46 protein-coding genes (1 of these 46 running past the window's edge) are annotated in these 57,671 nt (G+C 67.8%); 21 read left to right on the top strand and 25 right to left on the bottom strand.

The window, feature by feature from the left end; translation table 11 throughout:
• Positions 1 to 1,570, top strand: the 3' portion of a protein-coding gene (locus ABZ194_RS22930) for a M9 family metallopeptidase (RefSeq protein WP_355599043.1). The gene continues 755 nt to the left of window position 1, outside the view; 1,570 of the gene's 2,325 nt are visible here — the last part of the coding sequence; its start codon lies beyond the left edge, outside the window; it ends in the stop codon at positions 1,568 to 1,570.
• Positions 1,571 to 1,795: 225 nt separating this feature from the next.
• Here the strand turns inward: ABZ194_RS22930 and ABZ194_RS22925 are convergent, their stop codons facing one another.
• The 4 genes from ABZ194_RS22925 to ABZ194_RS22910 form a co-directional block, all read right to left on the bottom strand.
• On the bottom strand, positions 1,796 to 2,431 hold the full coding sequence (locus ABZ194_RS22925) for a response regulator transcription factor (protein ID WP_355599042.1): 636 nt from the start codon (positions 2,429 to 2,431) through the stop codon (positions 1,796 to 1,798).
• The gene (locus ABZ194_RS22920; RefSeq protein ID WP_355599041.1) at positions 2,428 to 3,684 is read right to left on the bottom strand and encodes a histidine kinase; all 1,257 of its coding nucleotides are present in this window, start codon (positions 3,682 to 3,684) and stop codon (positions 2,428 to 2,430) included. The genes ABZ194_RS22925 and ABZ194_RS22920 overlap by 4 nt, the downstream gene beginning before the upstream one ends.
• A gap of 145 nt (positions 3,685 to 3,829) precedes the next feature.
• Positions 3,830 to 5,122, bottom strand: a complete 1,293-nt coding sequence (locus tag ABZ194_RS22915) for an HEXXH motif domain-containing protein (protein WP_355599040.1) — start codon at positions 5,120 to 5,122, stop codon at positions 3,830 to 3,832.
• Positions 5,119 to 6,318: an FxsB family cyclophane-forming radical SAM/SPASM peptide maturase gene (locus ABZ194_RS22910; protein ID WP_355599039.1), complete on the bottom strand. Its 1,200-nt coding sequence runs from the start codon at positions 6,316 to 6,318 to the stop codon at positions 5,119 to 5,121. The genes ABZ194_RS22915 and ABZ194_RS22910 overlap by 4 nt, the downstream gene beginning before the upstream one ends.
• Before the next feature lie 607 nt (positions 6,319 to 6,925).
• On the opposite strand from ABZ194_RS22910, the gene fxsT reads away from it, so the two are divergent.
• From fxsT to ABZ194_RS22895, 3 genes are all read left to right on the top strand, one after another.
• On the top strand, positions 6,926 to 10,528 hold the full coding sequence (gene fxsT / locus ABZ194_RS22905) for an FxSxx-COOH system tetratricopeptide repeat protein (protein WP_355599038.1): 3,603 nt from the start codon (positions 6,926 to 6,928) through the stop codon (positions 10,526 to 10,528).
• 21 nt (positions 10,529 to 10,549) lie between these two features.
• Positions 10,550 to 11,608, top strand: a complete 1,059-nt coding sequence (locus ABZ194_RS22900; RefSeq protein ID WP_355599037.1) for a hypothetical protein — start codon at positions 10,550 to 10,552, stop codon at positions 11,606 to 11,608.
• A 173-nt stretch (positions 11,609 to 11,781) separates the two neighbouring features.
• A complete protein-coding gene (locus ABZ194_RS22895) occupies positions 11,782 to 12,960 on the top strand; it encodes a hypothetical protein (protein ID WP_355599036.1) in 1,179 nt (392 codons plus the stop codon).
• Here the strand turns inward: ABZ194_RS22895 and ABZ194_RS22890 are convergent.
• From ABZ194_RS22890 to ABZ194_RS22855, 8 genes are all read right to left on the bottom strand, one after another.
• On the bottom strand, positions 12,946 to 15,165 hold the full coding sequence (locus ABZ194_RS22890) for a hypothetical protein (protein WP_355599035.1): 2,220 nt from the start codon (positions 15,163 to 15,165) through the stop codon (positions 12,946 to 12,948). The genes ABZ194_RS22895 and ABZ194_RS22890 overlap by 15 nt on opposite strands.
• A complete protein-coding gene (locus ABZ194_RS22885) occupies positions 15,162 to 16,145 on the bottom strand; it encodes a hypothetical protein (RefSeq protein ID WP_355599034.1) in 984 nt (327 codons plus the stop codon). Before ABZ194_RS22885 ends, ABZ194_RS22890 begins: the two co-directional genes overlap by 4 nt.
• Positions 16,135 to 17,097 (bottom strand): hypothetical protein, encoded by a 963-nt coding sequence (locus ABZ194_RS22880; RefSeq protein WP_355599033.1) that lies wholly within the window; start codon positions 17,095 to 17,097, stop codon positions 16,135 to 16,137. Before ABZ194_RS22880 ends, ABZ194_RS22885 begins: the two co-directional genes overlap by 11 nt.
• A 275-nt stretch (positions 17,098 to 17,372) precedes the next feature.
• Complete coding sequence (locus ABZ194_RS22875) at positions 17,373 to 18,215, bottom strand: amidohydrolase family protein (RefSeq protein ID WP_355599032.1); 843 nt, start codon at positions 18,213 to 18,215, stop codon at positions 17,373 to 17,375.
• A complete protein-coding gene (locus ABZ194_RS22870) occupies positions 18,212 to 19,426 on the bottom strand; it encodes an aminotransferase class V-fold PLP-dependent enzyme (protein WP_355599031.1) in 1,215 nt (404 codons plus the stop codon). Before ABZ194_RS22870 ends, ABZ194_RS22875 begins: the two co-directional genes overlap by 4 nt.
• The gene (locus ABZ194_RS22865; protein WP_355599030.1) at positions 19,423 to 20,667 is read right to left on the bottom strand and encodes a M20 family metallopeptidase; all 1,245 of its coding nucleotides are present in this window, start codon (positions 20,665 to 20,667) and stop codon (positions 19,423 to 19,425) included. The genes ABZ194_RS22870 and ABZ194_RS22865 overlap by 4 nt, the downstream gene beginning before the upstream one ends.
• Complete coding sequence (locus tag ABZ194_RS22860) at positions 20,660 to 21,178, bottom strand: pyridoxamine 5'-phosphate oxidase family protein (protein WP_355599029.1); 519 nt, start codon at positions 21,176 to 21,178, stop codon at positions 20,660 to 20,662. Before ABZ194_RS22860 ends, ABZ194_RS22865 begins: the two co-directional genes overlap by 8 nt.
• Complete coding sequence (locus ABZ194_RS22855; protein WP_355599028.1) at positions 21,175 to 22,506, bottom strand: MFS transporter; 1,332 nt, start codon at positions 22,504 to 22,506, stop codon at positions 21,175 to 21,177. The genes ABZ194_RS22860 and ABZ194_RS22855 overlap by 4 nt, the downstream gene beginning before the upstream one ends.
• Positions 22,507 to 22,774: 268 nt before the next feature.
• Between ABZ194_RS22855 and ABZ194_RS22850 the strand changes: the two genes are divergently transcribed.
• The 5 genes from ABZ194_RS22850 to ABZ194_RS22830 all read left to right on the top strand — a co-directional run bounded on the left by ABZ194_RS22850 (position 22,775) and on the right by ABZ194_RS22830 (position 28,135).
• On the top strand, positions 22,775 to 23,926 hold the full coding sequence (locus ABZ194_RS22850) for a mandelate racemase/muconate lactonizing enzyme family protein (protein ID WP_355599027.1): 1,152 nt from the start codon (positions 22,775 to 22,777) through the stop codon (positions 23,924 to 23,926).
• Positions 23,923 to 25,371 carry an aldehyde dehydrogenase family protein gene (locus tag ABZ194_RS22845; protein ID WP_355599026.1) on the top strand — a complete coding sequence of 483 codons (1,449 nt, stop codon included), beginning with the start codon at positions 23,923 to 23,925 and terminating at the stop codon, positions 25,369 to 25,371. Before ABZ194_RS22850 ends, ABZ194_RS22845 begins: the two co-directional genes overlap by 4 nt.
• A gap of 204 nt (positions 25,372 to 25,575) precedes the next feature.
• A complete protein-coding gene (locus tag ABZ194_RS22840) occupies positions 25,576 to 26,223 on the top strand; it encodes a hypothetical protein (protein WP_355599025.1) in 648 nt (215 codons plus the stop codon).
• 97 nt (positions 26,224 to 26,320) lie between these two features.
• Positions 26,321 to 27,283 carry an NAD(P)-dependent oxidoreductase gene (locus ABZ194_RS22835; protein ID WP_355599024.1) on the top strand — a complete coding sequence of 321 codons (963 nt, stop codon included), beginning with the start codon at positions 26,321 to 26,323 and terminating at the stop codon, positions 27,281 to 27,283.
• 111 nt (positions 27,284 to 27,394) lie between these two features.
• Positions 27,395 to 28,135, top strand: coding sequence for a GntR family transcriptional regulator (locus ABZ194_RS22830; RefSeq protein WP_355599023.1), 741 nt, complete (start codon positions 27,395 to 27,397; stop codon positions 28,133 to 28,135).
• Positions 28,136 to 28,229: 94 nt separating this feature from the next.
• Here ABZ194_RS22830 and ABZ194_RS22825 read toward each other — a convergent pair whose 3' ends face one another.
• The 5 genes from ABZ194_RS22825 to ABZ194_RS22805 all read right to left on the bottom strand — a co-directional run bounded on the left by ABZ194_RS22825 (position 28,230) and on the right by ABZ194_RS22805 (position 32,100).
• Positions 28,230 to 29,030, bottom strand: coding sequence for a DUF4190 domain-containing protein (locus tag ABZ194_RS22825; RefSeq protein WP_355599022.1), 801 nt, complete (start codon positions 29,028 to 29,030; stop codon positions 28,230 to 28,232).
• 212 nt (positions 29,031 to 29,242) lie between these two features.
• Entirely contained in the window at positions 29,243 to 29,389 is a 147-nt protein-coding gene (locus ABZ194_RS22820; protein ID WP_355599021.1) for a hypothetical protein, read from the bottom strand.
• A 200-nt stretch (positions 29,390 to 29,589) separates the two neighbouring features.
• The gene (locus ABZ194_RS22815) at positions 29,590 to 30,114 is read right to left on the bottom strand and encodes a DUF4145 domain-containing protein (RefSeq protein WP_355599020.1); all 525 of its coding nucleotides are present in this window, start codon (positions 30,112 to 30,114) and stop codon (positions 29,590 to 29,592) included.
• A gap of 475 nt (positions 30,115 to 30,589) precedes the next feature.
• Complete coding sequence (locus ABZ194_RS22810; RefSeq protein WP_355599019.1) at positions 30,590 to 31,795, bottom strand: helix-turn-helix transcriptional regulator; 1,206 nt, start codon at positions 31,793 to 31,795, stop codon at positions 30,590 to 30,592.
• Complete coding sequence (locus ABZ194_RS22805; RefSeq protein ID WP_355599018.1) at positions 31,792 to 32,100, bottom strand: antibiotic biosynthesis monooxygenase; 309 nt, start codon at positions 32,098 to 32,100, stop codon at positions 31,792 to 31,794. The genes ABZ194_RS22810 and ABZ194_RS22805 overlap by 4 nt, the downstream gene beginning before the upstream one ends.
• A gap of 156 nt (positions 32,101 to 32,256) precedes the next feature.
• On the opposite strand from ABZ194_RS22805, the gene ABZ194_RS22800 reads away from it, so the two are divergent.
• A complete protein-coding gene (locus tag ABZ194_RS22800) occupies positions 32,257 to 32,661 on the top strand; it encodes an ATP-binding protein (protein ID WP_355599017.1) in 405 nt (134 codons plus the stop codon).
• Positions 32,662 to 32,748: 87 nt separating this feature from the next.
• Here the strand turns inward: ABZ194_RS22800 and ABZ194_RS22795 are convergent, their stop codons facing one another.
• On the bottom strand, positions 32,749 to 33,675 hold the full coding sequence (locus ABZ194_RS22795; protein WP_355599016.1) for a hypothetical protein: 927 nt from the start codon (positions 33,673 to 33,675) through the stop codon (positions 32,749 to 32,751).
• 19 nt (positions 33,676 to 33,694) lie between these two features.
• Positions 33,695 to 36,619 (bottom strand): peroxidase family protein, encoded by a 2,925-nt coding sequence (locus ABZ194_RS22790; protein ID WP_355599015.1) that lies wholly within the window; start codon positions 36,617 to 36,619, stop codon positions 33,695 to 33,697.
• A gap of 626 nt (positions 36,620 to 37,245) precedes the next feature.
• On the opposite strand from ABZ194_RS22790, the gene ABZ194_RS22785 reads away from it, so the two are divergent.
• The 6 genes from ABZ194_RS22785 to ABZ194_RS22760 all read left to right on the top strand — a co-directional run bounded on the left by ABZ194_RS22785 (position 37,246) and on the right by ABZ194_RS22760 (position 45,045).
• The gene (locus tag ABZ194_RS22785; protein ID WP_355599014.1) at positions 37,246 to 37,374 is read left to right on the top strand and encodes a hypothetical protein; all 129 of its coding nucleotides are present in this window, start codon (positions 37,246 to 37,248) and stop codon (positions 37,372 to 37,374) included.
• Positions 37,375 to 37,499: 125 nt separating this feature from the next.
• Positions 37,500 to 38,783 carry a YcaO-like family protein gene (locus ABZ194_RS22780; protein WP_355599013.1) on the top strand — a complete coding sequence of 428 codons (1,284 nt, stop codon included), beginning with the start codon at positions 37,500 to 37,502 and terminating at the stop codon, positions 38,781 to 38,783.
• A gap of 287 nt (positions 38,784 to 39,070) precedes the next feature.
• Positions 39,071 to 41,167 carry an NACHT domain-containing protein gene (locus tag ABZ194_RS22775; RefSeq protein ID WP_355599012.1) on the top strand — a complete coding sequence of 699 codons (2,097 nt, stop codon included), beginning with the start codon at positions 39,071 to 39,073 and terminating at the stop codon, positions 41,165 to 41,167.
• Positions 41,168 to 41,445: 278 nt separating this feature from the next.
• Positions 41,446 to 42,558, top strand: coding sequence for a zinc metalloprotease (locus ABZ194_RS22770; RefSeq protein WP_355599011.1), 1,113 nt, complete (start codon positions 41,446 to 41,448; stop codon positions 42,556 to 42,558).
• Positions 42,559 to 42,592: 34 nt separating this feature from the next.
• Positions 42,593 to 42,910 (top strand): hypothetical protein, encoded by a 318-nt coding sequence (locus tag ABZ194_RS22765; protein WP_355599010.1) that lies wholly within the window; start codon positions 42,593 to 42,595, stop codon positions 42,908 to 42,910.
• Positions 42,911 to 42,960: 50 nt separating this feature from the next.
• The gene (locus ABZ194_RS22760; protein ID WP_355599009.1) at positions 42,961 to 45,045 is read left to right on the top strand and encodes a serine protease; all 2,085 of its coding nucleotides are present in this window, start codon (positions 42,961 to 42,963) and stop codon (positions 45,043 to 45,045) included.
• Between the two features lie 247 nt (positions 45,046 to 45,292).
• Here the strand turns inward: ABZ194_RS22760 and ABZ194_RS22755 are convergent, their stop codons facing one another.
• The 3 genes from ABZ194_RS22755 to ABZ194_RS22745 form a co-directional block, all read right to left on the bottom strand.
• Positions 45,293 to 48,094 (bottom strand): collagenase, encoded by a 2,802-nt coding sequence (locus ABZ194_RS22755; RefSeq protein WP_355599008.1) that lies wholly within the window; start codon positions 48,092 to 48,094, stop codon positions 45,293 to 45,295.
• 634 nt (positions 48,095 to 48,728) lie between these two features.
• Positions 48,729 to 49,643, bottom strand: coding sequence for a sugar phosphate nucleotidyltransferase (locus ABZ194_RS22750; RefSeq protein WP_355599007.1), 915 nt, complete (start codon positions 49,641 to 49,643; stop codon positions 48,729 to 48,731).
• 57 nt (positions 49,644 to 49,700) lie between these two features.
• Positions 49,701 to 50,423 (bottom strand): TetR/AcrR family transcriptional regulator, encoded by a 723-nt coding sequence (locus tag ABZ194_RS22745; protein ID WP_355599006.1) that lies wholly within the window; start codon positions 50,421 to 50,423, stop codon positions 49,701 to 49,703.
• Positions 50,424 to 50,504: 81 nt separating this feature from the next.
• On the opposite strand from ABZ194_RS22745, the gene ABZ194_RS22740 reads away from it, so the two are divergent.
• Complete coding sequence (locus ABZ194_RS22740) at positions 50,505 to 50,654, top strand: hypothetical protein (RefSeq protein ID WP_355599005.1); 150 nt, start codon at positions 50,505 to 50,507, stop codon at positions 50,652 to 50,654.
• A gap of 584 nt (positions 50,655 to 51,238) precedes the next feature.
• On the opposite strand, the gene ABZ194_RS22735 is transcribed toward ABZ194_RS22740, so the two are convergent.
• Together ABZ194_RS22735 and ABZ194_RS22730 are read right to left on the bottom strand one after the other, a co-directional pair.
• Positions 51,239 to 51,457, bottom strand: a complete 219-nt coding sequence (locus ABZ194_RS22735; RefSeq protein WP_355599004.1) for a DUF397 domain-containing protein — start codon at positions 51,455 to 51,457, stop codon at positions 51,239 to 51,241.
• A 14-nt stretch (positions 51,458 to 51,471) separates the two neighbouring features.
• Positions 51,472 to 52,314, bottom strand: coding sequence for a helix-turn-helix transcriptional regulator (locus ABZ194_RS22730; protein ID WP_355599003.1), 843 nt, complete (start codon positions 52,312 to 52,314; stop codon positions 51,472 to 51,474).
• Between the two features lie 416 nt (positions 52,315 to 52,730).
• On the opposite strand from ABZ194_RS22730, the gene ABZ194_RS22725 reads away from it, so the two are divergent.
• The 3 genes from ABZ194_RS22725 (at position 52,731) to ABZ194_RS22715 (ending at position 54,601) form a co-directional block, all read left to right on the top strand.
• The gene (locus ABZ194_RS22725; RefSeq protein ID WP_355599002.1) at positions 52,731 to 53,027 is read left to right on the top strand and encodes a hypothetical protein; all 297 of its coding nucleotides are present in this window, start codon (positions 52,731 to 52,733) and stop codon (positions 53,025 to 53,027) included.
• Positions 53,024 to 53,473, top strand: coding sequence for an ATP-binding protein (locus ABZ194_RS22720; protein ID WP_355599001.1), 450 nt, complete (start codon positions 53,024 to 53,026; stop codon positions 53,471 to 53,473). Before ABZ194_RS22725 ends, ABZ194_RS22720 begins: the two co-directional genes overlap by 4 nt.
• Before the next feature lie 168 nt (positions 53,474 to 53,641).
• The gene (locus tag ABZ194_RS22715) at positions 53,642 to 54,601 is read left to right on the top strand and encodes a hypothetical protein (protein WP_355599000.1); all 960 of its coding nucleotides are present in this window, start codon (positions 53,642 to 53,644) and stop codon (positions 54,599 to 54,601) included.
• Between the two features lie 616 nt (positions 54,602 to 55,217).
• Here ABZ194_RS22715 and ABZ194_RS22710 read toward each other — a convergent pair.
• The gene (locus tag ABZ194_RS22710) at positions 55,218 to 56,762 is read right to left on the bottom strand and encodes a pentapeptide repeat-containing protein (protein ID WP_355598999.1); all 1,545 of its coding nucleotides are present in this window, start codon (positions 56,760 to 56,762) and stop codon (positions 55,218 to 55,220) included.
• A 385-nt stretch (positions 56,763 to 57,147) separates the two neighbouring features.
• On the opposite strand from ABZ194_RS22710, the gene ABZ194_RS22705 reads away from it, so the two are divergent.
• Entirely contained in the window at positions 57,148 to 57,573 is a 426-nt protein-coding gene (locus ABZ194_RS22705) for a plasmid replication, integration and excision activator (RefSeq protein ID WP_355598998.1), read from the top strand.
• Positions 57,574 to 57,671: the final 98 nt, after the last annotated feature.

Raw genomic sequence — 57,671 nt, 5'->3', positions numbered from 1 at the left:
CGTGCTGTTCCGCGGCCACCAGGTGCCCGAGTTCGTCACCCAGGTCCAGAGCGACCCCAGCGTCGTCGACACCCTCTACAGCTTCGCCAACAACAACATGGCGCTGCTGGGCACCGACAACGACTTCCTCACCTCCAACGCCGGTCGTGAGCTGGGCCGCTTCCTGCAGTACGCCGCCCTCAAGTCCAAGGTCCGCCCGCTGGCCAAGGCCCTGCTCGACCGCAGCGACATCAGGGGCAACACCGCTCAGCTCTGGGTGGGCGTCGCCGAGATGACCGACACGTACGACAAGGCGAACTGCTCCTACTTCGGCACCTGTGACCTGCAGGCCAAGGTCAAGGCCGTCGCCCTGCCGCTCAGCCACACCTGTAGCTCCACCCTGCGGATCCTGGCCCAGGACATGACCGCGGCCCAGTTCAGCGAGAGCTGCGCCAGCCTGGCCAACCAGGACGCGTTCTTCCACAACATCGTCCGGGACGGCGGGCCGGTCGCCAGCGACCTCAACACCGCCCTTGAGGTTGTCGTCTTCAACTCCAGCTCCGACTACGGCACCTACGCGGGCATCCTCTACGGGATCGACACCAACAACGGTGGCATGTACCTGGAGGGCAACCCCGCCGTCGCCGGCAACCAGCCCAGGTTCATCGCCTACGAGGCCGAGTGGCTCCGCCCGACCTTTGCGATCTGGAACCTGAACCACGAGTACACGCACTACCTCGACGGCCGGTTCAACATGTACGGCGACTTCGACGCCGGCATCACGACCCCGACCATCTGGTGGATCGAGGGCTTCGCCGAGTACGTCTCCTACTCCTACCGCAAGGAGGTCTACAGCGCCGCGATCACCGAGGCGGCCAAGAAGACCTACACCCTGCGCCAGCTCTTCGACACCACCTACAACGACGACACCACCCGCATCTACCGCTGGGGCTACCTCGCGGTCCGCTACATGCTGGAGAAGCACCCGGCCGACGTCACCACCCTGCTGGGCTACTACCGCTCCGGTAACTGGAACGCGGCCCGCACCTTCCTGACCGGCCTGAACTACAACACCGACTGGAGCAACTGGCTGACGGCCTGCGCCAGCGGTTCCTGCTCCGTCATCCCGACGCCGACCCCGAACCCGACCCCCACCGCCACTCCGACGGTGACCCCCACTCCCACCCCCACCGCGACCCCGACGGTGACCCCGACCGCGACCCCGACGCCGACCGCGACCCCGACGGTGACCCCGACCGGGACCGTGTGCCCCAGCGCCGACACCCGTGTGCTCGGTAAGAACTGCAGCCGGAACAACGTCACCGCGACCGCCGGCAACTACGCCTACTTCTACCTCAACGTCCCGGCCGGAACCACCCAGCTGAAGATCATCACCTCTGGCGGTACCGGCAACGCGAACCTGTACTACAGCCCCAGCACCTGGGCCACCACCAGCAACTACACCAAGCGCTCCGTCACGGCCGGCAACGCCGAGACCCTGACCATCACCAACCCGGCGAGCGGCTACCACTACATCAGCCTGCACGGCGCCACCGCCTTCAGCGGCGTCACCGTGACCAGCCAGTACTAAACTCCCGGCGATCCCCACCCCCGAGGGCCCTTCCCCTTCCCAGGGAGGGCCCTCGGCCTGTCCCGGGGTCTCGACAGCAATGGAGCGGAATCCAACGAACCCACCCATGACCTGGGGTTATTTGAGGTTGGAGGACGCCTGGCGATCTCGGCCACGGCCGTCACCCCCACCGGTCAAGCCCCGCTGGGTTCCGCCTCATTGCTGCCGGGACCCCGTTTCCGGGTTCTACCGCTCAGCGGGGAGGTCCTGGGCCAGGATCGCGGCCTGAACCCGGCTGCGCAGGCCCAGCTTGTTCAGCAACCTGCTGACGTGGGTCTTCGTGGTCGCCTCCGCCATGTCCAGCTCGGCGGAGATCTCCGCGTTCGACAGGCCCCGCCCGACGCACGCCAGCACCTCGCGCTCGCGCGGCGTCAGACCACCGATCTCATACGGCCTGCGCTCCGGAACCGCCGCGCCGAACGCCGAGATCAGCCGCCTGGTGACCGAGGGCGAGATCAGCCCGTCCCCCCGGGCCACCACCCGCACCGCCTCCACCAGCGCGGCGGCGTCGGTGTTCTTGAGCAGGAATCCGGCGGCCCCGGCCCGCAACGCGCCGAAGACGTATTCGTCGAGGTCGAAGGTGGTCAGGATCAGCACGTCGGACACCCCGCTGAGCCGGCGGGTCGCGGAGATCCCGTCCAGCTTCGGCATCCGGATGTCCATCACCACCACGTCGGGCCGTAGTTCGAGAGCCATGGTCACGGCCTGCTCACCGTCCGCGGCCTCCCCGACGACCTCGATGTCCTCGTGGCCGTCGAGGATGAGGACGATTCCGGCACGGACCGCCGCGTGGTCGTCCGCGACGAGGACTCGGACGGTCATGAGATCTCCCCGGTGGGTAGTTCGGCGTGGACACGCCAGCCGTCGCCGGATGGCCCGGCCTCGCAGACGCCGCCGACCAGCGCGGCCCGTTCCCGCATGCCGACGATCCCGGCCCCCGCGCCGGGAAGCGCCGGTTCCGCGTCGGTGAGCGTCCCCCGGGTGCCGGAACGCGCCTGTTCCGCGCGGGAGATCGCCTCCCGGGTGCCGGGGAGCCCCCGCTCGACGCCGGAGACCGTCCCACGCGCGGCCGAGGGTTCTCGCCTCGCGTCGCCGGCCGGGGTGTCCACGGTCAGCGTGACCAGGGCCGGCCGATAACCGATCACCACGTCGGCGACCCCGTCGCCGTGCTTGAGCGCGTTGGTCAGCGACTCCTGAACGATCCGGTATCCGGCGAGGTCCACCGAGGCGGGCAACTCCCGGGCCTCGCCGATCACGCGCAGCCGTACCTCCACTCCGGCCTCCCGCGCCCGCGCCGCCAGGTCGTCCGCCTCGGTCAGCCTCGGCCGCGTCGCCTCGGCCTCCTCACCGTCCTGCCGGAGCAGCCCGATCATGGCCCGCATCTCGGTCATGCCCTGGAGACTGTTCTCGCGGATCGACGTCAGGACGCCGTGCACGGTCCGCGCGTCGAGGTCGTCCCGGGAGAGCACGGCCGTGGACTGGATGGCGATCGCGCTGAAGTGGTTGGCGATCATGTCGTGCAGTTCCCGGGCCATCCGGGTCCGCTCGGCGTTCACCGCCGCCCGCCGGTCCAGCTCCGCCAGTCGCGCCACCTGCTCGGCCCTGGCCCGCTCGGACTCCGCCTGGTCCTGGAGCTGCTTCATGAACATCCCGGTCAGGACGGGGGTGGTTCCGATCAGGCCGAGCTGGACGACGGTCACCGCGAGCAGGCCCAGGTCCTGGCGGACGAACCCGGCCACGGTCCCGCCGATGACGGCGAAGGCCGTGGTACCGCCGAGCAGCCACCTGCCCAGCCTGGCCGGGCCGTACCTGGTGGGCGCGTAGAGGTTGTCGGTGAAGACCAGGATCGTGGCCATGGACGGCCCCGCCAGTAAGTCCGTCACGATGGCGACGAGACCCAGCCCGAGGGCGGCCACCGGTGAGCTCCGCCGTACCGCGACGCCGACGCAGCCGACCAGCAGAGGTCCGACGAGAAGATAGGCGGGGGTCGGGCGGGTGAGGTGGGCGCCCGCGGCGAGCAGGACAAGACCGCCGGCGAAGCACAGCGTGGCCCACAGCGCGTCGTCCCGTCTCATGCCCTCCATCTCATCATCTTGGAACGGACGATTCCTCCAGGGGCGGGAAAGTTCGTTGTACACACAAGGGTGTAGGTCGGCCCGTCGGCGCGGACGGTGCCCCGCGGGGAGTCCGGGGCGCCCCCTCCGGAGACCGCGGGCTCCGTCAGCCGTGGATGCCGGCCCAGCGGATCCGGTGCTGGTCGGTCAGCGACCGAGCCCGTGCGAGGGCGTCGGCGGGCAGCCGGTCACGCTGCCAGCTCTCCAGGACCTTCAGCATGCCCTCGACGAAGCGTTGTCCGACCGGGGTCAGCCGGTCGGCGGCCAGCAGCCGGCGGACCGCGTCGAGCGTCGAGTCCCGCCATCGGGCGTAGTGGACGGCAGCGGTCAGCGACTCCCGTTCGTGCCGCCGCTGACGCCGCCAGAAACCGGCGACGCCCAGGTGGGCGTAGGCGCCGTGGAGGAGCCCGGTGAACGGGCGCGGGTCCGGCCGCCAGGGAGCGTAGTACAGCTCGTCCGGTACCGGGTGGGCCAGGTCGAACATCGTCATCAGGGCGTTGAGCTTCACGTGCTGGCTCTCATGGGCGAGGGTCACCGCTGCGGCGAGTCCGCTGGAGGGCAGGGAGAGCGCGACGCAGCCGAACGAGGAGCGGGCGCTGGCGCTGGCCGAGGTGTCGGAGGCGAGAGGAACGAGCATGACGACGGTCCGCCGGACCTCCTCGGCCGTTTGCGGATGGTGGCGGATCAGCGTGTCCCAGCCCGCGTCGACGCGCGACCGCCAGTCCGTCATCTCGGCGGAGCTGAGTCGGCGGTGCGCGCGGACGGCGCTCGGAAAGCGGTGAAGGTCGAGGTCGTCCAGGGCGATCTCCCTCCTGGACGGTCCCGAGCCGATCCGCAGACGCCGTATCTCCTGCCAGTCACGGCGCCCCGAGGTCAGGCACCTCCACCGACCGGCGGCGGAGAGCTCAAGGTGCCCTTCGCGGGAACGGACGGTGACGGGGGTGCGGTCCGGTGTTCCGGGGAGGAGCAGTCGCCCCAGCGAGGGGAACATGACCGTGCCTCCCTCGCTGAGCAGGGTCGCCGACATGTCCGTCCGCGCGCGTACCGCGGCGGCCAGGGCCAGGGCGGCCATCCGTTCCGGACGCGCGGTGCCCGTCTCACCCGCCCGCAGCGTGCGCAGCGTGGTGACGGCCCACAGGCCGACCGCCGGGTAGCACAGCACGTCGTCGACGGCGTGGGGCGCGGTCCTGCCGATCTCGGTGAGCATCCGGTATCCGGCCCGGGTGAGGCCGGCCTGCCGGTCGCGCAGCGGCAGGACCTCCTCCTTGATACCTCGCAGCAGCAGCAGGCGCTTGCTGCGTTCGACGGCGACGAGCGGCCGGACGCCCTCCTCGCCGCCCCCGCCGGAGGACAGGGCGGTGAAGAGCCGAATCGGGAGGGTGTGTGTCCTGAGCGTCATCCGGCATCCCCCCGTAGTGCCCTGAGATCCGCGCGGATCCGCTGTTGGATGTGGGAGATCAGTCGATAGAGGTCGGGGCAGTACACGGACGGATGTTCGAAGCCGGAACCCTCGCGGTAGCGGTGCGCGTACTGGCCGCCTCCGCAGACACGGCGCAGACGGCATGCGCGGCACTCGGGCGCGAGCGCCTCGGGACCGAGCTGCTGGGCGACGATCTGCGGCAGGAGCAGCGCCCGGTCGAACACGTCGGTGGCGATGTTGAGCCGGCTGCGAGGTGTCCCCGGCCGGGAGGTCTTGAGCACGTCCCCCTGCTCGATGCCGCCGTCCGTCTCCACGACGACGATCCGCACCGGGTCGAGGCCGACCCCCTGAACCCCTGAGGTGCCGCCGAGTACGAGGCTCAGCAGGCCCTCGAACAGGCGGACACGGGTCTGCGGGCCGGGCGTGCCGTACCAGCGGTCGAACACCTCGACAAGCCAGTCCGCGTACGGCGTGCCGGGGTCGCCGACCCGGCGGCCGGGGGGCGGGCTCGACCAGTGGCCGTGCGGGAGGAGAAAATCGATCATGGGCGGCTCGAAGTCCAGGAGCCCCTCGAACACGGCGGCCGGGTCGGATCGGGGGTCGACGACGCAGAGCAGACCGGAGAACAGGTGCCTGAATCGCGGGGAGCCCAGTCGCCGGACGGCGCGGGCCACCGCGGCATGGCTGCCGGTACCGCCGGGGGTGCGGCGATGCCGGTCGTGCGCGGAGGCGTCGCCGTCGACGCTCACCCCGACCGTGACGCCGAGCCTGTCGAAGAGCCGCAGATAGGACGCGTCGAGCCGTAGCCCGTTGGTCTGAACGGTGATCGAGACACGTATGCCGTCGCCGACCGCCTCACGGACGGCGTTCACCGTGTGGGTGAGGTCATCGGTGGAGCAGAGCAGGGGTTCGCCCCCGTGCAGGACGACGTTCACCCGGTCCAGGACGTGGGCGCGGGCGTGCTCGGCGATCCGCGCCCCGGCCATCTCCGCGATACGGGGGGACATCGTGCGGGGCAGCCGGCGCCATCGCTGGTCGGCGAACCGGTAGACGTAGCAGTAGTCGCAGGCGAGATCGCAGCGGCTGTGAACCTTCAGGACGAACTCCCGGAACGGGGCAGGCCGCCACCCCCTCCCCAGCAGGGCCTGAATGTCCAGGTCATCCGGCCATTCCACGGTTGCGTCGCATCTCCTCAGGTCAGGGGCGCCTGATTCCCGAATGGCCATACAGCCAACAAAAGTTTCGCATCCGGCCTGACGTAATTCTCTTCCCCTGTATATCAGCACAAAGACATCAAATCGCGGGTTTTCTCGGATGGCTGGTTGCCGGGGAAGAGAGTTTCCTACCATATGGAGGAGATTGCGCACCATGAACGTGATGTTCGAGCGGCGCGGTGACCACTTTCATGCTTGCGAGGCGGGGGGCGTCATATGGAGGAAAGCCGGTACGAGTTCGAGGCGGATCTCATCGATCTTGGAGGTATGACCCTGGGGGATGTCGACTCGCTGCCCCCGGGTGCCCTGTCCGACGCGCTACGACGCCTGCTGGGAGGCGACGCGTCGGTCGAGCCCTTGTGGGTGGCGTTTCAGGATGGGTCATAATCCTTAATTTGGGTTGTGCGAATTTCGCGTTTTGTGGGTGCGGCGATATTCGTGGCGCTTCGACGGTTACGGGCGGTTGTTCTATATACTCAGAGCCTATGAAGTGACGATTCCGAGAACTCTCGGCCGCCCCGCCGACCACGCGGCAGATGTGGGGACGGCGGCGATGAAACGGAGTGCGATGAGCGAGGAGTCCGCCACGGCCACGTCGGCCACCGTCATCGCGTTCCATTCCCGCAGGAGTGGTGTGGGCCGGTCTATTGCCCTGTGCAACCTGGCGCTCATCCTCGCCGCGGACGGACAGCGCGTATTGATTCTCGACGGAGGTCCCGACGCGTCCGGTGTCTCCGATTACCTCGCCGACTTCCTGCCGGACCGTACCCTGCCCACGATCTCGCCCGAAGCCGGTCTGGGCGGTGCGGTCCGGGCCGATCTGGATCTGTGCGGCCGGATCGATGCGCTGAGGCTCCCGTCCGGCGGAGAGGCGACGGCGGGGGAGACGGCACGGCTCAGGGAGGAGTTGACCGGCGGCTCCTACGACTACGTTCTCCTGGACGCGCCGGAGGGCGGGACACCCCGGGCAGAGAGGCTTACGGCCGAGCTGGCGGACACGGTCGTGATGTGCTTCACGATGACCAGGAAGAGGATCGAGGAGGCGGCGCGGGAGGCCGCGGGAGTGAGGGCCGCCGCCTCTCGTGACCTTGACGTCCTGCCGTTGGCGACGCGTGTCGAGACCGGTGTGGCCGGTGCGCTGGCCCGGGCCAGGGAACTGGTGGGCACGTACTTCACCGGGACGCTGCCGTACCTGGAGATCCCGTATGTCGCCAACCACTACTTCTCCGAGTCGCCGGTCGTGCTCAGTGAGTTCCCCGGCGGGCGGGGCGTCCTCCGGGGGGCGTACGAGCGGCTCGCCGCGGTGCTCACCCGCGGCCGGGTGGCCCCCCTCGGCCGCGTCTCGGTGCTGTACCCGCCTCGCCATCGCGTCTGGGCCGAATGGCTCGTCGCCCAGAGCGCCCTGTACGGCCTGCGAGCCGACGCGGTGAACGCGGAGCGGTTCAGCGGTCTTTCCCCGGAACCCGGTCACCGCGTGTTCGTCGTCTCGCCGGCCGACATCACGGAGGCGGCACTGGGCAGGCTGCGGCGTACCTCCGGCGCGGTCATGGTCCGGGTGGGTGGGGAGCCGATCCCCTCGGGCCTGACCCGTCACCGGTCGCTGGACCTGTCCGGGCTGAAGGAGGAGGAGGCCACGGCGGTTCTGCGCGCGGCGCTCGGTATCGGCCCCACGACGGTCTCCCGGCGGTTCGGCGTCGGAGGCATCCGTTTCCCCGACTCGGACAGGACCCTCGCCCGGATGCCCTCGCCCGATCGTCCGTTCGTCGGGCGAGACGCGATGCTGGAGGAGCTGCGCGACTTCCTGGGCCCCGACTCCAGCGGGTGCGCGGTCCTCGTCGGCCAGGGCGGGGCGGGCAAGACCGAGGTCGCACTGGAGTACTCCCGCCGTTTCATGGCCGGCTACGACCTGGTGTCGTGGCTGGACGGGTCCAGCGCCGAGGCACTGCGCACGGGGCTCACCCGGCTGGCATCGGACCTGAACATCCCCCGTCACGGTGACCTCGTCGAGGCCGTCCGCGCCCACCTGGCCACCGACGGCCCCTCCCGCTGGCTGCTGATCTGCGATGACGTGCACCTCCCCTCCGACGTGCAGGAGTTGCTCCCGATCCCGGCTCAGGGGGGCGGCCTCACCGGGCACGTCCTCGTCACATCGCGATCCGGCGACTGGCGCCTCTCCTCCCACCCGGCGGCGTTTCGCACGATCGAGGTGGGGCCCATGGAGACGGACGAGGCCGTCGAGTTGCTGCGGGAGCGGGTGGAATCGATCCCCCGGCGAGAGGCCGTCGCCGTCGTGGAGACACTCGCCGGGCTGCCGCTCGCGGTCGATCTGGCGGGCGCCTGGCTGGCCGGGGAACTGGTGTCCATCTCCAGCGTCACCTTCATGGCGGGAAGCGCGGTGACGCAGGCCGTCGACCGTTTCGTCACCGTCTTCCAGGAGAAGAGCCGGCGGCGCACCCCGCTCAAGGACGAGCATCCGCTGGCCTACCGGGTGACGGTGAGTCTGGTCATCGAGGCGCTGGAGGGTGGCATCGCCAGGAAAGCCGGCACCTGGCTGCTGGAGGCGTGTGCCTGTATGTCCCCGCGAGGAGTCGACCTGGCCCTGCTGCGGTCACCGCAGATGCTCGCGGCCCTGGCGGCGGTGGACAGACGCGTCGAGGAGCCCGTGATGGTCGACGCGATCCTGCACGAGACCGATCGCTACGGGCTTCTCCGCGCGGATCTGGGGCGCGGGCGGCCGGTGCGAATGCACCGGGTGGTTCAGGAGGTCGTCCGAGCTCGGATGAGCGCGGCGGAGCACGCCGAGCGGCGGCGGGAGCTGTCCGGGATCCTCGCCGACCACGTCCCCCGGTACGTGGACGGCCTGGACGCCTGGGCGCGGAGCGTGTTCGATGAGACGGGCGGACATCTGAAGCCGCTGGGGGCGCTCGCCGACAGCAGGCCCCCGGTGCGCCGCTGGGCGTTGAACCAGATCGGCTACCTGTACTCCCTGGGCGACCGGGCCTCCTGCGAACAGGCCTACGAACTGGCCGAGCAGGCACGGGCCGCTTGGTCGGAGAGCAGGGCGACGCCGCTTATCAACCAGTTGCTTGTCGTGCTGGCGAGGCTGAACCTGCAACTCGGCAGGCCGGAGGAGACCGTACGGCTGGCCAAGGTCGCGCTCCCCGGCCTTATCAGGGATCTGGGGAAGGACCACTATCAGGTGCTCACAGCCGAGGGGACGTACGCGTCCGGGCTGAGAGCGGTCGGAGACTTCGACCTGGCCTACGACCGGTCCGACGTCGCGCTGCGGGGGCTGCGGAAGCTGTTCGGCGCCGATCATCCGGCGGTGGGCCGGGCGATGAACAACCTCGCCGTCTCGACGGCGCTGATAGGCCATCCGCACGAGGCGCTGCGCGTCGCCCGCGAGCGTTTCGAGCGGCGGATCGCCGTTTTCGGCAGGGACGACCGGCAGGCGTGGGGCACCGGTTGCAACATCGCCTACTACCTGCGGGAGATCGGGGACCTGGCCGGCTCACGCGAGCTGCTGGCCGAGGCCGTCCAGAGGCTGACCTGGTTGGGAAGCCTCGACGATCTCGACGTGCTGCGGGCCCTGAGCGGAATGGCGATCACCCAGCGTCGCATCGGGCAGGCGGCGGCGGCGCTGGATCGTGACACCACGACTGTGGAGTCGCTCCGCACGCTGTTCGGCCCCGACCACATCGCCACCCTGACCTGTGCTGTCAGCTGGAACGCCGACCACCACGCGCTGGGGAACCGGTCGCAGGCCGTCGAGGGGGCGCGGCGGTCGTTACGGGACTTCGAACGGGTGATGGGCGGTGATCACCCCTTCACCCACATCTGCCGGATGAACCTCGGCGTCTACCTGCGCGCCGCCGGGGAACTCGTGGAGTCGCAACGGTGTGGCCGGACGGCCTATGACGGGCTGATGGACCGGCTTGGCCCCCTCCATCCCCTCGTCCTGGCCGCTGCGGCGAATCACGCGGGCACCCTGGCCGAGCAGCGCAGTGAGGAGCGGGCTCTGGCCCTGGAACAGCGGGCGCTGGAGGGATTCGCCGCACTTTTCGGTGAATCCCATAACACAGTGAAAGCAATCAGGGAAAACATGCGCGGAACTCGGTCCGGCGTCGGAGACGGCCGGACCGATATCGACGTCGAGGTACCGGGCTACTGAGGTAAGAAAGGCACGTGACATATGACGGCTGACGGCTACTCGCGGGAATTCTGGGAGAGGTCGCCGGAAGCACGCGAGCATCCCCTCGCCGACCATCTCACCGTCACGCGGGCGGCTCACACCGAACTCCCCGGGTACAACGTTCTCATCAAGGCCTGCGCGAACATCCTGGTCGACACCTCGGGACCACACGTGGTCGCGCACTTCGAGGGGGGATACCACGACTTCACGGTCGACATCCTGAATGAGCCGCGCTGCCCCACCCTGGTTGCCGCCGAGACGCCGGAGGGCGTGCGGGAGGGGTACGAGCGCTCGTTTCGCCAGCTCATCCTGAGCGCCGACCGTCTGGACAGGAAGCTGGCCGTCCTGCAGACCGGAGAGCTCATGCGGACGGTGCTGGAGACCGAGCAGGGCACCGTGTACTCCGGAAGGATCCGGCCCGGTCAGTATGTGACGGGCTCGGTCGCGGCGGTGCCGAACGCTCAGGTCATGGACGAGCGGCTGTCCGGCCTGGTGACCGCCGTCCGTACGCAGCTCTACGGACTGCCCGATGAGCAGCCGGGAGGCTCACCGGTGCGTACGCCCGCCGAGCCGAGCAAGGTTACCGTCTTCTCCAGAAACGGTACGGCGCTCAACGGTGAGCGGCTCGAAATGGTCAAGGCCGCCTGCGATGGTCATCTCCATGAGGACGACCTGCAGTATCTCGCCGCCTTCAGCGGCTGGAAGTTCGCCTACTCGGCGGACCTCTTCGGCGCGGAGCGGCTGAGCAACTGGTTTAACGGCATGTCACAGGATCAGCGCAGAGACCACTATGAGCGTCTCGGACCCGAGCTGGGGCCCGAGCTGGCCCAGCTCCGGCGCTCGATCCGGCGGCTGGTCGGCGGGGAACTGCGGAGGTTCGTCCTCGACGTGCAGGCAGGGGCTGTTTATGTTCATCCCACCGGCAGAAGCGGTGACTTTCTTCTCGGCGTCACCATGAATCAGGCGGCGGTGTTGAACGCCGAGAACCGGATGCGCGACGCGCTTGATATGATCCGGCGTGGATTTAATCCACTTGATACTGATAACTGCCATGAGTGATGGCCTTCATCTGGTAACGATTAACCTCTAAGCTGATGGTGAGGTAGCCCGGCAGTCATCAATGAGCCGTCACTACGGGAACCACCACGGGTATTGGCGGTCACCGAGCAGGAGGCGGCTCGTTGTCTTCCCCGACCTTTTTCAGCTCGCCACTGAGATCGAGCGTCTGGCGGTTGTCAACCGCGCTGGGCGCGGCCGCGACGGGGCTTTTCGTGGCATGGGCCGGCGATGTCAAGGGCGTGTCGGCCTCCCCGGTCTACCTGGTCGCTGTGACCGCGCTCCTCGCGGTGGGCCTGTACGGCAGTGCGTCCGGGATTCCCGCCGAGGCGATTCGCGACGTCCGCAGGGTGGTCGTCGCGGTCACGGTCGGGGTGCTTCTGAAGGCGCTGCTGATCGCCGCCGTGATGCTCGCCTTCTTCCCGAATCCCGCCTCGCTGGTGCTGGGAGTCGCGGTGGCGCAGATCGACCCGTTGTCGGTCGCCGCCATGCTGGGGCACTCCCAGATGACCGGCCGGGCCAAGGCGCTACTGCTGGCGTGGGCCTCGTTCGACGATCCCATCACCGCACTGCTGACCATCTATCTGTCCGTCTTCGCGCTGAGGGGGATGACCGCGGACCACGCGGTCGTACGGTTGCGGCCCGACCTCGGGCCCTACCTGCTCAACCTGGGGATCAACATCCTTTTCGTCGTGGCCGCATGGCTTCTGTGGCGGCTGTTGAAGGCGCTGGGGCTGTCGCGGAGGACATTCGGGGCGGTGTCCGTGGCCACCCTTGTCCTGCTGGTCGTGTTCGCCGTCTGGCAGTTCCTCATGCTGGGGGTCGCCCTTGTGGGGCTGTTCTACCGGCCCCCCCTGGGACGGGTGCTGGACCGCCTCATCAACGGCGCCTTCTACCTCGCCGCATTCGCGCTCGGGCTGTTACTCGTTGGAGAGGTCCGCCTCGTACAGGGGCTGACGCTGGGGGTCGCGGCCTTTCTCTCCCAGGTGATCGTCGGCGGCGTTCTCATCGCGCCACGTCGCATGGGTGTCACCGACCGCGTCTACCTGGCGCTCGGGCAGCAGAACGGAATCACCGCGATCCTGCTCGCGCTCAGCCTTCAACCGGTCCTTCCTGAGGCGATCCCCATCGTGGCGCCGGCGATCCTCGTGATCAACGTTCTCCACATAGTCTCGAACGCGGTCTGGGACAGGCGTGAGGAGATCCCTCGATGGCTGCGGCGGCGCGGTTCGGCCGAGGGGACGGCCTTCGCCAAGGTCGCGCGGGTCACCGGGGTGACACATGTGACAGAGCGAGCCTCGGAGCGGCTGGAGACCGCCCTTGACCGCGAAACGAGCGGCTCACGGGAGTGGTGACAGACCGGCCTCCGCGAGAACCGACTCCTGGACCCGCAGCCCGAGATTGGTGAGCGCGTCCACGGCCTCCCTCCGCTGGGACGATCTGGCCCCCTGCTCCGCCAACCCCGTGGTTTCACGGCCGGACTCGAACGCGGCGAGCCGCGCCAGCGGGAGAACCTCGGCGGTGACCTCGTAACAGTGGCAGATGCCCCTGAGCCTCTCGATCTGTTGTTCGGCCGCCGCACTCGGGAAGCGGGTCACGGTGTCCAGCCAGGACGCGACGGCCTCCACGAACGCCTGGAGAAGTTTGTGAAAGACCATGGCGACCCCGGCGGACTCGAAGAGCTCACGGGACGCCAGGCGGCGGGGACGGGTCGGCGGAGGACCCTGCCGTGGTGTGAGAAAGGTGTCATCGAACAGGGATCCGACACCGCTCAGCGTCTCGACGGCCCGGAAGGCGCGGTCGAAATGCCCGCGCACCTCGGCGGGCAACCGTTCCCGCGCGTCCGGTACGGCGGAGGACAGCAGCCCGGCGCCCATCGGCCCGCGCAGCCACTCGATGTCGGCCGCCAGCCGCTCCACCATGCTCTGCGTGTAGGTCTGCTGTGCCCCCACTCTGAGCACCTCGTCGCGGATGCTCTCCCACACGGTCTCGTGACCGGCCTCCTCCAGCAGCCGGTGCGCCTCCAGGAGCTGGCTCTGGAGATTCTCGCGGAACAGGTGATGATCGAACGCCATGGGCTGCCTGGATATCTTCCTGGATATCTCCATGCGGTCTCCGGCCCGCAGGTAGCCGTTGACCACGACAATGACCTCCTGGCCGTCCGCGGACGCGAGGATGCCCTCGATACGGCGGACGGCGCGGTTCAGCGCCGCGTCGTGGAGCAGCGAGTCGATGATCAGAACGGTGATCGCCGCTCCCTTCGTGCCGCGGGGCACGTGGAACTCGTCATCCTCGTCGGGAGAGTCGTAAACCCAGCCGTTCGCCTCCAGCACCTGCCGTACCTCGCCGGAGACGATGCTGCTGCGGGGGGCCTCGAACTTGGCGCGGATCGCTCGGCGGACCATCTCCGGAGTGATCTCGACGCGGCGGTCGGGCCGGCAGGCGAGATCCCATGTCCGGCGGCACAGATCGAGGATCAGCCGGGGGTTGCCGTCGCTGAGATCGGCGACGGCGTACATGGCGCTCGGGGAGAACCAGACGGGGGCGTCCGCATCCACGTACTCCTTGATGAGCTTGACGGTGTCCGCGCGGGTGAACGGTGAGACGGGCTGTACCAGAACCCTCTGGTAGAGGCCGCCGGAGAACTTGCGGAGACTTTCCGGCAGTACGCAGAGCACGATGAGCCCGCCGGTGTCGATGAACACGTTGACGAGCCTCTCGAAGGCCTGCAGGGTCTCGACGTGCCAGGACGGGGAGTCACCCGTCTCCTGCATCATCTTCTCCAGCTCGTCGATCACCAGGGCGAACGGCCGTCCTGCCCTGCCGTACAGGAAGGTCAGCATGGCGAACGCGGTGAAGGCCTTGGCGTCGGAGTCGATGGGTTCGTCGATCCCCCGTTCGATCAGCGCCTGATCGGGGGCCTTGCAGTTCAGCCACTCCCAGATGGCTCCGGGGTTCTCCGGGAAGTCCAGCAGCGAGAGGTGCGCGGCCAGATCGTCGGTGTCGATGACCTCTCTGAGCCTCTCGTGCATGTTCCGCCGGATCTCGTCCTCGGACAGGTGGTAACGCCGCGCGACCTGCCAGGAGGGGGTCCTCAGATCGCGGACCGGAGCGATGATCTCCTCGGAGGCGTTGAGGCGTTTGAGCATTCGCACGGTCGCGTCGGCATGGTAGACCTGCACAATCCGGGAGAACTCCTCCCGATCGAGCGCGGTGATCAGCTTCTCGCGGTAGATGGTGAGGAAGCGGCCGAACGGGCCGCCGATCGTGAACGCGTGAACGCCGGGCATCGCCGGGTCCGCCGGGACGGAAGGGGGAAGGCGCGTGGAGAGATGGCCGAGAAGATGGCTTTTCCCGGCACCGAGTTTTCCGGTGATGGCGAGACAGCGGCCTCGCCCGACGGTCTCCGCCCGCCGGACGGCCCCCAGGGCGTAGTCCAGGTAGTCGGTCACATAGTCGGTCGCGAGGGTCACCGACTCGGTCCTGACCGTCGTGAGCGCGTGAAAATCGCCCAGCAGCACCGCCGGGGTCATCGGGAACGGATTTACAGGCGTGTTCACACGGCACCGTCCTCCGGCTCCATGAACTGTTTCCAGAGGGGAGCCCCGAAGAGTAGATACGGTTCGAAGTGCGTTTCGTCCACCGTGTCCATGCGGTTCCTGCTGAAGACCTCGAAAAGAATCTTGCGCCACTGTCCGATGCTTGTGACATCGCTCCGCCGGTCGCGTACGACTTTGATCAGCTCCTCGTTTATCCGAGGGCTCTCCGGAGTCTTCTCCACTCTCTCCTTGACATATTTCCAGTAGTCGTCTGGTTTGAGTGGGCCGACATGCATATGGAACAGGTATCTGTCGGGATATCGGCCGACCTGCTCGTCCAGGAAGTCGGCGAAGTGCTCAGGCCGGCCGCGGGTGTGCCGGGAAATGGTGTCCAGCAGGCCGCGAGAGCTCTCCGTCATGAACACGATCCTGTTTCTCGCGAACCTCAGGTAATTCCTGACCCGCTCGACCGTGTCCGCGGGCGGCAGCAGTACGACGAGATAGTTTCCCATGTCCCCGAGGTCGGAGCTGAGCGCAGCGTAACCGGTGGCCGTGTCCTCGGTGGACGACGAGAACTTCATCCCTCTGCTCACCAAGGTATTCAACACCTCCTGGTAAAGGGTCGAATCATTCTCTCTGGGGAAACGGAGTCCGGAGAGGTCGACTATTTTAACGGTTGAATGAACCGGTGAGTCATCCTTCGATTTCGGGTCCGTGCCCTCCTTTCCCACCGGCAACCCGTGCCCCTGCAGAGCCGCCGCGCATCGGTTGAGCAGCGAGGTCTTTCCGTCGGCCGTTCCGCCGGTGGCGAGGATGACGTGCCCGGCGTCCTGAAGTGCGCTGAGGTCCTCAAACAGAGTACAGAATTCCATATACTTGTCCTCGGTGTCATCGACCGCGACGTAACACTCCTCATGCGCTGTGATATCCCACGGCCGGAGAGGGCTGTCCCTGGAACGTTCGAGGGGACGTGCGGCGTGGTTGAACGGGTTAGGGCGCATCTCCCCTCCTCGTGGAGGGGGACATGCCCGCACGTCGACGTATAGCCGGTAAAAGTGCCGAAAAGCCCTTGGTGATCCGTTTGCCGACGGCGGCCCAGCGGAACGGCAGGACGCTGTCAAAGACTGTTGCCAGATTATGTATTCTTTCCATGTCGCTGGATATCTCGCCAGTTCTTTTCTGGTGATATTCTTTGAGCTTTTTTCTCTGTCCCGCGGCCGTCCATCCGGCCACGTCCCCCCAGGGAACGTTGACCTGCCTTCTGAGTGACTTCAGGAGGTCCGTGGTCTCCGTCCTGGCGCGTAGCCGCAGGGTGGAGACCACGGAGAGCTGCTCCTCCAGGTCCAGCCGGGCGCGTCTCACCGGTTCGTCGGGAGGCTGCTGAGGACCCGGTTTGAGCCACCCGTCCATGTACTCCTCGGCCGCCCTCCGGTAGGCGATCGCCGCGGTGCGCAACTCCGCCGCCGCCTTCGCCCTGCGGTCCATCCGGGTGTGCCACGTGGTGGCGATCAGGGTGAGCAGCGCGCCGACCACGACAGGGATCATGCCGCCGATGATCGACTGCCACGGCCCTTTCTCGTCACCCAGCCGTGACGGGCCGGATCGGGCGAGTGCCTCGCACGCCTTCTCGAAGGACGCCGGATCCGCGGTCCGCCACCTCAGGAGCGGGACCGGGGTGTGGTTGATCAGTATGTTTTCGATGGGCTGCCGGGAAGGGGACGGGGGGGCGCCGGGACTGGAGGACGGAACGGAAGGCGGTGACGGGGGTGGGGGGACAAGTCCCAGGGAGACGGCGGCGTGCACGAGATCCGTGCGGCGGGCGGGCGACAGGCAGTAGACGGCCCGCGCGTCTCTCAGCTTCTGCCCGTCATCGGCGTGGGCCGGAAAACTCCCCAGTAGACAGAACGTGCCGAACCATACGAGAAGAAAACCCGCAGTGGTCCGACCGGCCATGTCACCATCCTCGATCACGTCGCGGGCGACGCCAACCCGGCTCCACCGTAAATGATGCAGGTTTGGATGACGCTATATCGACCGAGGAAGCAAATATCCCAATTAGTGTAATTTTTTTTGGCGGTGCTCGTATTTTTGGTGGCCGTTAAAGAGGGTTAATGGCTTGTGGTAACTACCCCCGAAGTCAACTCCCCGTATGGGAGGAAGGACCTGATTTCCGCGGTGACGTGTTCTCGGCACCGAGACGCGGGGCCGCCCGCCGCTCCGCCCGGCGGTCAGTCTGGGAACAGCCGGGCGACGTTGCCGCCCAGCACGGACTCGCGCTCCACGTCCGACAGGTACGGCAGCGCCAGGTCCACCCAGTCGCGCTGGGCCGCGTAGTCCGCCCCCGCGACGAAGGGGAAGTCCGACCCCCAGATCAGCCGCCTGGCCCCGTACGCCCCGTGAAGTGACCGCGCGGCCGTGACGAGGTCGTCATGGGGAGGCCCGCCGGCGCTCAGGGCGTACTGCCCGGAGAGCAGGACGTGGACGCCTGGGTGTCGGGCCAGCGCGCGCACCTGGGCCATCCGCTCGTCGTCGACGGGTGCCAGGCGCGGCGGGCCGGTCTCACCGGCCCGGTGCCGGGCGGGGGCCGCTCCGAAGTGGTTCAGCACCACGGTCAGACCGGGAACGAGATCCAGCACCCGGGCGAGCAGCGAGAGCTGGTCGTCCCCGGCGAGCAGCCACAGCGGCAGGCGCTGCTCCTCCAGCCGGAGCAGCAGCGGGAACAGCGGCAGCGCCTCGGCGTCGGGCGCTCCGGCCGGGCCCAGACCGCGCAGCCGGATCCCGCGCACGCCGACCTCGTCGACCTGGCGTCGCAGCTCGTCCACCGGATCCGCCGTGAACTCCGGGCGCAGCAGGCCGACACCGAGCAGCCGGTCGTGGTGGCGCCGCAGGGACCGGGCGAGATAGGGCTCGTCCTCGACGACGCCGACGACGACCGCCCGGTCGACGGCGTGCTCGTCGAGCGTGCCGAGCAGGTCCTCCGCTGTGCACCGGGGCGGGATCTCGATGCCGCCGGGGATGGGGCCGGCCGCCCGGCGGGCGGCGGAGATCGCGTGGGTGTGGCCGTCGATCACGCGCCCGTCCCGGTGATGTCGAGGTCCGGCAGGTCGACGACCGTGTTCACCGGAGCCGCGTTCACCGGAGCGCCGCCCACCGCGGACGCCCCCTCGTCGGCCAGGACGTCGAACACCGCTCGCAGCGTCCGCTCCAGCGGCTGCCTGCGGGCCTGCAGGCCCATGTGCGAGATCCGCAGGAGCCGGTCGGCGTCGGCGCCCATCCCGGTGGCGACGAGCACCCCGTGCTCGTCGCGGATCCGCCGCTGGAGCCGGACCGCCGACAGCCCCGCGGGCATCTCGATCGTGGTCAGCCCGGACGTCGGCGAGTCGCCGAACAGCTTCAGGCCCGCGCCCCGCAGCACGTCGCGGACGGCCGCCGCGGCGGCGTCGTGCCGCGCGAAGCGGGCCTCCGGCTTCTCGTCGAGCAGCAGGCGGACGGCGCGGTGCAGCGCCCGGACGAGTGAGGGGGCCGGAACCACGGGATATCCGGCGGTCGGGGCGTCGGGGCGCGCCCGCCACCGGGTGAGGTCGAGGGCGAAGCTGTCACACGTCGCCCGGGACTCCTCGGCCCACGCGGCGCGGGCCCGCGCCCCGATCCCGACGATCGACAGCCCCATCAGGGAGCCGAGCCCCTTCTGGGAGGCCGTTCCGCACAGGTCGACGAGGTCGGACTCCATGTCGAGGGGGATGACACCGGCCGAGGAGACGGCGTCCGCCAGCAGGAGGGCACCGTACTCGCGGCAGGCCTCCCCGAGCGGGCGCAGCGGCGTCACCGTGCCGGTGGCGGTCTCGCAGTGGACGACGAGGACCAGCCGGTACGGGCGCCCTTCCCGGTGCGCCTCGCCCAGGGCGGCCCGTACGGCCGCCGCGTCGGCCGGTGATCCGGGCGGCTCCGGCAGCACGTCGACGTCCGCGCCGGTACGGCGGGCGATCTGCTCCAGCCAGCCGGCGAAGAAGCCGTTGGAGCAGAGGAGGGCCCGGTCGCCGGGGGCCACGCTGGTCCGGATCGCCGCCTCCAGCCCAAGGCGGCCACCACCGGGCAGGATCTCCACGGAACCCGCGCAGCCGAGGATCTCGGCCAGCATCGCCCGGGTCTCGTCGAACAGCCGGTAGTAGCCGGGGGCGTGGTGGAACACCGGAGGCAGCGCCGCCGCGGCGAGAACCTCGGCGGCCACCGGGACCGGGCCGGGCACCATGAGCAGTGGTTCCTCGGGGTTCATCGCCGTCATCTCCAGATCTCCCATGCCGTCTCGGGCGTGGTCTCGCCCGGGGTCTCGGGGCCGGTGCCGCCCGGACTCCCGGAGGTGGTCTCGCCCGGACCTCCGGGGACGGTCTCGCCGGGAACGGTGCCGTTCAGATAGGTCAGGGCCAGGTGTTCGTAGACCGCCGACGCCCTCATCAGCGATCCCAGCGTGATGTGCTCCCCGGCGGCGTGGGCCCGGTTCCTCCGGAGGTCTCCCGGGCCGAGCACCACGCAGGCGGCGCCCGTCCCGGCGAAGACGTACTGGTCGCAGGTGGCCGGGAACCCGATCCCGCCGGTGACGTCCGAGCCGGTGGCCGAACGGGCGGCGGCCACCAGGGGGTGGCCGGCGTCCTGCTCGGCGGGGGACGCGCCCGGCCGGGTCCGCGCCACGACGCCCGCCAGGCCGTCCAGCGCCCGCCGTACCTGCTCGTGCGCCTGGTCGTGGGACTCTCCGGGCACGAGCCGCCGGTCCAGGATCAGCGTGGCCTCCTCCGGGACGGTGGCCGTGTTCGCCCCGTGCGCGGTCACGCGGGTGACCGCCAGGGTCGGCGGACCGAGCAGCGGATGGGGTCTGGTGGCCAGTTCGTCGGCGAGCCGCTCCAGCCGCAGGAGGACCTCCGGCAGGCGCGCGGTCGGCGGGGCGAGCTCGCGTACGGCGGCGGCGTGCCCTCCGGTGCCGGTGACGCGTACCGTGATCTCGGCCCGTCCCTTGTGGGCCGTGCACACCCGCATGTCGGTCGGCTCGCCGATGACCACGGCGTCGCCGGTGAACCCGCTCGCCACCAGCGCCTTGGCGCCGGTGGCTCCGGCCTCCTCACCGCCGACCGCGGCGAGGACGATCTCGCCGCCGAGCCGGGGCCGCGCGGCCAGCCGCATGAACGCCCGCGTCATGGCCGCGACCTGCCCCTTGGCGTCGCAGACCCCGCGCCCTTCCAGCCGGTCGCCGGAGTGGGTCAGCCGGAAGGGGTCGCCGCTCCAGCCGTCCCCCGCGGGCACGACGTCGAGGTGCGAGCAGAGTACGAGCCGGGGGCCCGCGCCGGGGTCGCCCGTCCGGGCGATCAGGTTCGCCCGGCCGGGACCGAACTCCTGGACGTCCGCCTCCAGGCCGCCCGCCCGAAGGTGCGCCTCAAGGACGCGGGCGGCCTGGAGTTCGTCGCCCGGGGGGTTGACGCTGCGCGCCGCGACCAGGTCGGTGAGCAGGTCGAGCAGCCCGGCCCGCTCACGCATCGCCGACTCCACCGTCCTTCGTGTCCTTGAGATATCTCTTGGCCCAGCCGCCGCCGCGCCAGGACGTGAGGTTCAACGGTGTGACGGCGATGAGCCAGCGCGGGAACCGCTCGGTGCGGTCGGCGTAGCCGCTGTCCACCGTGCCGACATAGCGGCCGGTCATCGTGTGCAGCCGGGCGACCCACTCGTCGTCCGCCCCGTCCGGGTTCATGATCTCGGCATGGCCGCGGATCGTCACACGGGTGTAGGGCAGCTCGTCGCTGGCGATCGAGACGCATACCCGGGGGTTCTCCCGGACATGCTCGGCGATCGCCGAGCGCGAGCGGCTGATGACCCAGACGCGCCCGGCGTCCCACTCGAACCACATCGGGGTTATGTGGGGAAACTGGTCCGCCCGGACGGAGGCGACCCTGGCGATGAGCGGGCGGGCGAGAAACTCCGACAGTTCGTCGGGGCTCAGGGCGCCCGGTTTGGTTCCGGCGCCGAGGGTCGCTTCGCGATCAGGGGTCACCGTGTTCCCTTCGAGGTGTCAAGGGTGGCGGAGGGCCTCGGCGTCTTGGCGCCGGCGGCGTTCAGGTCCTTTCGGAACGTCTCCTGGGTGGTGGCCACCGAGATGAGGCTGATGATCGCGAGTCCGGCCGCGTACACCGCGATCCAGATCGCCGAGCCGGTCGCCTGCATCAGCGCGGTGGCGACCAGGGGCGCGGTTCCGCCGCCGATCGTCCCGCCCCACTGGTATCCGACGGACGCGCCCGTGTAGCGGACGTCGGTGCTGAACATCTCGGAGAACAGGGTCGGTTGAATACCCGCCGTGGCGGCTCCCACTCCCGCGAAGCTCAGGGTGATCGCGAGGTACACCGCCCAGTCCGCGCCCACCGAGACGAGCGGGAAGAACCCGAAGGCCAGGCCGATCAGCGCGATGAGCCCGATGCAGTAGATCTTCTTGCGGCCGTACCGGTCCGACAGGGCCCCGGCGAACGGCACGGTGGCCAGTGAGATCGCCGCCGCGATCATCGTGCCGACCAGGTAGGTGTCCCGCTCGACCTGGTAGATCGCGATCGCGCTGAGGCCGAAGACGACGAAGATGTTGAACTGGGCCGCCTCGCCGACCTTGGCGCCCATGGCCTGGAGCATCACCTTGGGGTTGGTGCGCAGCAGGGTGATGAAGGGTGTCCGCGAGGTCGCCTGCCGGCTCTCGGCGGAGGTGAACGCCGGGGTCTCGTCCAGGCGGCGGCGGATGTAGTAGCCGATGCCGACGAGGACGATGCTCACCAGGAAGGGGATGCGCCAGCCCCAGACGAGGAAGTCGTCCTGGGTGAGCTTGGAGCTGAGCAGGAAGACGGCGTTGGCCAGCAGCAGGCCGATCGACGAGCCGGCGGCCAGCAGACCTCCGTAGAGGCCGCGCTTGTCCGGCGGGGCGTGCTCGATGGTCATCACCGAGGCGCCGCCCCACTCACCGCCGACGGCGAGTCCCTGCACGAAGCGGAGGAAGACCAGCATGATCGGGGCGAGGATCCCGATGGAGGAGTAGGTGGGGAGACACCCCATCAGGAAGGTGCCCGCGCCCATCGCGACCATGGTGATCACCAGGATCGACTTGCGCCCCATCTTGTCGCCGAAGTGGCCGGAGATCAGACCGCCCAGGGGGCGGGCGATGAACCCGACGAAGAACGTGGAGAACGACAAGATCGTTCCAACGCCGGCGTCGAAGTTGGGGAAGAAGAGCTTGTTGAGCACCGTGGCCGAGGCGATGCCGTAGAGGAAGAAGTCGTACCACTCCACCGCACTGCCGGCCATGCATGCGGTTACGACTGTCCTGATGGACGACTTATGAGTCACCGGATGAGTCACCGGACACCATTACCTTCCCAGGTCCGCAGGGGGAGCATGCCCCGTCGTGGGGTGGTGGCGCCCGTCTGGGCCCCCTTCCAGCATCCGCTGAATCGGAACCCCTCGACCACATTGCATGCTCCATGTTACATGTAGAATGCATTTCTGAGCCAAGAGCTGTCAATGACCACTTTGCCACCGCCGGTGATCCCGGCCGCTCACCATCGCCGGTGATCCCCGCCGCGAACGCCCGACAGACGAAGGAGCATCACGTGCCATGAACCTCCTCGACGGTTCCCGCCGAACGGGAGCACATGTTGTCGATGCGCGGGTCCGCGTTCTGCGCGGGCAGGTCACGGACGGGATCGCCATGTCGTTCGCGCCGCTGGCCTGCCGGACCACGATCCTGCTCGAACTGCGCACCGCGGACGGCCGGACGGGACGCGGCGAGAGCTGGGCCAACTTCCCGTCCTGGGCACCCGCGGAACGGCTGGCCACCCTTCGGCAGGGTGTGCTGCCGCTGGTCGTCGGGGCGGACGCGCGCGAGATCGGCAGGATCGGCGAGCTGCTGGTGAGGCGACTGGAGCCACTGGCGCGCCAGTGGGGCGCGCCGGGTCCGATATGGCAGGCCATCAGCGCCGTGGACGTGGCGCTGTGGGACCTTCACGCCCAGGAGGCCGGCGTCTCCATCGCCTCCTGCGGCGGCGGCCGGATCCGGGACGAGATCCCGGTGTACGCCAGCAGCCTGGGCCCCGAGGACGTGGGAGAACAGGCCCGGGGCGTGGGCAAGGCCGGATTTAGGGCGATGAAGGTGAAGGTCGGCTTCGGCCGGGACCGCGACGCCGCCAACCTGGCCGAGATCAGGGCCGAGGTGGGGCCGGAAGCCGAGATATCCGTCGACGCCAACCAGGCGTGGACACTCGGCGAGGCGGTGGCGATGGCGCCGATCCTCGACGAGTTCGGGGTGGAATGGGTCGAGGAGCCCCTGCGAGGCAACGACCTCGACGACCTCGAAGCCCTGCACCGGCGCACCGGGTGGCGGATCGCGACCGGCGAGAACATCTACGGACGGCGGGAGTTCGCCCGCTTCGCCGCCTCGCCGGCGATCGCGATGATCCAGCCGGACATCACGAAGATGGGCGGACTGTCGGAGGCCCTCGCCGTGTGCCGGATCGCGGAGGCGTACGGCACGGCGGTGGCCCCGCACCTGTACGGCGGCGCGGTGGGACTCCTCGCCACGCTCCAGCTGGCCGCGTGGTCACCGGCGGTCACCACGGTCGAGTACGACGTCCGTGAGAACCCGCTCCGCGATCCGCTGATCGTCAACCCCCCCGTCCCGGTGGCGGGGCGGATCGTCATTCCCGACGGCCCGGGGCTCGGCGCCGAGCTCGTCCCCGAGGCCCTGGACATCTGCGAGGAGCAGCCGTGACCGTTTCCATGCAAGCCCAGAGCGCACTGCGGATCGCGGGGCGCGTGGCCGACCCCGAAGAGCCGTGGCCGGTCGTGGTCCACGAGCCGGCGACCGGTACCGAGTTCGCCCGCGTGGCCGGCGGCGGGCTCGTCGAGGCCCGCCGGGCCGTGGACGCCGCGGACGCGGCCCTGACCGGGTGGCAGGACCTGGCGGACGACGCCCGCGCGGCCTCACTGCGGCGGATCGCCGACGACCTCGTCCGGCAGGACACGGCCAGGGACCTCGCCATCGTGATCAGCCGCGAGACCGGCAAGCGCCTGGCGGAGGCGGAGGCCGAGGTCCGGATGTCGGCCGGGTTCCTCCGCTGGTTCGCCGACGTCGCGGCGGCCCGGCACGGCCGCACCTGGAGCACGGTCCCCGGCATCACCCATCACGTCAGGCAGCGTCCCCTCGGTGTCGTCGCCGTCGTCACCCCGTGGAACTTCCCCCTCTCCATCCCGGCCCGTAAGATCGCCGCCGCGCTCGCCGCCGGATGCACGGCCGTCTTCAAACCGTCCCAGGTCGCCCCCCTGTCCGGTCTCACACTGGCCGAGATCGTCGATCGGCACGTTCCGGCCGGAGTGCTGAACACCGTCGTGGTGCCCGCCGGAGTCCTGGACGAGGCGTGGATGCGCGATCGGCGGGTCCGCGGGGTCACGTTCACCGGTTCGACGGCGGTCGGTATGAAGATCGCCGGACAGGCCGCCGCCGGAATGAAGCGGACCGTGCTCGAACTGGGAGGCAACGCCCCCTTCGTCGTCCTGCCGGGCACCGACCCCGTGTCGGCGACCGAGCAGCTCATGGTGGCGAAGTACCGCAACAACGGGCAGTCCTGCATAGCGGCCAACCACGTCTGGCTGCCGCGCCGCCGCTTCGACGACTACCTGGACGCGTTCCTCGCCGCGACGGACTCACTCGTGCTCGGCGACCCCCTTGAGCCCGCCACCACCCTCGGCCCGCTGGCGCTGCCCGGCGACCCCACCAGGATCGACGAGCTGGCGGCGGACGCCGAGGCGTCCGGCGCACGGGTGCACCGGTTCGGCGGCCCGACCCCCGGGTACGGGTTCTTCGCCCCTCCCGTGGTGGTCGTCGATCCCGGTTTCGACTCCCCGGCGGTGCAGGGCGAGTCCTTCGGCCCCGCCCTGGCGGTGCTGGCCTACGACGACCTCGACGAGGTCCTCAGCGCCACCCGGCGCCTGGAGCACGGGCTGGCCGGTTACGTCTCCGGACCCGACACCCACCGGGCCACGGAGTTCGCCAAGAGGCTTGAGGTGGGAATCGTCGGTGTCAACACGGGCACCCCGAACACGCCGCAGGTGCCGTTCGCCGGGCTCAAGCACAGTGGCGTCGGCTGTGAGGGCGGACACGCCGGGCTTGAGGAGTTCCTCTGCTACCAGACCGTCGCCGTGAACTCGGCGGTGTGACATCCGTACCGGCCGTCCCCCCTGAACCGGCCGTCCGGGCCGGTCATGGGGACCGATCGCCCGGAAGGACGCGGGAGGGGGCGGGAGGGGCCGCGTACGGCGGCCGCACGGAGCGCGGAAACCGGCCCGGGGACCGTGTGGAGACCGACTGCAGGAGCCTGCCGGGGGAGCCGGCGGTGGAGAACCGTAGGAGAGGAGAACGCGATGTCCGACCAGAACGTGGCGGGTGCGGCAGCTGAGGCGGGCAAGGTGCCCGAATTCGTGGTCATCTACCGGGGGTTCACCCCGGACGAGGTCTGCGCCGCCACCGAGCACCTGATGGACGCGGGGTTCACGGCCTTCGAAGTCACCATGAACAGCGAGCGCCCGGTCGAGGCGGTCAGGCGGCTCACGAAGGACTTCGGCGCCCATGCCCTGATCGGCAGCGGTACGGTCCGCACCGTCGATCAGGTGAACGAGGTCGCCGACGCCGGGGCGAGGCTGATCATTTCTCCCAGCACGAACCCCGAGGTGATCGCCGCGACGAAGGCGCGCGGACTCCTCTCGGTTCCCGGCGCCATGACCTCCACGGAGATCGAGCGGGCGTGGCGGGCCGGAGCCGACGTGGTCAAGGTGTTCCCGCTCGGTACCCTCGGCTCCTCCTACATCCGGCAGGTCCGTGAGCCGCTGGGAGACATCCCGCTCCTCGCCTCGGGCGGGGTGACGGCGGCACTGGCGCGGGAGTGTTTCGACGTGGGGTGTGTCTCCGTCGGTGTGGGCGTCGGCCTGTTCGACAGTGAGGCCGCGGCCCGCCGCGACTGGCCCGCCGTCGCGGCCGCCGCGGCCCGGTACCGCGACACCGCTCTCCACTGAGGGCGCCCCTCCGCCTGAGGCCGCCTGCGGTGCGGTCCGGGGACGGAGAGAGTGACAACGGAGAGCGGGATGGGGCGGGATTCGGAAACGGAGCGACATGCACATTCTTGTAATCGGAGGTACCGGTTTCCTCGGGCGCGCATTCGCCGAGGACGCCGTCGCACTCGGCCATGAGGTCACGATCGTCGACCGGCGCCCGCCCCGGGCGTGGCGGTTGGCCGAGCAGCTCAAGATCCATGTCGCCGATGTGACCCGGCGCGAGGAACTCGCCGAGGTGTTCAGCCTGACGGAGCCGGACGCCGTCGTCTATCTCGCCGCGTTCGGCACGGGTGGCGCGGGACTCCTCACCTCCGCTCAGGCGGACCCCGACGCCGCGGTCAGGGTGAACGTCGGCGGGCTCCTGCTGACAATGCAGCTCTGCCGTCAGCACCGAATCCACAAGCTCGTATGGACCTCGTCGACAACCGTCCTGGGCCGGGCGGGCATGTACCCGGCCGAGGCGGTCGACGAGTCCGCGCTGGTCGGACCCGCCAGCGTCTACGGGGCCACCAAGGTGCTCGGTGAGCGGCTGTCGGCGGCTCTCGCCCCCGAGTACGGCATGCAGATCAACGCCCTGCGGCCGACCATGGTCTGGGGGCCGGGCGTTCAGTACCGGGGCATCCAGTCCGGACTCTGCGACCTCGTCCCGCACGCCGTACGCGGGGAGGCCGTCTCGGTGGCGGCACCGGCCGAGGCATGGGATCTGATCTATATCCGGGATGTGAGCGGGGCCCTGCTCACCCTCGTCGAACTCGACACGGCGGCACCGGTCGTGCAGGTCTCCGGATACCGGGCCTCCGTCGCCGACGTCGCCGAGGCCGTGCGGAAACGTTTTCCCACGGCCAGGATCGAGGTCCGGCCCGAGCCGGCCAGGCTGGGGATCCCGTTCGTCGACACCACCCTTGCCACTAAACTCGGGATCCGGCCGCGTTTCGACCTGGCTCGCTCGATCAACGACTACGCGGTAACGGTCAGCGGTGCGGAGCGCGCACCGGCGACCGGTGAACGCGGGGGCATCTGATGTGGCGCGACGTCCCGGCCTCGGAGCGGTCGTGTGCACCCGCGCACGCGAAGGTCAAGGCTCGGCGATTGACGAGCGACGGCTTGCCGCCCTCACGGTCTGGAGGTTGATGTGACCCTGGTGCCGCTTTCCCTGTCGGAGCGGATCCGGATCGGCGACGCCGTCTACGAGAGGCTACGCGACGCCATCTGCGCGGGGGTGCTCCCGCCGGGCTCGAAGCTGAGCATTCCCGCGCTCGCCGAGAGCCTCGGAGTCAGCCGCAGCCCTGTCCGGGAGGCCGTCGTCCGGCTGACACAGGAACGGTTCGCCCGGGAGGAACCGCGCCGAGGCGCCGTCGTCGCCACGGTGGAACTGCCGGATCTGGTGCGGCTGTACGAGGTCCGCGAGGTTCTCGAAGGTCTGGCGGCGCGTCTGGCGGTGCTGCACGGGTCCGAGAAGTTCATCGCCGAACTGACCCGTACCCACCAGGAGCACGAGCGGGCCGTGACGGCGGGCGACACGACGCGGCACATGAAGCTGGACATGCGCTTTCACCAGCTCAACAGGTCCGCGGCGAACAACCCCGAACTCCTGCGGCTGCTCGACGACATCCAGGGCCAGGTGCAGCTCGCCATGCTGACCACCACCGTGACCTCGGGCCCCTGCCTCGCGGTCGAGGATCACCGCCTCATCCTGGAGGCGATCACGGCCAGGGACGCGCAGCTCGCCGAGGAGCGGGCCCGCGCCCACATCGCCCGGTTGCGCCACACGCTCCACGCCCAGGGTGTCTCGCGGGACGACGCCGGGGCCGACCGGTCCCCCTCGGCGGACGCCGGCCGCCGGCAGGCCGATGACGCCCCGAAAGACGGATGACCCGGTCAGGCCTGTCGACCGGTCAGGCCGGTAACTCGGATCCATGAGGCCGGTGACGGTCACGCGATACGTCCTATGGGAATGTCGCGGCGGCCTAGTTCTTGGTGCTGCCGTAGACCTTGATGCGGTCCACGTTGAAACTCGGAACAGTCGTGTTGCCGCCGATCTGCGTTTCGTAGCTGAGGCTGCCCAGCACCGTTACATACGCCTGGAACAGGTCGTCCTCGACGACGTCGGAGAGCCGGGACTTCGAGCCGGCGAAGGCGGCGTTCTGTCCGAAGTTGACGAACCCGTACGACGGTTGCTGTTTGATCGGGCCGGTGTCGGCGAGGAATCCCTCACTGCCCGTGGCGGCGTCGAACTGCGTCACCTCGCCGTAGACGATGAAGTGTTTCCCGATGTACGCGTCGGGGTCTTTCGCCAGCTTGGCAAAGCCTCTGGCGGAGACCTGCCGGTAGTCCTCCGCTTTGAAGACCGCTTTGGTGGGAGGGGGAGTGGTTGCGGTCTCATCCTCCGCGCCCTCATCCTCGTTGCTGTTGCTGTTGCTGCTCTCGGTCGCGATCGCCGCCGGGGCGTTGTCGGCCGAGCCGGAGACGAAAACAGGAATGGCGACGAACAGCAACATCATGACCAGGCCCACATAGCCCAGGGTTACCCCCGTTATGGCCATCCCCTTACCCTTGGCTCGGGTTGTCCGAATATTGGAGATGGCCACGTGCCCGAAAATGACCGCGAGAAGGCTGGCCAGGCCGAACATCCAGAATATTCCGAGGATCATGGATGCGACGGCCAAGCCACTGGTGCGCGGAGGGGGCGGTGGAGGTGCGTAATGCGGATATCCGCCCTGGCCATACCCGTATGGCTGCTGGAAGCCAGGAGACTGCTGACCGTGCATGCCTGCCCCTTGGATCGTTCCGAAAACAGCGACAGCTTATGCGTATTTCATAACTACCGGGTCACATTCCCCCTACTCTAACTTGTGTAGTCTTTAATCCCATATGTCCCAATAAGTGGGAAGTTGGGGATGGGTGTCGCACTCATATTTCCCAGACAGTGGGAGCGGACTTTTCGTGTCCGGGTGCGAGTACTGAGCAAGAAAGCTGGGGGTTATGCCGGGTTGGAGCTCATCAGCCCGACTTCGGCGATTAAACCGTTCAGCAGGTCGGGCCGGTACCGCAGGGGTTTGAGCCGGTTCTTGATCAGGCCGGTGATCTCCGCCCCGTCGAGCACTACAGCGGCGCGGTACAGCAACATCGTCTTACGCGATCACACACCACCGGCCCGCATCTACTGTCACCAGGGCGTGAGCCCTCCGACCCGGGACATGCCGCTGACTCGTAATGAAGGGGGCTGGGGTTCGATTCCCCAAGGCGGCTCCAGCTCAGAAGCCCTCTACGGTTCCCGTAGAGGGCTTCTGCGTGTCTAACTGCGCGACTATGGCCCGCGAGTCCGTCTCAGAAGGGCGACTTGCTGACCCATGTAGCTTCGGGTAGGCCGCCGAAAGCGTCAGAAGCGTAGTCGGGATGCCTTTCTCCCGCAGTCGGGCCAAGCGTGCGTTTCATGCGGATGTACTCGATCTCCGCTGGCTCGTGATAGACACGCTCCAGGATCTTGTCCATGAGCCGGGTAATCGCCTCTGCGTCCTCCTGACTTGTGGGTTCTACGTCTAGGGGGCCGTGAGCGGCCTCGTTGCCAGCGAATCGGATTTCATGGGCAGCCTCAGCGATCAGTTGTGAGATGTGGCCGCTGTTGTGAAGTCGGTCAATCTTCTGCATGAGGTTTCCGCTAGTGAAGTCCTTGTCCTTGGCGACGGCCTCGACGGCGCTCCGTGCCATCAACGCGGCTGCTCGCGTGGCACCTGCTATCAGGCAGGCGTGTGCTTCGCGTGCGAGGTCGGCGATGCTCTCTGGGACGTCTGGGTACCGAAGGTGGCCTACCGACGCAGCAGGCCAATGCGCCACGAGCTTGCCCTCATCCATCAATCGGACAATCGGCATGCCGCAGCGCGCGCATGAGTACATGATTACGTTTTGTCTGTCGTATTCACTTTCTCCGCCAACTTCGTAGCTGTACTGGTGGATAAAGTGCGCAGCGACCCGACAGTGAGGGCATATCGCGGTTGCCATAGTGGCTGATCGTAGGCCTAGCTTCCCAGGTGGTCTATCGACTTACCTCGCATGGCTTCCGTCCACGAAGGTGACACCCATGGGCGGAAGCCATGCGAAGCCCTCTCGTCTCCTAGACCTGCTTCAGGGAAGCCTGAAGATATGGTCCATGACCACGGCACCTTCTTGGATGACGGGTCGGATCTGCTCCCGGTAGACCAGCTCCGCCATGGCCGTACTGCTGTGACCGTCCAGTCGAGAGATCTCCTCCAGAGGGACACCGCTGTCCGAGAGCAGCGACACGAAGCTGTGCCGGAGCTCACGGGGCGCCCACTGACCGGGGTCCAGGTCAGTGCTCTTGAACCCGGTCAGCGAGTTCTCGCAGCTCAGGGGAGGGTGGATCCTGCATGGTCAGCAAATCGGACACCAGCTGGTGAGTGATTCGGTGGTTCCTAACCTGCTCTGGCGCGATGGACTCGGCCGCCGCCAGCGTGGCCACCGCCTCGTCGACCTGACGACGCTGGGCGTGTGCGCGGGCCAGATCCATCTGGAGCCGGGCCCGGCGCTCGTTGGAGAGCGCGGAGGCGTCCACCGCCGTCCCGACCCGCAGGGCATGACCGGCGTCGCCCAGTTCGACCGCCACGGCCACCTCGTGCAGGGCGACGTTGGCCGGGCCGAACTCGGTGTTGTAGTCGTTGCGCCCGTCACCGAGCCGTTCGGCGATCTCGCGAGCCTTGGCGAGGTGCTGGTAGGCGGTGTCGGCGTCGTTGAGCAGGGAGGCGGCCACCGCGCGCTGCAGGGTGAGACCGCCCCACAGTGACATGGCCTCGGGCTTGCCCTGATCGGCCAGGAACCACAGTGCGTCCGAGGTCGTACGGGCCGTCTCCTCCACCTGGTCGAAGTGCCGTGCCCCCAGGAAGACGAAGCCGAGCCGGAAGGCGCCGGCCGCCATCATCAGCGGGTCACCCGCCCGTTCCGCCGCGATGATCGCCCGGTCGGCGGCGATCCACGCGGCCTCGGGTTCACCCAGCTTGGCCAGTGCGGCCGAGCACGCCTGGTAAGCCGCGGCGAGCAGTTCGAACAGCTCTGCCCGACGGTCCTCGGGAGCTGACCGCACTGCGGTCTCCAGCGCGGGCACCAGCCCCTGGAGCAGTTCGGTCAGCTCCACGTACCGGCTCTCATGTGCCAGCTCCCAGGCCCGATCGACTCGCGGCCTGATCTCTTCGATGGGCGGGACGGGGGCTGAGTGCAGCATGGCCCGCAGGGAATGCGCGCCTGAGAGCAGGAGGCGAAGGCCCGCCGTGCCCGGTGTCTCCTCGGTGACGGCGGCGACCACCGGCGCCTCGGCGGCCAACTCCGACAGTGGCACATCCAGGGCTTCGGCGACCTTCTCCAAGACCGACATGCGGTCGACCTTGCGCACACCGCGTTCCACCTGGGAGACCCAGGCCACCGACCGGTCGATCAGCCGTGCCAGCTCGGGCTGTGACAGGCCGCGTCGCTTGCGTTCCTGTGCGATGCGTCGTCCCAACGCCCGTTGATATTCGGTACTCACCCTGTCGTTTCCTTACCGGCCTGCAGTTGGAGGAAGTCGGCCTCGATCGAGGCCAGTAGATCGTCACGGGCGCCGAGGAAGCGCCGGGTGTGCTCCTGCTCCTCGTGGGCGTCGAAGGCGGCCCGGTCCCGGTACAGCTCATAGAAGATCCGCTGAAGCGGCTGCCCCTCGACTCTGTGCGCGGCGTATACCAGCGTCCCCGGCTCACTCTCCCGGATCTTCTCAATGGTCTGGCTGACCAGTTGGTCGAACGCCTCGGCGCTGGCCTGGTCTTTACAGGTGAATCGCACCATTAGTCCGAACATGGGCGCCCTCCTTGGTCGCAGGCTCTACGAGATCAGTACTTATTGTGCGGCACAAGTACCCCAAGTGGCTTGTACGAGAAGTACTATATCCGTACTTTAAGTATCGACTAGCAAGTGTCAACCTCTCTGACCTGCATGATCACGAGGTGAGCTGATATGACCCCACCCCAAGCCCGCTGGGAAACCACAGACAGATGGCACCGGATCTTCCCCGGCAAAAGAGAACAAGTGCGGGAAGCCCGCCGCTTCATCAGGGCGCACCTTCCCCATCACCCCGACGCCGAGCTCATCGCCAGCGAGCTGGTGACCAACGCCGTCGAGCACACGCGCACGGGAGAGCCAGGCGGAGTCTTCAGCGCCCTCATCAGGCGCCGACCCGATGGCACCGCCTACCTGGAGATCGAGGACCAGGGCGGCCCCGCCGCGTTCGGCCTGCCCACGCCCGACCGCGAAGGCGGATGGGGCCTTTATCTCGTCGCAGCCCTCACCACCGCCTGGGGAGTCAAAGGCGACGCCGCCGGCCGCACCGTCTGGGCCGAACTACCCCCACCCGCCCCATGACCCAGGTTCGCCTGTACCTACAGGCACTCCGCGAACGCTTCCCCACCTGGGCGTTCCTCTACGACCCGTAAGCCAGACGCTATGCGTTCAAGATCCTGTCGGTCGCACAAGGCCGAAACCCCGATACTCAGTTGTCACCTGCTCAACGTCCTCGTCGGTTCCGTAACCGGCCTCAATGAAGATCTTTTCGAGGACGAACAAATCATGGGTAGTGATCTGCCGGTTGCGGCGGAGCTTCTGCACCGCGAGCTCGTTCTCGTGGTTGCGGAGGTACATCCTCACCTTGGCCTCGAACTTCGTCCGGTTGGTTCCGAGCGTGACGCCCTGGAGCATAGGCAGGGTGAGATCACCGAGCTCGTCCTGGAAGTCGGTGTAGAGAATGCCCCGCTTGACCTTTTGGACGAGGTGGACCAAGCCGCGGACCCGCCGGCGCATAAGCTCCAACATCGGCAGCGTGACATCCTGCCGCCACTCATCGGCGGTCAGCTCGTCCAGTAGGACCTGCTGGGCCTTGATGGCGGGGATCGTGGTCTGGTCCAGCAGCGCCGAAGCGATCTCCTGGACCTGCCCGCGGAACCGATCAAACCCCGGTTCGAGGTTGAGTGCGGCGAGCTGGAGCTTCAACGCCAGCAGGTCGAAGCGCTTGGCCTCCTCGCCGCTCTCGTCCTCCCGGAACGCGGTCGGCAAGCCGGCCAGACGATCGGTGACCTCTGCATGTGCTTCCGGCGTGACAGCTTTCTGCCAGGTAGCCGGGTCGCGGTACTTCTCCACCTGCTGTCGGTGCGGCCGGACCTCGATGTTGTCCAGGTCCATCCCGGCGACCTCTGTACAGAGCCGCTCGGCCAAGTCCCGCCGCAGCCCGGCCTCAGACCGCGTGCCGTCAGGAACGTCCTCCCCCGGTACGGCAGGCGCTGGGTCCTGCCGGTCCAGTGCCAACACCAAATCCACGCGCCGCTGGAACAGCCGCCGGGAGAGGAGATCTTTCAGTCCCTCCCGCCCGACCTCCGGTTTCACGGATACGTCGGCCCGGCTCTCAGTCGCGACTGGTGGTGGGAGCGTGCCTGTCGGGCGTGGTCGGGCGCCACGGCGCGAACGCGCCGGCCGTTCTCGGCAGGAAGGCCGCCAGTTCGGGACAGTGCCGCAGGATGACGCTCTTCATGCCGTTGCGCTCGATCCAGTCCAGCCCCAGCGGGGTGTAGATCTCGGGCCTGAAGTCGACCGTGAGGAAGCGGTCGCTCTGCAACCGCCGGCTGGCCATGAGGATGAAGACGCGAAAAGCCGTGTCGCTGAAGCCGAAGCCCTCGGGGGGATTCTCCGCGTAGAGCCCGACCATCGTGTCGATGTCGTCGACCGTACGGTAGACGTCCTTGAGCCGTGCCACCGTCTCCGGGTTGGAGGTGAGGTCTTCGAAGCGCCGGATGCGCGGCTTGTGGAGACCGGCGCGGAAGTCGTTGTAGCGCGGAACGCCCCGGCGGCGGGTACGCACGATGTCGATCACGGACAGGTCGATCATCTCTCCGTCCCGCTCGAACGCCTGGAGCGCGCGCGGGTAGTTGTTCAGGGTGATCGCACCCGGGTGGGCGATGCCGAGCGAGTAGAGCGAGTTCGTGAGCCCGGCCCTGCGGATGAGGGCCTCCGTGGCGGCGCCCCGCACGTCGTTGAACCCCAGGGTGTCGAGTGTGCGGCCGGACCGGTGGTCGGCGATCTCGAAGTCGTCCGGGATCAGCGGGTGCATTCGGTAGACGGTGACGAAGTCCTCGGTGAGCGAGTAGGGCGCGGAGTGGTGGTCGGGCAGGGTCTCGGGGATACCGGTGAGCGCCTGCGCGTCGACCAGCCACACCCCCAGCCGGGTCAGCCAGTTCTTCGGCGGTCCCTCCCAGTTGGACGTCAGCCCGATATCGATCAGTTCGGTCGCGAGGATCGCGGGGGTCCACTCCACAGTGTGGATCTTGGCGATGAGCGCGGAGACGACGAGCCTCGCCGTGTGGTACACGCTGTCCTCGTCCATGCGGGGGTACTCGCTCCGCAGGGCCTCGCACACGGCGTTGTGCTCACGGGCGAAGAGCGTGTGCACGACACTGAGCCCGAGCCACCAGTTCTCCCTGAAACCGGTGAGCGGTACACCGGTCGGACCGGACGGCAGGTGGCCCCCTTCCAGGTGCAGCGCCGCGCCACCGTCCGGCTCGCGCAGGGACTTCGCGACGGTCTCGTCCTCGCCGTAGACCTCCGAGCCGTCCCACCAGTGGGAGGCGGTGTTGGCGAACAGGATCGGCGGCTCCGCGCCGCCGTCCGGGCGCACGCCCTCGTTCTCGGCGAAACGCATCACCTTCCCGGGCGCTCCACCCGGGGTGTTGCTCCAGGTCATGCCGGGCGGCAGCGGCACCTCGACGCTCTTCATCCCGGCCGGGTAGCGCTTGTGGTTGACCCAGTCGTGCACCTGGAACTGGATCCACGCGGCGGCGATGATGTTCAGCGACCGTGCGGGGATGAAGGTGTCGCGGTGGAGCAGTTCCCTGCTGACGGTCACCGGATTGGGCGTGTCGAAGAGATCGGGCCGATAGACGGGTGGGAGGTTGCGGCCGAAGGCTGAGCCGAGGGCCCCCATCATCGGCGCGGACAGGTCGTTGTAGGTGCCGTCGTAGCTGCGCCTGACCCGTAGGTGCTCGTCGATGGGCGGGGGCACCGGATGGGCCTTCGGCACGGCCTCGTGTATCTCGGTGTCGATGAGGTTGTGACCGCGCAGCACCTGCCGGAACGTTTCGAGATTGAGGAGTCCGAGCCGGGTCGGCAGCCTGTGCCAGGGGACGAACCGGTTGAGAGCGCGGAATCCGATCTCCAGGAGCCCGCCGATGACGACGTTGCGCTTCGGCCGCGGTGTGATGAACCGATATCCCTGGCGATGGGCACCGGCGGCCTCGTAGGCGGCCTTGCGGGCGCGGTCCAGGTTGCCGAGGGGCCGGAACTCGTCCGTGGTGTTCCACGGGTCGAACGCGAGCCGGTCGACCCGGAGCGCGACGGCGCGGGCGTCCGCGGTGTCAAGGTCCTGCCGCGGGATCGTCAGCGTGCCCACCGGGATGACGGGCGCGTCCTCCTCCCTCCAGTCGGCCGCGCCGTTCTCGATGGGCGTGCGCCTGGCGTCCGCGTAGCGCTGTACGCACAGTTCGAAGACGACGTCCGACCTTGCCAGCCGCGTGGAGAGCTCATGCCCCAGATAGTCGGGATCGCTCCGCGACGGAGGGGGTGCCGCCGGGGCACCCGTGGCGGGACGGAGCCGGTAACGCACGGGTCCGGCGTCCCCCCACAGGATCGCGCCGCGACTCCAGTACGTCTCAAGCGCGAGGCTGCCCACCTTGCGCCTGGTTCCCGCGGTCCTGTTCCGCCGCATGCGCGCGGCGTTGGACCAGCCCACCGCCATGGGCAGTTTGGCGAAGAGCGCGATCCCCCTGCGCAGGGGCGAGTCCGCGCCTGCCATGGCCCGCGCGAACGCGACGAACTCGCGTGCGTTCCGCGTGGGGAGGACCGGATGGTTCGCCATGAGAAGGTCATGGGCCTGATCGGGCCCTACCTGTATCCGCAGTGCCGCACCTCGCAGATCAGGCGCGAAGTCCGGCCGGCGGACGCCGCTCTCGTTGGACAGCCGGACGATGACCGGGTATTCGGCACCGGGCCGGGCGAAGCCGGCCCGCAGGTCTTCGGGAAGGCCCGGGTGAAACCTCAGTCTGGCGTTCTCGGCGCCGAGGTTCGCCTTCGCGTGGAAGGTCCGCTCGATGCCGGCGGCACCGCTGCGCTTCTTGATCTTCAGCTGGACCAGCATGAGGTCGCGGGCGAGCTTCTCGAAGATCGTCCGCTCGATTTCGGGGGTACCGCCGACATAGCGCTCGTACTGCTCGGCCGCGGGTGTCTCGGGCGCCGGCGGAGCTTCGCCGGCAGGGCGCTCGTGCCGCTTGGTCTCGTACATGTGGCTCTCCTGCCGGTGCTCGCCCTCATCGGTCGTGAGAGCTTTCGGGCGCGACGCGGAAATCTCCTCCCGTGATTCCGTGATTCCGTTTCCGTGGTTCACCGGAACCGGCGATAAAGCGGCCCTCTGCTGTAGGGCCGACCGTTCTGGGGAAATCAGGCGGTCGCCGCCTGGAACACCGGAGACGAACACAAGCACGAACTCGCACGTGCGCGGGGCGGTGCGTGAACCACCGATGCGGCCGGCGGGAACGCGTGCCGGCCGTTCACTCCGCCGACACGCCGCCATTCCATCATCCATGAGACAAGAGCAGAACCGGGCAATACCGGGACAAGCGACTGAAATATTATCTTTTTCAAAGACTTACAGCCCGTCAAAGAATGTCGCCCTTCTTACCGGAAGCACGGTGACTCTTCACCCGGGGAAGGGGGACGGTTCTGTGCGCTTACCCATTCCCGGAGCGCCCGAGGCCGGGTCTTGGGACGGACGTCCTCCCCGGCCGCTCGGCCGGCCGGCGTCTGATCCGGAATGTGGATCGATCTTTTGCCGCATATGCACCCCTCATTGTTTTCATTGGGCATTTTCTCGGGAATCGTGAGAACCACATCCGAAGGGAGGCGATCCTCATGGGTCGCGGTGCTGACTATGCAAAAGCCGAGTCGCTGGACAGAGGCGAGCAGGAATTGACCGAGGCCGAGCGTGAGCGGCTGGAGGAGCTCCTGGATGCGAACAGGCATCCGGACGGCGACGGCTGAGAAGAAGACAAGAAGGCGTACGGCCGGGGCCGATCCATGCCCGCCGTCTCCTTCCGATCCAAGCGGTGGCGAGGAGCGGGTAAAGGGCGCTCCGGCGCGGAGGCCGGTTGAGTGAGAGGGGCCGGATGAGTGGGCCGCCGTCCGGGGTGGAGCGTGTGGTGCGGCTGCCGGAGGCCGCGAGGCGGGTGACGGCGGCGCTGGGGGAGTTGGGCCTGGAGCCGGAACTGACGGATCTGGGCCGGGGCCGCGATCCGACCGCCTGGGCGTGCCGCCTGCTCACCCGCGACGGGGACATGCCGCCGGCGGCCGAGGGGATGGGCAAGGGGCTGCGCGAGGAGGCCCGTGTGGGAGCGCTGTTCGAGGCGCTTGAGCACTATCTGACCGGCCCGGCGCTGTTCGATCCCGCAGCCGTGGAGCTGGTGGAGGCGGCCGAGATCACGGCCGGGCCGCTGCGGCATGAGGCCTGCGTGGTGCCGTTGGCGCGGACACCCGCCGAGCGTGTGGCGTGCTGGCGTTATCGCCCCCTGGGCTGTCACCCCCGGACAGGGGGGCGTGGGACGCCTGTGCCGCTGTTCCTGTCGGCCCCCTGGTACGTGGAGACCCATGCCGGCCCGCTGCGCGAGCGGGCGGGGGACGTCTGCGACTACGCCCACCTGATGCGCTACAGCTGCAACAGCGGCTCGGCTGTCGGCGTCACCGAGGCTGAGGCGCTGTTGCACGCGCTCAACGAGGCCATCGAACGCGACGCGCTGTCCCTGCTTCTGGTGCGGGCCTTCCTGCGCACGACCGGATTCCGCCCCGTCGTGATCGACCCGGCGACCCTGCCGGCCGGGCTGGAGCGCGTACACGCGGCGACCGAGCAGCTCATCGGCTCACCGGTGTATCTGCTGGACATCGTCAGCGACGTGGGAGTGCCCACCATGCTCGCCTACGCCGCCCCGGCCCTCCGCCGGCCGCACCGGCGGGGCGTGGGCACCTCGCTCAGTCCCGCCTACGCCGCCTGGCGGGCGCTCACCGAACTCCTGCAGAGCGCCCTGGGGGAGACCCTGCCGTGGTCCGGCGCCTCACGCCCTGGTGAGCCGGCCGGTCTCGCCCGCTATCCCGAGCTGTACGCGTGCGGGCGCTTCGACCTCACCGATCACCTGCGGGGCGCCCTCACGGTCCCCTTCACATCGGCCGGCGGGGTGCCGGAGCACCCCCGTCGCCAGCTGCGCGAGCTGTGCGCCGTCCTGACCGCGCACGGCTACACGCCCTACTGGCGGACGGTGGCCGCGGTCACAGGGGAGATCATCGCGGTGCACGCCATCGTGCCCGGCCTGGAACGCTTCATGCTGATCACGGATGGCAACCTGGTCCTGCCCGGCCTCCGCGGACAGGCCGCCGCCGGGGACCGCGGCTTCTCGGGGTGATTTCCGGACGTCTCCCTCCCCGGCGGCCCGGCCACGCCGAATCGTACGCATAACTCCCAATGGTGGCGTGCCTGATAATGCCGGAGGCTTGACCTGCACATAAGTGAATGTGTGTGGTTTTCCGCTTAATTAAGCCTCCATTTCAGGTTTCCTGGTTACTTCCGGCTGTCGAGCGCTCGCATGATGGTTCTATGAGAAGGACTCACCGGCGACGGAAATCTGACCCCAGGGCCTCTGTGGCGGTGGGGATCCTGTTCTTGGTCTTGGCGGTCTTGATCTTTTGGCTGGTGAAGGAGCTGCCTCTCCCGAGATGGGGGGTCAAGCTCCAGGTCCTGACCATCGCGCAGGTCCTGGCGACGGTGACCGGCGTCATAGGGGTGGCGAACGGGCTGGTGCAGCTCTCGTCCTGGTGGCGAAGGTCAAGCAAACCGCCGCCCGCCCCCGCCCCCGCCGACATCGACAAGGCCAAGGACGTTCTCGCGGGCCTGGTGACCGAGCAGTGGAGGAACGAGACGGTTCTGTGGTCGATCGGGCATCCCGAACCCATCCCGGTCCCGTGGCGATCAACCGAACACGAAGAACTGATGGACCGTCCACGGCTGATCGCCAGGGGTGCCCTGAGCTTTCCCAGCCTGAACGATCACATCGCCACCATGGCCAACGACTTCCGCGCGCTGCGATCCCGGCGCCTGGTCATCATCGGCGGGCCGGGAACGGGAAAGACGACTCTGGCCGTGCAGTTGCTCATGGAACTTCTGAGAACGCGACTTCCCGGTGAGCCCGTTCCGGTGCTGCTGTCCGCGGCACGCTGGAACGCCGAAACCCACCCTCGATTACATGACTGGCTGGCGGAATGCCTCGGCATGGACTATCCCGCGCTGCACGCCGAGGGGTCCGGCCCGGACACCGCGAGGACGCTGGCGACCCGCAGCGAGGTGCTGCCCATTCTGGACGGGCTGGACGAGCTGCCCGGCGAAGCCCGGGCCGGCATTCTCGCGGCGCTGAACCGATCGATGTACGACTGCGATCAGCTGATCCTTACCTGCCGTACGGCCCAGTTCGCGGAGTCCGTCGAAGCGGTCGGTGACGTTCTCGCCGCGGCGGCGGTCATCGAGCCCTCCCCTCTTTCCACCGGAGCGGCCGCCGACTACCTGCAGGCGTGCCTTCCCGCCCGGCCTCACCACACCTGGCCTCGCGTCCTGGCCGCTCTACGGCAGGGCACCGCTCCCGCCCTCGCCGAGGTCGGGGCGACGCCCCTCGGGCTCTGGCTGGTCCGCGCCGCCTACATCGCCTCCCGGCAGGACCCGAGTCCGCTGCTGGACCTCGGGCGGGGTGATCCCTCCACCCTGAACGATCACCTGTGCGACCGGCTCATCCCCGCCCTTGTCAGCTCACGGCCCCCCGCCGACGGCCCGGCCGAGCTTTTCCGGCCCCACCACGCCTGGGATCCCGAACAGGTGCGCCACTGGCTGACCTATCTGTCCCAGCTGCTCGGCGGGGACAGCCACGATGTGGCCTGGTGGCGCCTGGCACGACACACCCCGACACGTTCGGTCCGCTGGGCGGTCAGCCTTTCGTGTGGGCTTGTGGTGGGGATGACGATCGGCCTCCTGGCGGCGATGCCCGTGGCCGGAGTGGTGACCGGCCTCATGGCCGCACTCGCCGTCATGATCATGAGCAGGTCATGGTTCACGGAACTGCCCGGCTACGCCGACTTCCAGCTTCACGGAAGGCTCTCGTTTCTCGTCCGCTCCCTGCGGGACGGACTGATCGTCGGGCTCTTGGGCGCACTCGTGGGCTGGCTCATGAGTCGGGGCAGTGGCGCGCTCACGGTCGGGCTGCTGTCCGGGCTCGCGTTCGAGCTCACGATCGGCCTGATCCGGTGGGTGGAGTATCCCACCGACACGACTACGGCACGATCGCCACGCTCAACCTGGCAGGCCGACAGAAACCTCACCCTTCTCCGGGCGCTCAGCGGCCTGGTGATCGGCCTCATGGGGGGAGTCATCGGACTGCAGGCCGGAATAAACCCGCTGGCCGCGCTCGTGGGCGGGCTGCTGCTGGGACTTCTGTTCGGTCTCATGCTGGGAAGTCACCACGCGTGGCTCGCCTATAAGCTGACGATTCCCCATCTGGCCACCAAAGGGCGGTTACCGCTGCGGGCCATGCGCTTCCTGGATGACGCGCATCGCCTGGGCCTGCTACGGGCCGAGGGGCCATATTATCAGTTCCGGCATTTTGAACTTCAAAAGCACCTTTCCCGGCAGTATCGCGTGGAATTAAACGGCGATGAGCGGCGCCGGACAACCTCCGGCCTCCCCGGTCTCGACGGCGAACCGCTCTCCTGCGATAGTCGAAGGGAACCGCCGGAGGTGAGAGCGTAGATTTTCTGTGGGACGGGTCTGGTGTCGGAGTACGCAATGGGGGGTCGGCGCGACTGTTTGACACCATATCCCTTTTTAGGCTCATAAAGATGGGTGCGGGTGTCGCCGTCTCGCGACGCCCATCATGCAAATCTCCTCTTTGAACGATTTTCGCAATATGAGACCTATATCGGCATAAATAAATGGTACGACAGGCGGAAGGGCGTCAGAGGCGCCTTGGGCCTCCCGCGGGCGCGGCTTGGTTGAGCCGGCCTGATCCGACTCTGGAAGGACTCGCCATGACCGAACTCGGCCTTCCACGGCCTCCGTCCCGCGATCTGTGCGGGACCATGCTCGTGCACCGCAGGCTGCTCAACGAGAGCATGACCTACCGCGCCCGGCGTGCGGTGATCGAGAACCGGGCGCTGCAGTACGAGACGGGACGGCGTGCCCCTGGACGGACCGAGGTGGTCACCATCCCGGTCGTCGTCCACGTGGTCCACAACCGGGCCCTTCCGGAGCAGAACATCGGGGAGGAGCAGATTCACAGCCAGATCACCGTCCTCAACCAGGACTTCCGGGCAACCAACCCCGACGTGGTCAAGGTGCCGGACGTGTGGAAGCCGCTGGTGGCGGACGCCCAGGTCGAGTTCCGCCTCGCCACGCGGGACCCGAACGGCAAGCCGACGAGCGGAATCACCCGGACGGTCACCGACGAGGGCGACTTCAGCTGGGACGACGCCGTGAAGGCGAGCGCCACCGGCGGTTCGGACCCGTGGCCGAGCGACCAGTACCTCAACCTGTGGGTCTGCCAGCTTCGGGGAGGTCTTCTCGGCTACGCCCAGTTTCCCGGCGGCCCGCCGCAGACCGATGGCGTCGTCATCCTCCACTCCGCCTTCGGCACGACCGGTACGGCGGCGGCACCCTTCAACGGCGGCCGTACCGCGACCCACGAGATCGGCCACTGGCTGAACCTCTACCACATCTGGGGCGACGACGACGGCGCGTGCACCAGCGACGACAAGGTCGACGACACGCCCAACCAGGCCGACGCGAACCACGGAACCCCGAATTTTCCCCGCATCACATGCGATAACGGGCCAAACGGGGACATGTTCGTGAATTACATGGATTACACCGACGACGAGGCCATGTTCGTGTTCACCCGTGGCCAGGCCACACGGATGAACGCCTGCCTTGAGGGCGAGCGGGCGTCGTTCGTCGTCGCGCCGACGGATCGCGTGCCCGTCACAGCGGCCGCGCCGACCAGTACGGCGGTACCCGAAATGGTGCGGCCCAGCCCCAACGGTGAGGTGGAGCGGCTGCTTCACGACAGCGAGCGACTGACCTCGGAGGTTCTCAACGACATTCGCGCCGCGATCGGCATGGTCGGCGCCCACCCGGGCGGGTGAACGGGCACCGCGAGAGATCCGAGGGAGGTCACCTGTGAGCGAGACGCCGCCGGACATCATCGGTGTGTGGCTCCACTCCTACGAGGAGGACACCGAGACCGCGGCGCTTTATCGCCCACAGCACTATCCGTTCCGTCCCTCCCGGCGACCGCGGCGAGGTCTGGAGTTCCGCGCGGATGGAACGTTTGTCGAACTTCTTCCCGGTCCGGCTGACCGCCCACGGGAAGTGACGGGCCGCTGGCAGCGCTGGGAGGACGGCCGGGTGCGCGTCTCATTTCCCGAAGGAGGCCGCACGCCGTACGAACTCGCCGTGCTCTCCTGCGCGGACGGCGTGCTCAGGATCGCGAGATGACCGGGGTGGACGGCCGCTTACCGGTATTAGGGATCGGAGCGTGATTTGATGTGAACATATCTGATGAAGTCCGCCAAAAGAGCTTAGATCACGCCCAAGCAGCCGCCGAACGGTATCGCCAGAGCACCGCCGAACGCGACGAAGTCCACCGCAGGCAGAAGCAGGGTGACGCCTTCCCCGACTCGCCGGAGGTGCTCGCGGCCCGCGCCGCCCGCCTCATTCAGCGTCAAGGGGTGCCGGTCGAGGCGGTGATGGAGGCCACCCGAACCGTGTCCCTGGACCGGCCCTCGATGCACGAACGCATCCTGGGGGTGGCCAAGGAACTACAGGCATGGAGCTTCCTTCCACGCGGTGCCCGTGCGGCGCGGACCGTCGCCAGGATCTCGGTGAGCGAGAACGGCCGCGAGTTACCGATCGGCACCGGCTTCCTGGTCTCGCCGAGACTCCTGCTGACCAACCACCACGTGTTCCCCCGAGCCGGGGCCGTACGGCAGGCCTTCGTGGAGTTCGACGCCCAGGCCACCATCGACAACACGCCCGAGCAGACCAAGCGGTTCACCCTGGACCCGGACACCTTCTTCGTCGCCGACCAGGACCTCGACTTCGCCCTGGTCGTGGTGAACGCCGACGCGTCCGGCCGGCCGGTGGGAGAGACATTCGGCTGGAACAGGCTCAGCGTTCAGCTCGGCAAGCTGGTCCTCGGGGAACCGGTCAACATCGTCGGTCACCCCAGCGGCCGGTTGAAGGAGATATCCATCCGCGAGAACAGGCTGGAGGTCCGGCTGGACAACTTCCTCCAGTACCAGACCGACACCGAGCCGGGCAATTCCGGTTCCCCCGTGTACAACGACCAGTGGGAGGTCACGGCACTGCACCACGGCGGCGTGCCCAGAACCAACGACCAAGGCCAGATCCTGCGGCGGGACGGTCAGGTCTGGCAGCCCGGCGACGGTGACGACGCCGTCGACTGGATCTCCAATGAGGGTGTCCGTATCAGCGCCATCCTCAAGCATCTGGCCATACTGCCGCTCGATGACGTCCGCAGAGGCTTCCTGGCCGAGATGGGCCCGGAGTCGGGGCTCCATGACGGCGCCGGTCCGCGGCCGGCCGTTACGGAGGCGGTCACCGCTCCAGCCGCCACGCGCCTGGTTCACGGACCATCCGGCGAGAGCACGGTCCGTCCCGGCGCCGGGCCCTCCCACATGGCCGCCGCCCGCACCGGCCTGATCGCCGGTCCGGCGGCGTTCGGCGGCACTCTGCGCCTGGTCTTCCTGCATGGTCGCGGCCAGCAGGGAAAAAACCCCGAACACCTGCGCCGGTACTGGACCGCGGGGCTGAATTGCGGGCTCACGCGTGCCGGGTTGCCCACGATCGAACCGGGCGACGTCTACTTCCCCTTCTACGGCGACCGACTCGCCGAAGCCACGCGAACGTCCAGAGCCGTCCCGCACTCCCCCGAGGCGATCGTCGCCGATCCGACCATGGCGGCCACTCCGATCTCCGGCACCACGCGGCGGCTGTACGAGCGGATGATCACCGAGGCCGCGACTCGCGCGGGCATGCCCGCCGCGCGGCCGGTCACCGAGGAAGGGCTGGTCGACGCCGTCCACCAGGGGCTGAGCTGGCTGGCCGCCGTTACCAATCTGGACCGGCTGGCCATTGCCGCGATCTTCGCGGACGTCGCGGCCTACCTCGACGACCAGCAGGTCCGAGAGACGGTCCTGGACTGCGTTCTGCAGACAATGCCGCATACCGGCCGGGTGGTGCTGGTCAGCCACAGTCTGGGCACGGTCGTCGCGGTGGATCTGCTCACTCGCCTCGACCCGAGGATGGACGTCGAACTGCTCGTCACCGCCGGAAGCCCGCTCGGCCTGGACAGCGTCTACCAACGCCTGCTCATCGGCGGGCCCGAACGCCCCGAGCGGGTGGCCCACTGGCTCAACGCGTGGTGCCCGAACGACCCGGTCACCATCGGCTGTCCGCTCGGTGACGACTGGCACGGAGAACTGCTCGAAACCTCCGTCACCAATCCCGCCGAGCGGGTGCATCACATGGAGGAGTACCTGACTCACCCCGAGGTCGCCCGCGAGATCGGTGGCGTGCTCACCGGCCGATCGCTTGCCCCGAACCCCTGAGAGAGGGCGAATGCAACCGGCTGACCAGGCCGTGGCTGCCGCCAGGAGCACCTCCTGGTTTCCGCTGTCGTGCTCGGCGACGCCACCGGCCCACGGCCGGGAGAGCAGGCGAAGTCCCGCCGCCCCGCCCGGCCCTCCCTCTCGGAAGAGGGGAACGGGCCCATGCCCGGAAACGGCTCATGAGTCCTTCCCCGGTAGGGGGAAGGACCCATGAGGGCTTACCCGGCGAGGAGCCGGGGTGGAGGGACTAGTACCTGCTGGAGACGGTCAGGCCGCTGAAGGCCGTCGCGGCGTGGGCGCTGATGTAGTGGTAGCCGGCGACCGGGCTGGTGATGGTCAGGGTCTCGGCGTTGCCGGCCGTGACCGACCGCTTGGTGTAGTTGCTGGTGGTGGCCCAGGTGCTGGGGCTGTAGTAGAGGTCGGCGTTGCCGGTGCCGCCGGAGCTGGAGACGGTCAGCTGGGTGGTGCCGGCCGGGAGGTAGATGTAGAAGTAGGCGTAGTTGCCCGCGGTGGCCGAGACGTTGCCGCGGCTGCAGTTCTTGCCCAGCGTGCGGACGTCGGAGCCGGTGCAGGTCGGCAGGGTGCCGCCGCCGGTGGAGACGGTGACGGACTTGGAGACGGTGCCGGTGGCGCCCTTGTTGTCGGTGACGGTCAGCTTGACGGTGTAGGTGCCGGAGGCGGTGTAGGTCTTGGCGGGGTTGGTGGCGGTGGAGGTGGTGCCGTCGCCGAAGTCCCAGGCGCGGGAGGCGATGGTGCCGTCGGAGTCGCTGGAGCCGTCGGTGAAGGTCACCGTGGCGCCGCTGACGCTGGAGGTGAAGGCCGCGGTGGGGGCCTGGTTGGTGCCGCCGCCGGTGGAGACGGTGACGGACTTGGAGACGGTGCCGGTGGCGCCCTTGTTGTCGGTGACGGTCAGTCTGACGGTGTAGGTGCCGGAGGCGGTGTAGGTCTTGGCGGGGTTGGTGGCGGTGGAGGTGGTGCCGTCGCCGAAGTCCCAGGCGCGGGAGGCGATGGTGCCGTCGGAGTCGCTGGAGCCGTCGGTGAAGGTCACCGTGGCGCCGTTCACGCTGGAGGTGAAGGCCGCGGTGGGGGCCTGGTTGGTGCCACCGCCCCCGGCGCAGGCGCCGGCCGCGCAGGCGGTCAGGAAGGTGTTCCAGTCGGTGTTGTAGTTCAGGCCGGTCAGGAAGGTGCGGGCCGCGTTCCAGTTACCGGAGCGGTAGTAGCCCAGCAGGGTGGTGACGTCGGAGGGGTGCTTCTCCAGCATGTACCGCACGGCCAGGTAGCCCCAGCGGTAGATGCGGGTGGTGTCGTCGTTGTAGGTGGTGTCGAAGAGCTGGCGCAGGGTGTAGGTCTTCTTGGCCGCCTCGGTGATCGCGGCGTCGTAGACCTCCTGGCGGTAGGAGTAGGAGACGTACTCGGCGAAGCCCTCGATCCACCAGATGGTCGGGGTCGCGATGTTGGCGGTGAAGTCGCCGAACATGTTGAACCGGCCGTCGAGGTAGTGCGTGTACTCGTGGTTCAGGTTCCAGATCGCGAAGGTCGGGCGGAGCCACTCGGCCTCGTAGGCGATGAACCTGGGCTGGTTGCCGGCGACGGCGGGGTTGCCCTCCAGGTACATGCCACCGTTGTTGGTGTCGATGCCGTACATGACACCGGCGTAGGTGCCGTAGTCGGAGCTGGAGTTGAAGACGATCACCTCAAGGGAGGTGTTGTTGTCGTTGGCGACCGGCCCGTTGTCCCGGACGATGTTGTGGAAGTAGGCGTCCTGGTTGGCCAGGCTGGTGCAGCTCGCGCTGAGCTGGGCGGCGGTCATGTCCTGGGCCAGGATCCGCAGGGTGGAGCTACAGGTGTGGTTGATCGGCAGCACCGCGGCCTTGACCCGGGCCTGCAGGTCACAGGTGCCGAAGTAGGAGCAGTTCGCCTTGTCGTAGTAGTCGGTCATCTCGGCGACGCCCACCCAGAGCCGGGCGGTGGTGCCGGTGAGGCTGCTACGGTCCAGCAGGGCCTTGCTCAGCGGGCGGACCTTGCTCTTGAGGCTGGCGTACTGCAGGAAGCGGCTCATCTCACGACCGGCGTTGGAGGTGAGGAAGTCGTTGTCGGTACCCATCAGCGCCATGTTGTTGTTGGCGAAGCTGTAGAGGGTGTCGATGATGCTGGTGTCGCTCTGGACCAGCGTGGCGAACTCGGGCACCTGGTGACCGCGGAACATCACGGTGTAGACGCTGTTCACCGCGTTGAGCATGTACCAGTACTGGTTGTAGGAGCTGTTGTAGCCGTTGAGCAGCCGCTTCACCACGTAGAGGTAGCGGGCGTTCTCCTCGGCGCTGTCGATGAGGGTGACGGCCTCGGACAGGGTCTCGCCGTTGGCGTCGTTGACGTCGCTGGAGCGGCCGTTGGCGAAGAACGCGTCCAGCCCGGAGCGGATCGCGCTCTGGAGGGCGGTGCCGTAGGTGCCGACGGTGGACGGGTAGTACCAGTGCACGTAGTAGCCGGCCCGCAGGTAGAGGACGAGCTGCAGGGTGGAGTCGCTGTTGTCACCGGTGTAGCGCCCGCCGTTGTCGCGCAGGCCGTAGGCCACGTAGGTCATCTGCGACTCGCGGAACGCGTAGGTGGCGTCGCTTCCGGTCAGACCGAACAGGCTGTTGATGCACTCGGGGGTGGAGGCCTTGATGGCGTCGACCAGCGCCCATCCGGTGTTGGAGGTGAAGTTGCTGACCGTACACGCCGCGGCGGCCGCCTTCGCGCTGGCCTGGCCGGACTTCGCTGACTTCGTGGACTTCGCGGATTTCCTGGCGGGATCGGCGGCTGGAACGTCATAATCGCGCTTGAGTTCCTGGTCCGAGGCCGGCAGCGGCGGCCGATCCTTGACCGCGAGCCGCTCCCGGCTCGTGTGCTGGGAGGGCGCGCTCAGCGAGCCCGACACCTCCCGATCCGGACGAGGGGCCGCCGCAGCTGCGGTTTTGGCACCGGCGGTGTGGGCGGTCGCGGCGTTGGCGGCGACCACACCCGCCTGAGTGATCAGCCCTAGGGTCAGGGCTGCGCCTAAGAGCACAGCGCTTGTGAGGGAACGACGTGGCGTAGATGTCACTTACTACTCCTGGGGGGTGGGAGCAGGACAGCCGGACGGCGAAGCTCAGCCGACTGCCATCCGTACCGGTTAGGTGAAATGTAAAATTGCACACCTTGTCCCGGTCCTACAAGGCCCAAGTTTTCCTCATCCATCCTGTTACAGAGGGATCGTCCGTTGGATGCGCCGGGGGCGGACGGGCGCGTCGGGCGCATGAATCCACAGCATCGGCACCGGTCAACGACTTTTGGACCGTGACAGTTAGGTGTCCCTGAAGGACGTGACATACGCGCTGATCAGACGCGTGGCGTACGGGTCCGGGGCGCGGCTCCAAACAAAAATCTTACCTTTCCGTCCCGGGCGCACCCGTCAACGCCGTCCCCCTCTCCAGACCGCGGCGGAGCCGCCCCCTCGCCACCGCCCCCTCGCCACCGCCTCCGCTCACACAGGGTGGGCCACTCCCGATCACGCGCCACGGCGGTACCCGGCACCGTCAGATGTTCAAAACAGGGACCGGACGACGCAGACCGGTGTGGTTCCCGGCTGGCACAGGCCATCGGTACGCTGCCCGCGTGACGAGGAGCAGGGATACGGATCTGATCGAAGGAGATATCGATGGTCAGAGCTGGGACGCCACGCGTACTTGGGTAGAGATGGGCATGCCGTAGCCGACGACGCTGTCCACGATCACCGCGCCCTCGCCGATCCAGGACGGGCCGATCACGAGTGACCTGGCCAGCTTCGCGCCCGCTTCGATCACCACCGAGCCGATCACCTCACTGGCATCGTCGATCGCGCCGTGACCGGTTGCCGGAGACAACGCGAGCAACGCCGCGCGGTTGGCTTCGAGTAGATGGTCCACACGGCTGACGTCGCGCCAGTAGCCGGTGAACGAGTGCGCCTTGACCGCGTATCCGTGCTCGATCAGCCAGGTCAGCGCGTCGGTCAGCTCGCTGCGGCGCTGCCAGCCCGGTCTGATGCTGACCAGCGCCTGGTAGATGGCGGGCGAGAGCGCGTACAGTCCGGCTACGGCGAGGTTGCCCTTCGGCTGCGCCGGCTTCTCGGCCAGTTCGCGGACGAGACCGTCCGGCCCGACCTGGGCCACGCCGCATCTGCCCGGGTCCTCAACACGGTTGAGCGCGACCATCGCCTCCGGGCGCCCGCTGAAGTAGTCGGACACCAGCTCGCGCACCCCGCCAATGAGCATGTTGTCGGCCAGGTAGACGAGGAAGTCATCGACGCCGAGGGCCTCCTTGGCGATGTGCACGGCGTGAGCGAGCCCGAGCGCCTCGTCCTGCCGCACGTATTCGATCTCCAGCCCGAACCGCGAACCGCGCCCCAGCATGTCCTTGATCCGGCCGGCGTGCGCGCCACCGACGACGACGATGACTTGTGTGATGTCGGCTACGCGGATGGCATCAAGCCCGTGGAGAATCAGTGGTCTGCCCGCCACGGGTGCGAGGCATCGGGGCCGGTCCAGCCCAATGGGCAGCAGCCGCGGCCCCGCATCCCTCGCCAGCACGATTGCCTTCACACCCGCAATGCTTTCCCCGCGCGTTCGCGTCACGCTCGACTCCGATTCGAGCGGCGATCACGAGCGGCGCCCGGGCAGGCTGGCCGCGAGCCCGTCCAGGACCATCTCCAGGCGCCGCTCGAACACCGTGTCCTGCTGGGGATGGTTGTCGGCCTCGGTGATGATCCGTTCGAGGTACGGGTGCTGGTCTTCGTTGAGCAACCGCGAGAGGTACGGCGCCATCCAATCCCGCCAGGCGTCCTCGTCCAGCCCTGTACGCCGCTGCGCCTCGGCCTCGGCGAGCTCGGCCTGGACGAACCCCTGGGTGAAGTGCAGCGCGGTGGAAACCAGATCCAGCATCCGGTCGGCGGTGAGTCCGAGACCGTCCACGCACGCCATCGCGTACTCCATCATGCGGACCGCGTTGGGTCCCATGGCCGGGCGCTGGCCGATCTGGCTGATCCAGGGGTGGTGGTGATGTAGCCGACGGCTACGCCGGGCCAGGTCGGCGAGCTCGGTTCGCCAGTCCCGGGACGGCCGCTCCGCGAGCTCCAACTCGCCCAGCACGCTGTCATACATCAGCTCAATGAGGTCGTCCTTGCCTCTGATGTGCCGATACAGCGACATCGTGCCGCTCTCGATCCGGTTGGCGATTTTGCGCATGGAGACGGCGTCGAGGCCGTCGAGGTCGGCAATGGCGATCGCGGTCCTGGTGATGATCTCGTAGTCGAGGGGGCGCTCGCGGGCGCGGAGCGGTGCCGACAACCGAATCCAGATCACCGGTGGTGAAGGCGAACTCACGTGAGTACACTCCCTAGTCATATGCATACACCGTACCCATAGGCGGCGCACCCACCACCCAACTTATCGGGAGCAGGTTTGATGACGCAGACCGCGGTCGAAGCACACGGCATCGTGAAACGCTTCGGCGCGACGACCGCCCTCCAGGGCGTTGATCTGGTAGTTCCGACCGGTACCGTCTACGGACTACTCGGCCCGAACGGCGCGGGCAAGCCGGTTGCCAAGGTATGACCCCTAAAACTTGGCTTACGAACCGGTAACGATCCATCTCGTTGTTGGTCTGACCTGCACGTATGCCCTTGGCTGCTTTTCTCGCCTGCTGCTGGTCAACCGATGGGCGATGGGGCCGCGCGTCTTCCCGGCTCGCTAGGTTGCCCCGTACCTTCCCCGATCCCCATAGCTGCCGACTCCGGGACTGCGAGCGGGGCCTGTCAAGGGTGGCTTCGCGTGTACATGGCCCGGTGACCTTCCGTGCGCGCTGGTTGCCCTACGATCACAGCCGCCCTTGACAGGTTCCGGGAGCCCCGGACAATCGGGCGGCGGGGTCACTCACCTGCACGCGCTACGCGCACAAGTCAGATGGCGCGCTTCCCTCGTGTGATGACTGGTTACGAAAAGATCCCGCTGATGCGTTGATTCAGCGGGATCTTTTATGCCCTTCGCCGATTGTTGTTTCTCGATCATGGGGCGACAATGGACATCAATGGCCGTGACCGACTTCATGATTCGGTGATCATCTCGGAGTGAAGACCCGCCGGAGGCAAGATCATAAGCTTCCCTGTGAGGCTACCCTGCGGGTCTTGAGGGGGGTTGGTTCAGCTTGCAGGGAATTCAAATTCACCTAGGCGGATACCGCCCGCGAAGGCATGCCATTCGCTGCGAGTGAAGATCAGTACCGATCCTCTGGGGTCTTTGCTGTCACGCACGGCTACACGACTATCAATGAAAGCAACCTGCACACACTGACCATTTGAACCACTAAGACTGCTCGTTCTCCACTGGGCGCGAGAGAGGTCAGTTTCCTTATTCGTCATACCCTCATCTCCTCTCACTTTATGTTTGCGAGCACACGGGCCACGAGGTTGCGGGTCTCCTCGGGGCTGGCCGCTACGGCTCGAAGCTGCTTAAACATCAGGTTATATCCTCTTACGTCGTTATCGCCCTCCAAGAACAGGTCTGTCGTTCTTGCCTCGATATAGACCACATCGTGAGAGTCTTGCTGAAGGATGACGAATGCCCCGTGCATCCCTGGGTGAACACCAGCCTCAAAAGGTATTACCTGTATCGTGATGTGAGGTTGCCGACTGTCGTCGAGTAGGCGTTGTAGTTGTTCACGCATGATTTTTGGGCCGCCGACACGACGGTGTAAGACCGCTTCGTCAATGATCACGCTGATGATTGGCGGCGGATTGCGTGGGGCTTGGCGGGCCATGCGGGCCGCTACCCGACTTTCAACCTCGTCCACTGGTAGTTCCGGAGCACCTCCGGGGATTGCCGTACGAGCATATGCCTCAGTTTGCAGTAAGCCCGGAAAGAATAGGGACTCGTAGTTGAGGACCCCTTTCGCTTCCTGCTCAAACGCTATGTAAGTGGCGTACTGGTCAGGCAAGTCTGAGGCCCCTTGGAGCCAGCTTTCCTCCCCGGCCGCTTTGAGGATTGCGACCAGTTCATTTCGGCGGTTCTCCGGCACCCCGTACACGTCGAGTAGTGCTCGCAGTGTCCGCGCCTGCGGCTTCGCCTGTGCCGTTTCGATTCGGTACAGAGTTGCTCTGTTGATCTCGGTGGCTTCCGCTATCTGTTCACGCGATAGGCCCGAATGCTCCCTGAGCTGCCGCAACTCCATTGCCAGCCGCCGGAGCCGAGTGGTCGGTGCTCGCCGCCGTTGAATCATGCGATCCAGGGTAGCGGAGTCGCCCCCCTTGATGCGCAAGCAACATGTTGCGTACACAGCTCTTCGTATGCATCATGTTGTCTACGCGATGCAGGATGGCCAGCGGGAGCGAGGGAGGAACACGTGCGAGTGCGCACACGGGCAGCCCCACGGGAACAGGAGTTCATCCATCTAGTACGGCTCTGCTGGGACCTTAGGACTTTGGAGGTGGGCACTTCGCTGGTTTTGCCCGTTGTCGGTTCGCCGGTCGTAGAGGTCATGTCCGTGTCCGGGGTTCGGCTCCGGGTCCGGGTCGTGCGGCGTGCTCACGGCCGGCTGTTCACCTGACGGCCGTGGTGGTCGGTGCTGTGGCGGCGGGATGAGTGGGTCTGGGCCGCTGACCCGTACGCGGCCGAGACCGTCGCGGGGGCGGCGTCATGACGGACCACGACTTACCGGCGTGGATGGTGGTACTCGGGCGTCTGGCCGTCGCGCTGCGTGAGAGCGGCTGTTACTGCGCCGTGGTGCTGCCCTCGACCTCGGGCGAGAACCCGTACCTCAAGAACCCGTATCTCCAGGCTATGCCGCGTACGACGGAGGTGTGCATACAGGTGGTCGTGCGCGGCGGGAACTGGTTCTACGCGTGGGGGCCGGAGGGGTTGGCTCCGCCGTTCTCCGCTCCCGTGGCCGACGTCGACGCCGTGACACAGGCCGTTGTGGTGGCCGGATCATGACCGCCGCGACGATCGTTCGCTGGAACGGGCTACGCATCATCGGGCATGAGACCTTCCGGGGGACTCCTCGGGAGGTGAGCACCGCCCGCGACTGGGTGCGCAAGCTGCTGGCCGATCACGTCGGGGGCGATGCCCTGGACACGGTGGAACTGCTCGTGAGTGAGCTGGTCACCAATGCCGTGGTGCACAGCGACTCACGGAACGACGTTCTGCAAGTCTGCGTGGCCGTGGGGCACGGCGTGGCCATGGGCGGCGACGTGGTGCATGTAGAGGTGATCGACCGGGGATCGACGGTGAACGTGCCCCGGATGCGTAACGCCGATGACCTCGACCTGGGGGGCCGTGGGCTGGATCTGGTTCACCGGCTGGCCGACGCATGGAGTTCTGAGCACAGCCCGACGCGCGGCGTCGTGTGGTTTCAGGTCGGCTGTTCGCCGGCCTCCTGACCGAGTTGCCCGGCTCGCTTCGGGTCCTTACCCCTTCGGTAGGGCGGCGGTCCCCTGACCGGTCGCTTCTGTTGAGCGAGCCCTGCCGAAGGTTCCCGTGCAGTTCTTGATCTATCCGTTCTTGATCTATCCGTGTTCTGTTCACAGATGGGATTTCGTGAGTAACTCGTGAGTCGTGTAAGCAAGGCATCTGATCCGAGCAAGACGTCCGGTCCGCTGACGTTCGAGGACGCCGTTTCCGGGCTGCTGGTGCGGATGTCCGCCACTGCCGCCGGTGCGCGAACGGTGCTCGCCGTGCAGGTCGCGGGGGCGGCGATCTTCTTCGGGGCCGGGGTGCTGCTGCGGAGCGTCGTCGGCTGGGCGCTGCCGGTCTCGGTCGCCGTCTGTGTGGTGGCCTGGGTGGTGCTGATGGGTAATACCCACCGCCTGCTCGGGCCGGTCGACTGGGCGACGGCGTATCCGTACTGGCGGACGGCGCGACGTCGGATGCCGGAGGCCGCGCGCGATGCCCTGGCGGCGGTGATCGGTGCCACGCTGGCGCGATACCGGCGCATCATCGCGATTCATCCGTGTCTGGCTCCCTGCCCGGAGGGGGTGGAGGATGGCACGTGCGAGCATGCCGGGTGCCTCAATGCCGGGGTGCTGAGGGTGAATAACCGGCGGGTGCTGGTGATCGGCCGCCGTGTGGCGTTCCTGCCCGTACCGACGTTTGAGGCGGTCATACGCCATGAGATGCGGCACTGTACCGGTGTGATGAGCGCCTACACCGCCGCTCAGGCCGTGATGCGCCCGATGGGGTGGATCGTGGCGGGGGCCGCGCCGGTGTCCCCGGTGGTGGCCGTGGCGGTGTACTGGTGCGCGGCTGGGGCGGTGGCGTGGGTCAATGAGCTGATCGCCGATGCCTCGTCGGTACGGGCGATGGGCTTGGAGGCCAACCTTGCCGCTATCCGGCTGACTCGGGGGCGGCTGGCAGGGGTCCCGCTGCGAAGGCGGGTCATTGCCGTTGCCGTAGCTGTGGTGTTCCCGACGCATCCGCCGGGGCTGCTGCGGGTGGCCGTGGCGCATGTCGTGGCTGTGTTGCCTGGGTCGCGTCCTCGTCCCGCCGGGAGTGGCCCCGTGGTGAGGTAGGCGGGTTGCAGGGCGTTGGGAGGCTCTCGCCGGATGTGTTCCGGTGGGGGCCTTCTCGTATTACCGGGGTGGGCGGCCGTGGTCTACGAGCGGGCATGAGTGGGGTAGCGGTGGGGCCGGTCGAATGGCGTAGCCACCCCTGAAAGGGGCGCCCGTTAAGGGCAGTTCAGCCGGCGCCACCGCGACGGAAAGATGATCTTGAAGAGGTTCGCGGCAAGGGGATAAATGATCTTGATGGGGGTGCGTGGCGCCGCCTGGGCGGGAGTAATCTTTCGGCAACTGAGCCCCCGTCCCGCGCCTGCGGGGGCCGACGGTTCGCGGCGTCCTCGGGGAGTCCGGGGCGGCGGCGCGTTCACGGTCGGCGGGTGGGGTTGGCTGCGACGGGCGGGGTGGTGCGGTGGGCGGCGGGCTTACGCCGTGCCGTCCCGGCTGGCGCGGGCGGGGACCGGCCTCCAGGCCGCATGCCCCGGCCGCTGGCCGTGCCGGGGCGGCGGGGCGTGTCCCGCCGTGCGGCGGCGCGGAGCGCTGCCGCCTTGACCTCTATAAGAACAATTCGGCAACGCAAGCTGCGCACGCTTCGTAGGGATACGCGGCGCATTCATCCCATCCGTGATGATCAGAATCTCGTGGCGGAGTCGGTGATAGCCACCTTCCGGATCTCGCCCGCAGTCATCCCTCTGACGTTGGTCAGGTCTGCGCCGGTCAGGTTCGCACCGGTCAGCTTCGCGCCGGTCAGGTTCGCACCGGTCAGCTTCGCGCCGGTCAGGTCCGCGCGGGTCAGAATCGCATCGGTCAGCTTCGCGCGGGTCAGAATCGCATCGGTCAGGGTCGCACCGGTCAGCTTCGCGCCGGTCAGGTCCGCGCCGGGCAGGGTCGCGCGGGTCAGAATCGCATCGGTCAGGGTCGCGCCGGGTAGCTTCGCATCGGTCAGCTTCGCGCGGGTCAGGGTCGCGCCGGTCAGGTCCGCGCCGGGCAGGGTCGCGCCGGGCAGGGTCGCATCGGTCAAGGTCGCACCGGTCAGCTTCGCGCGGGTCAGGGTCGCGCCGGTCAGGTCCGCGCCGGGCAGGGTCGCGCGGGTCAGAATCGCATCGGTCAAGGTCGCATCGGTCAGGGTCGCGCCGGTCAGGGTCGCGCCGGTCAGCTTCGCGCGGGTCAGAATCGCATCGGTCAAGGTCGCATCGGTCAGGGGCGCGCCGGTCAGCTTCGCGCCGGTCAGGTCCGCGTTGGGTAGCTTCGCGCCGGTCAGGGTCGCGCCGGTCAGGTTCGCGCGGGTCAAGGTCACGTTGGTTAGGGTCGCGCCGGTCAGCTTCGCGCGGGTCAGGTTCGCGCGGGTCAAGGTCACGTTGGTCAGCTTCGCGCGGGTCAGGTTCGCGCGGGTCAAGGTCACGTTGGTCAGCTTCGCGCGGGTCAGGTTCGCGCCGGTTAGGGTCGCGCCAGTCAGGTTCACGCGGGTCAGGTCCATGCGGGCCAGGTCAGCATTAGGTAAGCGCGTTTGGGAGAAGTCTGACTGGCTGTCTTCGGGGATGGTCAGAGCTGAAGCGATGGTGAGGGCGGTATGAACATCGGCCGGTAGCCGTACTCGGTTGGACACCGCGTTGGGGTTCTCGGTTGCCTTGGTGCTGCATTGTTTTGGTGGTGGTTTGGGGGTGCAGAGGTCGTGGTTGCGGACGAATGCGGCCAGAACGTTGCGAATGGTGGCGCGGTCGCGGGGGGAGTCGTTGGCGATGCGTTGCAGGGCGTAGATGGCGCCGAGTCGTACGTCAACGGCCTTAGAGGCAAGTTGTTCGACGGCCTTGGTGTAGCGGTCGGTGATCTGGCCCTCTTGGGCTGTGCTGAGGGTTTGGGCGGTGTAGCTGAGTCCGTACGCGGTGAACGCCACGCTCAACAGCACGCCGATTGAAGTAAGCAGGGTCGTGATTGTCTGGAAGGGACGTTGCCGGTGGGCGTCCCACAGTTCTTGTCGTTCCTTGGCGGGAAGGGCGTCGAGTTCGGTGCGGGCGGGGCGGGTGACAGGCGGGCGGCGGCATAGGAGGCGGCCAAGCCGGGAGGCGGCGCGCGGCCGGGGGGACGCGGCGGCTGGTTTGTCGTCCGGTGCGGGTGGGTGCCGGGTCAGGTTGGAGAAGGTGCGGGTGACTCGGCGTTGGGGGTGGGAGGTGGGCACGGTATAACGGTAGGGACTGGGTGATCAGCGGTCATGAGAACTGTTTAACCCGCTGTTTCCGTAGTTCGACTGATAGGTCCGGGTGCTGGTTCGCGCCGGATCTCTGGGGTTAATTCGGCAACCGTTCGCGGCGTGTTTTCGGCGGTGTTGTGACTCGGATCACAGTTACGGGTGGAATGGTCGGCGGTGTGGTGTTCCCGCTGGTGGTGCGGGTGTCGGGTGTTGCCTGCTGGTGCTTGTGGTGCTCCTGGTGATGCGGTGTGGCTTTTCCGGTTGCCCGCAATCGGTGTCCGGAATATTTGCGGGAACCGGTAATGCGTTTCGGTCGTTGGACCGTTCAGAATCTACGATGGGAGCGCAATTGGCACTACAGGGACGAATCCCTGTGTCCTTCGAGCTGGCTTTCCCGTATGGCTGTTACGTCGTCGGGGAAATCACTGCGGTCAACGATTTCGAGGCGTCCATGAAAGATCGGCCCGTGTCCAGCCGTGACAAGGAAACCGGCGAGTTGGTGTGGGCGGTGCCGGTGATGGACGCGGACCCGGCGGTCAAGGGCCAGAACAAGACGATCACGGTCAAGATCAGCGCGCCGGTTATGCCGGTGTTGCCTGAGGTTCCCGCTGAGCTGGCCGCGTATGGCGTGCAGCTTATCCCCGCCGTGCTCGACGGGCTGACGGTGACGCCGTGGGTTAATGGCTCCAACAGGCTGGCGTACTCCTATCGCGTGGCTGGGGTGCGCGCGTTGCCGATGCCTAATACTCCAGCCGCAGATCGTGAGGCTGAGCAGGATCGTGCGCACGTGAACCTGTAGGCATACTGAGCATGAAAGCTGGGCGTTACTACGGTGGGTCGAAGAGGACGAGGCCGGTCTCGGCGATGAACCCGTCCAGCAGGCCGGGCTGGTACTGC

Origin of the sequence: Streptosporangium sp. NPDC006007 (genome assembly GCF_040614315.1) — a bacterium.
In the GTDB taxonomy this organism is placed as follows: domain Bacteria; phylum Actinomycetota; class Actinomycetes; order Streptosporangiales; family Streptosporangiaceae; genus Streptosporangium.
Note: the sequence above shows the minus strand (reverse complement) of the source record. Positions and strands in the feature narration are given on the sequence as shown.

What these genes read in the sequence shown, in the direction of transcription:
- ABZ194_RS22925 (WP_355599042.1), bottom strand. Translation starts at nt 2,431, where the DNA reads ATGACCGTCCGAGTCCTCGTCGCGGACGACCACGCGGCGGTCCGTGCC.
- ABZ194_RS22920 (WP_355599041.1), bottom strand. Translation starts at nt 3,684, where the DNA reads ATGAGACGGGACGACGCGCTGTGGGCCACGCTGTGCTTCGCCGGCGGT.
- ABZ194_RS22915 (WP_355599040.1), bottom strand. Translation starts at nt 5,122, where the DNA reads ATGACGCTCAGGACACACACCCTCCCGATTCGGCTCTTCACCGCCCTG.
- fxsT (WP_355599038.1), top strand. Translation starts at nt 6,926, where the DNA reads ATGAGCGAGGAGTCCGCCACGGCCACGTCGGCCACCGTCATCGCGTTC.
- ABZ194_RS22900 (WP_355599037.1), top strand. Translation starts at nt 10,550, where the DNA reads ATGACGGCTGACGGCTACTCGCGGGAATTCTGGGAGAGGTCGCCGGAA.
- ABZ194_RS22885 (WP_355599034.1), bottom strand. Translation starts at nt 16,145, where the DNA reads ATGCGCCCTAACCCGTTCAACCACGCCGCACGTCCCCTCGAACGTTCC.
- ABZ194_RS22880 (WP_355599033.1), bottom strand. Translation starts at nt 17,097, where the DNA reads ATGGCCGGTCGGACCACTGCGGGTTTTCTTCTCGTATGGTTCGGCACG.
- ABZ194_RS22870 (WP_355599031.1), bottom strand. Translation starts at nt 19,426, where the DNA reads ATGACGGCGATGAACCCCGAGGAACCACTGCTCATGGTGCCCGGCCCG.
- ABZ194_RS22865 (WP_355599030.1), bottom strand. Translation starts at nt 20,667, where the DNA reads ATGCGTGAGCGGGCCGGGCTGCTCGACCTGCTCACCGACCTGGTCGCG.
- ABZ194_RS22850 (WP_355599027.1), top strand. Translation starts at nt 22,775, where the DNA reads ATGAACCTCCTCGACGGTTCCCGCCGAACGGGAGCACATGTTGTCGAT.
- ABZ194_RS22840 (WP_355599025.1), top strand. Translation starts at nt 25,576, where the DNA reads ATGTCCGACCAGAACGTGGCGGGTGCGGCAGCTGAGGCGGGCAAGGTG.
- ABZ194_RS22835 (WP_355599024.1), top strand. Translation starts at nt 26,321, where the DNA reads ATGCACATTCTTGTAATCGGAGGTACCGGTTTCCTCGGGCGCGCATTC.
- ABZ194_RS22825 (WP_355599022.1), bottom strand. Translation starts at nt 29,030, where the DNA reads ATGCACGGTCAGCAGTCTCCTGGCTTCCAGCAGCCATACGGGTATGGC.
- ABZ194_RS22820 (WP_355599021.1), bottom strand. Translation starts at nt 29,389, where the DNA reads ATGTTGCTGTACCGCGCCGCTGTAGTGCTCGACGGGGCGGAGATCACC.
- ABZ194_RS22815 (WP_355599020.1), bottom strand. Translation starts at nt 30,114, where the DNA reads ATGGATGAGGGCAAGCTCGTGGCGCATTGGCCTGCTGCGTCGGTAGGC.
- ABZ194_RS22805 (WP_355599018.1), bottom strand. Translation starts at nt 32,100, where the DNA reads ATGTTCGGACTAATGGTGCGATTCACCTGTAAAGACCAGGCCAGCGCC.
- ABZ194_RS22800 (WP_355599017.1), top strand. Translation starts at nt 32,257, where the DNA reads ATGACCCCACCCCAAGCCCGCTGGGAAACCACAGACAGATGGCACCGG.
- ABZ194_RS22790 (WP_355599015.1), bottom strand. Translation starts at nt 36,619, where the DNA reads ATGTACGAGACCAAGCGGCACGAGCGCCCTGCCGGCGAAGCTCCGCCG.
- ABZ194_RS22785 (WP_355599014.1), top strand. Translation starts at nt 37,246, where the DNA reads ATGGGTCGCGGTGCTGACTATGCAAAAGCCGAGTCGCTGGACAGAGGC.
- ABZ194_RS22780 (WP_355599013.1), top strand. Translation starts at nt 37,500, where the DNA reads ATGAGTGGGCCGCCGTCCGGGGTGGAGCGTGTGGTGCGGCTGCCGGAG.
- ABZ194_RS22770 (WP_355599011.1), top strand. Translation starts at nt 41,446, where the DNA reads ATGACCGAACTCGGCCTTCCACGGCCTCCGTCCCGCGATCTGTGCGGG.
- ABZ194_RS22740 (WP_355599005.1), top strand. Translation starts at nt 50,505, where the DNA reads ATGACGCAGACCGCGGTCGAAGCACACGGCATCGTGAAACGCTTCGGC.
- ABZ194_RS22735 (WP_355599004.1), bottom strand. Translation starts at nt 51,457, where the DNA reads ATGACGAATAAGGAAACTGACCTCTCTCGCGCCCAGTGGAGAACGAGC.
- ABZ194_RS22730 (WP_355599003.1), bottom strand. Translation starts at nt 52,314, where the DNA reads ATGATTCAACGGCGGCGAGCACCGACCACTCGGCTCCGGCGGCTGGCA.
- ABZ194_RS22725 (WP_355599002.1), top strand. Translation starts at nt 52,731, where the DNA reads ATGACGGACCACGACTTACCGGCGTGGATGGTGGTACTCGGGCGTCTG.
- ABZ194_RS22720 (WP_355599001.1), top strand. Translation starts at nt 53,024, where the DNA reads ATGACCGCCGCGACGATCGTTCGCTGGAACGGGCTACGCATCATCGGG.